We start from the raw sequence: 56,032 nt of genomic DNA, 5'->3' as shown, positions 1-56,032 counted from the left end.
CCTCGAGATCGCGCGCGCCATGTGCACCGAGCCGGTCCTGCTCTGCTTGGACGAACCGGCCGCCGGCCTCAACCCGCGCGAGAGCCATGACCTCAACGAGCTGCTGCTTTCGATCCGCAAGGATATCGGCACGGCGCTCCTGCTGATCGAGCACGACATGTCGGTGGTGATGGAGATTTCGGACCATGTAGTGGTGCTCGACTACGGCACCAAGATCGCCGATGGCACACCGGCGCAGGTCCAGGCCGATCCCAAGGTGATCGCCGCTTATCTCGGCGTCGACGACGACGAGGTCGCAGCCGTGGAAGCAGAGGTCGGACTGTGATGAGCGAAGCTCAGCCTCTTCTCACCGTACGCGGCGTCAAGACCTATTACGGCAAGATCATCGCTCTCAAGGGCGTCGACATCGATGTCCGCGCCGGCGAGATCGTCACCATGATCGGCGCCAACGGCGCCGGCAAATCCACCCTGATGATGACGATCTTCGGCAACCCGCAGGCGCGCGAAGGTACCGTCACCTATGAGGGGCGCGACATCACCAAGATGCCGAGCCACCTGATCGCAAGGCTGGGCATCGCTCAATCCCCAGAGGGACGACGCATCTTCCCGCGCATGACCGTCTACGAGAATCTGCAGATGGGCGCGGCCGTGCGCGACCTCGCCCATTTCGACGAGGATCTCGAAAAGATCTGCGTGCTCTTCCCGCGCATCAAGGAGCGGCTGCAGCAGCGCGGCGGCACGCTCTCGGGCGGCGAGCAGCAGATGGTGGCGATCGCGCGCGCCCTGATGGCCAGGCCCAAGCTCCTCCTGCTCGACGAGCCCTCGCTGGGGCTTGCCCCGCTGATCGTGAAGCAGATCTTCGAGGCGATCCGGGAGCTCAACAAGACGGAAGGGTTGACCGTCTTCCTGGTCGAGCAGAATGCCTTCCATGCGCTCAAGCTCGCCCATCGCGGCTATGTCATGGTCAACGGCGTCATCACCATGAGCGGCACGGGCCAGGAGCTGCTCGCCAATCCGCAGGTGCGCGCCGCCTATCTCGAAGGCGGGAGGCACTGACATGCAAGGCATCCTCTACGAAGAACCGACGCTCTGGCTGTTCCTGCTGGTCACGGTGGTGATGGGCGGCTGGCTCGCCTGGATGTCGGGCCGCGCGGTGGCCAAGGCATGGAAGCCGACTTTCCAGCTCGTGCTCTACATCCTGGTTCTCGGGCTCGCCGTGCGCTTCATCCATTTCGCGCTGTTCGAGGCGACGCTGCTGACGCTGCACTACTACATCGTCGATACCATCGTGCTGATGGCTTTCGGCTTCGCCGGCTGGCGCTACAACCGCGCCAGGCAGATGACGACCCAATATCGCTGGCTCTTCGAGCGCACCGGCCCATTCAGCTGGAAAGCGCGCGAAGGCGTGAAGATCAGGGCCGAAATAGCCTGAAAATGGCGACGAGCTTGACGCGTGACAGACCGTTGAAAAAGCGCAAGACTGCGTTTCACGGTAGCCGCGCGCGCCGAGACGGGCGGACCATCCAGCCCGTTCATAGTAATCACAGGGGAGTCTGATCTCATGAAGAAACTGCTGTTGAGCGGTATCGCGCTCGGCGCCGTCCTCGCCTTCTCCGGCGTGGCGAATGCACAGGTCAAGTTCGGCGTCGCCGGACCGATCACAGGCCCCAACGCCGCCTTCGGCGCCCAGCTGAAGAACGGTACCGAGCAGGCGATCGACGACATTAACGCGGCTGGCGGCATCTTGGGCCAGAAGATCGCGCTGTCGGTCGGCGACGATGTCTCCGATCCCAAGCAAGGCGTCTCCGTCGCCAACAAGTTCGTCGGCGACGGCGTCAAGTTCGTGATCGGTCACTTCAACTCCGGCGTCACCATGCCGGCCTCTGAAGTCTATGCCGAGAACGGCATCGCGATGATCTCGCCTTCGGCCACCAACCCGAAGATCACCGAGCGCGGCCTCTGGAACGTGTTCCGCACCTGCGGTCGCGACGACCAGCAGGGCGAGGTCGCGGCGGCCTATATCGCCAAGAACCTCAAAGGCAAGAAGATCGCCGTCGTCCACGACAAGACCACCTACGGCCAGGGCCTCGCCGACGAGACCCGCAAGGGCCTGACCAAGGCGGGCGTCAAGGACGTGCTTTATGAAGGCGTCAACGCCGGCGAGAAGGACTATTCGGCGCTGATCTCCAAGCTGAAGTCCGTCGGTGCCGACTACCTCTACTGGGGTGGCCTGCACACCGAAGGCGGCCTGATCGTGCGCCAGATGCGCGACCAGGGCCTGAAGACCGTGATGATCTCGGGCGACGGCATCACCACCGACGAGTTCGCCACGATCGGCGGCCCCGGCGTCGAAGGCACGCTGATGACCTTCCCGCCGGACCCGCAGAAGCGTCCTGAAGCTGCGGCCATCCTCAAGAAGTTCGAGGCCCGCAAGTTCAAGCCGGAGGCGTATACGCTCTATTCCTACGCCGCCGTGGAAATCTTGAAGCAGGCGGCCGAAGGCGCCAAGTCGCTCGATCCCAAGAAGGTCGCCGAGTACATGCGCTCGGGCAAGACCTTCAAGACCGTGATCGGCGACATCACCTACGACAAGAAGGGCGACATCACCCGCCCCGACTACACCATGTACACTTGGAAGAAGGGCGCCGACGGCAAGATCACCTATGTCGAGAATTGATCTCGACTAGCTGATCGCCATCGAGAGCAGGATGCGAAAAAGTGGAAGCCGGTTTTTCGCATTGATCCTGCTCTCACTTTCAGATGAGAGACGGATTCAGATTTCAGATGGGATCACTCTGTGACCCCATTTGAAATCATCCGGCTCTAGCGTGAAACGAGACCGCCCCGGAGCAATCCGGGGCGGTTTTGTTTTGGAGCTGTCCGAACCGGACATCCGCGTCATTGCGAGGAGCGAGGGCGACGAGCAATCCGGGGGCGTGGCAACCCAAGGGACTGTGTGAGACCTCCCGGATTGCGTCGCTCACGCGCGCAATGACGATTGAATCAGCTCCACAGCTGCTCAGCCCAAGCGCCTGAGAAAGCTTGCGAACTGCAGGAGCCCGTCCGGCCAGGGGCCGTGCCCGGAATCACTGTTGAGGTGGCCGCTGTCGCCGGCGTCGACGAAGGTCGCGCCCCAGGCTTCCGCCAGCGCCTTCGCCTCGTCCAGCGAACAATAGGGATCGGTCGCGCTGGCGATAACCGTGGCCGGAAAGGGCAGGGTCTCGCGCCGATGCACAGCGAACTCGGGTTCCATATCCGGTAGCGCGCGTTTCGCGGCCTCCGACGGCGGAGAGACCAGGAACGCCCCCGCGACCTCGCCGGGCTTCAGATGTTCGCCCGCATGCGCGACCGCGCTGACGCCGGCCGAATGCGCGACCAGCACCACGGGGCGCGTGGCAGCCCGCACCGCCTCGACGATGCGGCCAGCCCATTCCTCGCGCCGCGGCCTGAGCCAATCCGCCTGCTCGACACGACGCGCCGTCGGAAGCCTGGCCTCCCAGCGGCTCTGCCAATGATCAGGCCCGGACCCGGACCAGCCGGGGATGATGAGAATGTCGGCTTCGGAGGATTTCATGAAAGCTCAGATAGCGACGCTCGCGCGCTTGTCCAGACGTCGATTGCTCACGCCTCTCCAAACACCCGCGCGAAGATCGTGTCGACATGCTTGAAGTGATAGCCTTCGTCGAACATCGCCTCGAGTTCCGCGACCGACAGCTTCGCCGTTACCTCGGCATCCTTCTTGAGGTTGGTGAGGAAGTCCTCGCCATGCTCCCAGGTGCGCATCGCATTGCGCTGGACGAGGCTGTAGCTCTCCTCGCGGCTGGCGCCGGCCTGGGTCAGGGCCAGCAGCACGCGCTGCGAATTGTGCAGACCGCCAAGCCGGTCGAGGTTCTTGCGCATGTTCTGCGGGTAGATCAGCAGCTTGTCGACGACGCCAGTGAGCCGGGCGAGCGCGAAATCGAGCGTCACTGTGGCGTCGGGGCCGATCATGCGCTCGACGCTAGAATGCGAGATGTCGCGCTCATGCCAGAGCGCGACATTCTCCAGCGCCGGCACGACCATGCCGCGCACGAGGCGGGCAAGCCCGGTCAGGTTCTCGGTCAGCACGGGATTGCGCTTGTGCGGCATCGCCGAGGAGCCCTTCTGGCCGGGCGAGAAGAACTCCTCCGCCTCATAGACCTCGGTGCGCTGCAGATGCCGGATTTCGGTCGCAAGCCGCTCGACCGAGGAGGCGACGACGCCGAGCGTGGCGAAATACATCGCATGCCGGTCGCGCGGGATGACCTGGGTCGAGACCGGCTCGACGCTCAGCCCCATCTTTTCCGCGACATAGGCCTCCACGCTCGGATCGATATTGGCGAAGGTGCCGACCGCGCCCGAAATCGCACAGGTCGCGATCTCGGCCCGAGCCGCGACCAATCGGGCCTTGCAGCGGTCGAACTCGGCATAGGCTTGCGCCAGCTTCAGCCCGAAGGTCACCGGCTCGGCATGGATGCCGTGCGAACGGCCGATGGTCGGCGTCAGCTTGTGCTCGAAGGCGCGACGCTTGATCGCCGCAAGCAGCGCGTCGACATCCGCGATCAGCAGGTCGGTGGCGCGCGCGAGCTGCACCGAGAGCGTCGTGTCCAAAATGTCCGAGGAGGTCATGCCCTGATGGACGAAGCGGGCTTCCGGTCCGACGATCTCGGCCAGATGCGTGAGAAACGCGATGACGTCATGCTTGGTGACACGCTCGATCTCGTCGATGCGCGCGACATCGAAAGTCGCATCCTTGGCCTTGGCCCAGATCGTGGCCGCAGCCTCCTTTGGCACCACGCCGAGCTCGGCGAGCTTGTCGGTGGCGTGCGCCTCGATCTCGAACCAGATCCGGAAGCGGGTCTGCGGCTCCCAGATCGCGACCATCTCGGGGCGGGAATAGCGCGGGATCATGTTTGGTCTTGCCTTGTTGCCATGCCGTCATGCTCGGCCCTGTGCCGAGCATCCACGTCTTGAACAGTGACGAGGATGGCAGGCGGCAAAAGACGTGGATGGTCGGGACAAGCCCGACCATGACGGGTTGGTTCGGTTACGCAGTCGTCTCAATCAATCTCAAACCCATTGCCCGCGCGCAGCTTCAGCCGCCTTGCGGATCGCGGAGATATTGGCGGCATAGGCGGCAGGCCCGCCCTTGAACACGGCAGAACCCGCAACGAGAACATTCGCTCCAGCCTTTGCCACGAGCGGCGCGGTCTCAGGGCTAGCCCCGCCATCGATTTCGAGTGCGATCGGCCGCTCGCCGATCATCGCCCGCACCCGGGCGATCTTCTCGAGCACGGAGCGGATGAAACTCTGCCCGCCGAAGCCGGGATTGACCGTCATCAGCAGGATCAGGTCGAGATCGTCGAGCAGCGGCTCGACGGCACTTTCATGCGTGCCAGGATTGAGCACGATGCCAGCCTGCTTGCCGTGGCCGCGGATCGTCTGCAGCGTCCGGTGGGGATGCGGCCCGGCCTCGACATGGAAGGAAATGAGATCGGCGCCCGCTTTGGCAAAGGCTTCGACATAAGGATCGACCGGCGCGATCATCAGATGCACGTCGAAGAGCTTCTTGGTGCAGGGGCGGATCGCCTTCAGTACATCCGGCCCGAAGGTGATGTTGGGCACGAAATGCCCATCCATCACATCGCAATGGATCCAGTCGGCCCCCGCCTCGTCGATCGCGCGCACCTCCTCGCCCAGCTTCGAGAAATCGGCCGAGAGGATCGAGGGGGCGATGCGGATGGGAGCGCTCATGGCTGGCGGTTTAACGCCCGCGCGCCGCTCTCGCAATCGCCAAGGCCGTGAATTCAGCGCCGTGCCACAGGAACCGACAGGCGCCTGTCGGCTTCCGCGATCTCCTCGGCGGCCGCAGCGAAGGCGGGCCGGCGGTTCAATCGCGCGAACCAGTCGGCAAGGGCCGGATGGCGTGCCAGCGAAGGTCCGCCCAGGCGCAACGAGAACAGCACGCTCATGAATAGGGCAATATCGGCGACGCAGACGCTGGAGCCGAAGAATTCACGCCCCGCAAGACGCTCCTCGAGCTCGCAATAATGACCGGCCAGCACGTCCTCAGCGATCAGCGCGTCGGCATCCTGCGCGGCGCGGCGGTTCGCATCCGCCGCGCGGGGGCCGGTGCGGTGCATCAGGGGCTTCAAGCCCGCCAGCATGATCTCGTCGGCAAAGAGCTCATCGAGCCGGCAGCGTGCCCGCTCGGCCGGCGTTGCCGGAAACAGCGGCGGCTGCGGATAGGCCTCATCGAGATATTCGAGGATGATCGTCGAGTCGTAGAGCACAAGCCCGGCATCGCTCAGCACGGGCACCTGCGCCTTGGGGTTGAGCGCCAGCACCTCCGGGTGCTTGGGGTCGTAGCCCGTGGTTTGGTTGAAGGGCACCATGATGCGCTCAAAAGGCAGCGCCTTCTCTCGCAGCGCGATCTCGACCTTGCGGGAGAACAGGCTGAGCGGCCCGGAATAGAGCGTGATCATGACGGCGAGGCCCCGGTTACGATGGGGCGACCTTCGCAAAGCGAGCCGTCAGCTCACGGCAGGAGACTTTAAACCTCGGACTTCAGATCTCCGTGCGGCGAATACGCGCCGCGAGGCCGCGCAGCAACCAAGGCTGCAGATAGATCGGGAACTGCGCCAGGGCAAAGAACAGGAAAGTCGAGGGCGGCACGCCTGCTCCCAGCGCGGCGACGATCATGCCCATGTTCCGCTGGCCCGAGCCGTAGCCGACCATGAAGCGCTCCGAGGCCGGCAGGCGGCGCAGGGCGAGATAGGCCGTAAGCAGCCCGAAACCCGAAACCGCGAAGACGCAAGCCAGGAAGAGCAGCACGCGCTTGGGATCGTCGATCGCCGCCTGCGTGACGCCGTCCATCGCGGCGATGGCGAAGATGAAATACATCAGCACGCCAAAGCCATCGAGATTGGCCTTCATCCCCTTGATCCGCTCGACGCCGAGCCAGATCCGTAGGGCCGCCGCAACCGCCATGCCGCCGCCGACGAAGAGCAGAAGCCTGAACGCCAGGACCCAGCTGTCGAGCGGCACCGCAGCGCCCGCCAGCAATTCGACCAGGAAGGGTGCGACCACAGGGCTGATGATCGTGGTCAGGATGACGCAGGCGATGATCAGCGACGGCTCGAAGCCGTAGAGGATCGCGACCGCCGGCGACGACATGATCGGCGGCGCTGCGCCCATGATGGCGAGCCCCAGCAGGAGCCCCGGATCGAGCGCCTCCCGACCAAGCAGGAGGAAGGCCCCGCCGATCAGCAGGACCGGCGCCGCGACCAGCCAGAGACAGGAGAGGATGAGCTTGCCCGGCCGCCGCACAAGCCCGGCGATGATGCCGAGATCGGCCCGCATGAACACGATCGTGGTGAAGCAGAAGATGGTGATCGGCAGCACCGGGCGCGCCGCAGCCGAGAATTGCGGCAAGGCCAGTCCGAGGAAGATCGAGAGCGCGAAACCTTGCGTGCCATGACGGCCGAGCCAGGCCAAGGCGGCGGCGATTGAAGCGGCAAAACGCGAAAGCATGAAGGCCCGGCTTGGACTGGAAGGGCCGCGACACTCGCCGATCTGGCGTCTTGCGTCACCCGCCATCGCCGCAGGCCCGCCCTGCGTGCGCAGAAAATTGTGAGAGAAAGCCGGCAAAGCGAGGCAAACCCACCGCTTACCGCCGATTGGCGCAAATCTTGCGAAACTTTGGCTGCAAGGCCGCAAAAATGCGCCGTGGCGCTGACATCGCCCCGCAAACGGCTATTTTGCAGCGGTAAAGACTGGCAGGAGCACAAGATGCAGACGGATACCATCGTCCTCGGCGCAGGGATCGTCGGCATTTCGGTGGCGCTGCATTTGCAAAAGGCGGGCCGCTCCGTGCTGCTCGTCGACAAGCGCAGTCCGGGCCAGGAGACGAGCTACGGCAATGCCGGGCTGATCCAGCGCGAGGGCGTCTACCCATACGGTTTCCCGCATGATTTCGGCGCGCTCATCCGCTACGCGATGAACAACACCATCGACGCACATTACCATTGGAACGCGATCCCCAAGCTCGCGCCCTTCCTGTGGTCGTATTGGATGCATTCGCGCGCCTCTCAGCATGAGGCCATCGCCCATAAATATGCGACGCTGATCGAGCATTGCGTCAGCGAGCATGACGCGCTTGCGCAGGAAGCCGGCGCGACCAATCTGCTGCGCCGCAAGGGCTGGATGAAGGTGTTCCGCACCGCAGCCCAGCAGGACGCGCGCCTGGCGGAGGCCGCACGCTGGAACCGCGATTTCGGCCTGAACTACCGTGCGCTCGACGTCGCCACCTTGCGCAGCGAGGAGCCGCATCTCGACCAGAGCCTGATCGGCGGCCTGCACTGGACCGACCCGGTGACGGTGGTCGATCCGCTCGGCTTGTCCAAAGCCTATGTCGCGCGGTTCGAGGAGCTTGGCGGCAAGCTCGCGCTCGGTGACGCCGGCACGCTGGTGCAGGACGCCGCCGGCTGGAGCGTGACGCTCACTGATGGCACCAAGGCGCAGGCCAAGGACGCCGTCGTCGCGCTCGGCCCCTGGGCCGATGTGGTGACCACCAAGCTCGGCTACCATCTGCCGCTTGCGGTCAAGCGCGGCTACCACATGCATTACAAGGCGCAAGGCAACGCCGTGCTCAACCATCCGGTGCTCGACACCGAACGCGGCTATTTCCTCGCGCCGATGCTGCAGGGCATCCGCCTGACGACGGGTGCCGAATTCGCCGACCGCGATGCGCCCAAGACGCCGGTCCAGCTCGCCCGCGCCGAGCCAATCGCCAGGACGCTGTTCCCGCTTGGCGAGCGGGTCGATGCCGAGCCCTGGCTCGGCCGCCGACCCTGCACACCCGACATGATGCCGATCATCGGCCCCGCGCCGAAGCACAAGAACCTGTGGTTCTCGATCGGCCACGCCCATCACGGGCTGACGCTGGCGGCCGTCACGGGCCGGATGATCGCCGAGATGGTGACGGGCCAGAAGGTCTTCGTCGATCCGACGCCGTTCTCGGCTGCGCGATTCGGCTAGGCGGCGTCATCCCGTCTGCGCAGCAGCGTGAAACGCTGCTGCGCAGGACACGGGGCCGTGTGACGAGAGAGGACTCACTCTTATTTAAGAACGGTCCCGCATCTGCGCAGCAGCACTTCGTGCCGCAGCGCGTGCGGGATGACAGCCCTGCACCGCGCGCCCTCGCCTCGCGCTCCGCGACCTGCCACCATTGCTGCTGCTCTCGATTCCAGCTCAAGGTTGCGCCATGGCCCTCGCCGAAGCTCCCATTCAGGACAATGCCTACACTGCGGCGCTTGCGCTGCTCGACCGCGCGCCGATGATCGACGGCCATAACGACCTGCCCTATGTCATCAGGCTCGACCGTAACGCCAAGGGCGATGTGGCGGCCTATGATCTCGCCAGGGTGCATCCCGAGGTCGACACCGACATACCGCGCATGCGGGCCGGCAAGCTCGCCGGGCAGTTCTTCGCGGCCTATGTGCCGCCCAACCACCCCAAGCCCGCCGGCTTCGCGCTCGCCCAGATCGCGCTGATGCGCGACATCCTGAAACGACATTCGGACGCCTTCCGCCCCGGCCTCTCGGCCGCCGACGTCACCGCAGCCAAGGCCGAAGACAGGATCGCGCTGTTCATGACGATCGAGAACGGCTCGGCGCTCGACAACGAGCTCGATGCGCTCGACGCCTATTACGATCTCGGCGTCCGGCTGATGACGCTTTGCCACAACGGCACGCATGATTGGTGCGATTCCGCGACTGACGCCCCCAGGCACAACGGCCTCAGCGCCTTCGGCAAGGAGGTCATCGCGCGCATGAACAAGCTCGGCATGGTCGTCGACCTCGCCCATGTCTCGCCCAAGGTGATGCACGACACGCTCGACGTCACAAGCGCGCCGGTCGTCTGGTCGCATTCCAACGCGTTTTCGCTCTGCGACCACCCGCGCAACGTCCCCGATGACGTGCTCGACCGCGTCGCCGGCAATGGCGGCGTGGTGATGGCGACCTTCGTGCCCGATTTCATCAGCCAGGCCGCGCGCGACTGGCACCGCCCGGTCAAGGACCAGTACGGCAAGACGCCCGAAGGACTCGATTACGCCAAGGCGGAACAGGAGATCGAGCGCAAGGTCGGACCGCGCCCCAAAGCGACGCTGCCGCAATATTGCGACCATCTCGATTACCTCGCCAAGCGCATCGGCCACGACCATATCGGCGTCGGCTCGGACTTCTTCGGCTGGGTCAATCCCGATGGGCTCGAGGACACCACGGTCTTCCCCTCGCTGATCGCGGAATTGATCCGGCGCGGCTGGTCGGAAGACAACCTCGAAAAGCTTGCGGGCGGCAACACGCTGCGGGTCATCCGGGCAGTGGAGAAGGCTGCCGCTTGATTCGCAAGGCGGCGCTGAAAGCCATCGACCAGAGATTTCAGCGCCCCTGGATTGCGGGCGTGAAAGAATACGCCCGATGCGTGCGAAAATGAGCGATTCAACGCCCCGAAACCGTTGATTTCATTGATCCTTAACCGCCCTCGCTAACCATCTCGACCTGCAGTAGCAGCAGCTTGAGATGGCCATGATCAATTTGAACAATATCAAGATCGGTACGAAATTCGTCAGCGCCATCATCCTGATGGGGCTGATCGGGCTGGGCGCCTGCCTCTATGCAGGCCAGCAGATGAGACAGGTCGACACCGACTACTCCACCATGCTGGACACCCGCCCCAAGGCGATCCTCGCGGTTTCGCGCGCATCGCGTACGGCAAACGACCTGATCGCGCAGACCTACAAGATCATCGCCTACCCCGCCGGAGCGCCGGGAATCGCCGAGGCCAAGGCGCAAGGCGAAACCTCCTACAAGGCAACCCTCTCGCATCTCGATGCCGCGGCAGCCGCCATGCCGGAGCTGAAGGGTCGTTTCGAGGCCCTCGCCACGCAGGCGCGCGGCTTGAAGGCCTCCGTTGACCAGGCCATCCAGCTCGGAGAGCGGGATGAGAACGACAAAGCGCTGGCGGTGATGAGCACGCTGGACGGCAAGCTTCGCGAGCTCGTCAACGAGACCGTGACCTTCAGTACAACCCTGATCAAGGACCTCGACGCCAAGTCCAATGCGCTGACCGCTACGACCGAGCACACCATCATCGTCACGCTCGCCTCCAGCATCGCGGGGCTTCTGCTTGGGCTTATCGGCGCTGTCCTGATGTCGTCGCGCACCATCACGCGCCCCCTGGACCGCTTGAAGCTTGCGATGAGCGAACTCGCCGCCGGCAATTTCGACACGGCTGTCGAGGGGGAGGCCCGCAAGGACGAAGTCGGCGCCATGGCCAAGACCGTGCTCGTCTTCAAGCAGAACGGTCTCGAGATGCGGCGGCTGGAAGAGGAGACCGTGCAGTCCCGCACCGCCTCCGAGACACAGCGCCAGCAGATCGAGCGTGACCGCGCCGCCAATGCCCGCGAGCAGGAACGCCTCGCCGCTGAACAGAGCGAGGTCATGGATCTGCTCGCCGGCGGCCTCGACATGCTATCCAAGGGTGACCTGACCTGCCGGATCGATAGCGATGTCGCAGCCACCTATGAGAAGCTGCGCGACGATTTCAACACGGCCGTTGCCCGCCTCAGCGAGACTGTCTCGACGATCCAGGCCACCTCCACCGATGTCGGAAACTCGGCCCGCGAGATCAATATGGGGGCCGACGACCTGTCGAAGCGCACCGAGGAGCAGGCCTCCTCGCTCGAGGAAACGGCAGCCACCACGGAAGAGCTCGCAGCCTCGGTGAAGGCCTCGGCCCATTCCTCGAAACAGGCGGTCGCACTGGCCGAACAGGCGATGTCGGTCGCGGAAAAAGGCGGCGCCATCGTCACCGACGCGGTCGATGCGATGGCGCGGATCGAACTCGCCTCGAAGAAGATTTCGGACATCACCTCGGTGATCGACGAGATCGCCTTCCAGACCAATCTGCTGGCGCTCAACGCCGCGGTGGAAGCGGCTCGCGCTGGCGATGCCGGCAAGGGCTTTGCGGTCGTCGCCTCCGAGGTCCGCACGCTGGCGCAGCGCTCCGGCGACGCCGCCAAGGACATCACGGCATTGATCGGCGAATCCGGCCGCGAGGTCGAGCAGGGCGTGGCGCTGGTGCGCTCGGCCGGCGAGGCGCTCAACCAGATCGTCGAGGCCTCGCGCAAGGTTTCCGCGACCGTGACCGACATCTCGGCGGCTTCCGCCGAGCAGGCCAACGGCATCGACGAGATGAGCCAGACCGTGGCGCATATGGATGAGATGACCCAGCAGAATGCGGCGCTCGCCGAGGAAAGCGCGGCCTCGGCCACATCGCTGCTGAGCCAGATCCAGCGCCTCAACGGCCTGGTCGCGACCTTCCGGACCCATAGCAACTCGGCCAGCCAGCAGGCCCCGATGGTGCAGCCGCAGCGCCGCTACGCCGCCTGACCTCGAGCCGGCAGACCTCCCGGCAGGGATCGTTTGCTCAAAAGGCAGAGATCGCTTCTCAGAGCATTGCGCGAAAAAGTGGGTACCGGTTTTTTCGCAAGAGCAATGCTCTAAACTTTGAGAATCGATCACGTTTTTCGCATTCGGACGGAACCGTCCGAATGCGACGTGATCCAGAGATTGCTTGCCGAAGCTGCTCCATCCGTTAAGGGCTCGCTCTCTATTCGAGAGCGAGCCCTTTTCATGACTGGATCCGGCACAGACCGCACCCGCCCGCCGACCACGGCGCCGGCCCCGGTCATCATCCTGGTCGAACCGCAAATGGCCGAGAACATCGGCATGTGCGCCCGCGCCATGGCGAATTTCGGCCTGTCGGAGATGCGCCTCGTCGCGCCGCGCGACGGCTGGCCGACGGGCGGCGGCCTGAAGAAGGGCGCAACCTCCGCAGCCTCCGGCGCGACCCATATCCTGGAGAATGCCAGGCTCTTTCCAGACACCGCCTCGGCCATCGCCGATCTCAACCATGTGCTCGCCACCACCGCCCGCGAGCGCGGCCAGATGAAGCGCGTGGTCACGCCCTCCGAGGCGATGCCGCCGCTCACGGAGCGTGTCGGTGCGGGCGAGCGCGTCGGCATCCTGTTCGGGCGCGAGCGCATCGGCCTGACCAATGAAGAGATCAGCTTTGCCGACGCGATCCTGACCTTCCCGGTCAACCCGGCCTTCGCCTCGCTCAACCTGGCGCAGGCCGTGCTGCTCGCCGGCTATGAATGGTTCAAGGCGACCGGCGGCGAACCGCCCTTTCGCGAGAGCAACACCTCGCCGCCGGCGACGCGCGAGACGATCCTATCGATGTTCGATTATGTCGAGGGTGAGCTCGACATCTGCGGCTTCTTCCCGCCCGGCAAGAAGCCGGTGATGACCGCCAATCTGCGCGACATCCTGCACCGGCTGAGCCTGACCGAGCAGGAGGCGCGCACCTTGCGCGGCGTCTTCAAGTCGCTGGCCGAAGGACCGCGGCGGCTGCGCGTGCCGAAGCCGCTGGACGAGGGGGACGTCCCTTCTCCCCTCGGGGGAGAAGGTGGCAGCGCGAAGCGCTGACGGATGAGGGCAGAGCCTCAACCCAAGACAAGAAAAGGGCCGCTTGCCCAAGATGGGCAATCCAAGGTGCCAATGTCGGCAACAGCCGACATTGGTGCGGGAGAAGGAAAGCGCGTTCTCAGAACTGGTACTTCATCGTCGCCTTCACGGTGCGGCCGGGCTCGCTGTAGTAGTCACGGCCCTGAGGGCGCGAGAGCGGGACATTGACGGCATCGAAATACTTGCGGTCGAAGATGTTGTAGACGCCGACCTGCAATTCGAGATCCGCGACCTGCGGCAGCGGCCGCCACCACGCCGAAGCATTGAAGATCGCATAACCCGGCGCCTTGAAGCCGGTGCCCGCCGAAACCGTCGAAACGTCGTCACGCGCAGCCGCCAGCTTGGTCGAAACTTCGGCCCCCCAGACATCGGTGCCGTAAGCGATCGCGACGATGCCCTGCACCGGCGGGATCGAGTTCAGGAAGGTGTCGTTGTCCTTGTTCTTGCCGCGGGTATAGGCGAAGGAGCCGCGCACCAGCCAGTTCGGCATAAAGGCATACTGGCCGTTCGCTTCGAAACCCTGGATCTCCGCGCGGTTGATATTCTGGTAGCTGGTGATGCCCCCTTGCGGATACAGCCCACCAACGCCCGCCGCCTGGACCTGATAAGTCTCGATGAAATTGCGGTAGTTGGTGTGGAAATAGGTGATCGAGCCGCCGAGCTGCTTGTCGCCGAAGCGCAAGCCGAGATCGATGCCGTTGCCGACTTCAGGACGCAGATACGGATTGCCGGTGCGCAGATAGGTGGAGGTTCCGCCGAAGCGGCCATAGAGCTCGTCGGCCGTCGGCGCGCGGAAGGTCTTGGCCCATTGCGCGAAGACGGTGACGTCCTTCACCAGGGGCGCGTTCTTCAGGATATCGTATTCGAGCCGGAGGCGCGGCGACCAGCCCGTGTCGCTCGATGACGGCGGCAAACCGACCGGGCGCGAGCCGCCATTCGTGTAGGCCGGCGTATCCTGCGGCTTTTCCTCGTACCAGTCGAAGCGCACGCCGGGCGTGATGCGCAGGCGGTTATCGATCAGGCCGATCTCGTCATGCGCGTAAAGGCCGACGAGCTTTCCGTCGATCTTCGGCTGGTCGGCCTGGTTGGTGAAAAGGTTGTTGCAGGTGGCGAGCGCCCCCGTGAAGGCGCCCGACGCTGGACGCGCCGGGCAATTATCGACGCCGGCCGAGTACTGCTCCAGCGAGGTGCTGCGCAGCTCGGTGCCGAGCGTGACGCGGTGCGACAGCACGCCGGTCTGGAAGTTCTTCAGCAGATAGCCGTTGAAGCCGTAGGCATTCTCTTCGTTGGAATTATCGCGAGCATAGGGGCCGACGATGCTCGTGAAACGCCAGGCATTGGTGAGGTCGTCGCGCTTCAGCCGCTGCCAGTAGAGCGTCGCATGTGCCTCATCGATGAAGCCGCCGGGCTGCTTATAGTCATAGGTCAGCGAGACACGGTTGCGCTCGACATCCTCGCCGCTCTGATAGGCACCCGGACGGAAATTGCCGGTCAGCGAGACCGTGTTGTTCCGGACCTGGGTGCGATCCGCGCGCTTGAAGAACTCGGCGGTGAGGCCGAAGCGATGCTCGCCGACCTCCTGATAGATCTTGCCGAGGACATTGTACTGGCTGAAGTCGCTCGGATTCGGCGCCGTGCGCGTTGCACCGATGCTCTTGTTCGAGCCCTTGCTGTCGATCTCGTGGCCGTCGCGGAAGCCGCCTTGCAGCAGGACGGAGGTGTTGCCCATGCGGGCGGCGACCGCACCGCTGCCGAACCAGGCCCGGTCCGTGCTGTCATAGCCGGTCTTGGCGAGCGTGCCATAGGAACGGCCGTTGCGCAGCAGGTCCTCAGGGTCGAGCGTACGCACGGCGAGCGCGCCGCCGAGCGCGCCACCGCCCAGCGTGCTGGTGCCGCTGCCGCCGCGAAGCAGGTCGAGCGTCGAGAGCGAATCGAAATCGAAGGCGTTCTGGGCGCCGCGAGTGATGCGCGTGTCGATCAGGAAGGGTTGGCGAATGCCGTCGATCGTCGTCAGCACCCGGGCGCCGTCAAGGCCGCGGATGTTGAGCGAATTGTTCTGGCGGTTGAAGCTGATGCCGGCTTCGACGCGGTTCGCCAGATCCGTCAGATTCTGAACCTGCTCGCGGTCGAGTTCCTGGCGCGTCGTGCGCGTCGTGGTCGGCCCACTGAGAAGCGCACCTCCGGGCAGACTCTCACCCTGCACGTTGATCTGGTCGAGAACCACCGGACTGTCCGGATTGGTAGCGCCGGTAACGGGTTGCACGCGGCTTTGTTGCTGCGCATGGGCCGGCCCAGCCATCAAAGCCAACATCAAGCTTCCAAGCGCCACGCCCCCACGCAGTCTAGCGGAATAATCGCCCATCGCCCAAGTCCAGTCCTTGTCACCACAGCCCGGCGACATCGCCGCGCTATTGGAGATTAAAATTAATACAAACAAGGCCTTATACAATCGCACAAGGCAATAATCAGATATTTGCCGTATTTGTATCTGTCAATCTTTTGCAAAATCGCGACTAAACTATGGATTTATTCTAACGAACAACTGAAACGCCAACTCGACAGCCTCGAACGTGGCAACCTGCCCCTGCTGGGAAACGCTTCGCCACAATCCTCCCCTCCCGATCTCGTGATCGTCACAGCGCCGCCCCAAGCCAGCTTCCTATTGCAACGCACAAGCGCCGGAGCATCATGGCCAGGCGCCATCAGGGAACCACACATGCTCGATCGCCGGAGCCTCTTGACCGGAGCCAGCGCCATGGCGGCCACGCTTGCCGGAACCGGGCGCAATGCCTCGGCCGCCGATGTCGACGTCGTCATTATCGGCGCCGGCGCGGCCGGCATCGCCGCCGCCCATGGCCTGAAGGCGGCAGGCCGCAAGGCGATCCTGCTCGAAGCCCGCAACCGCATCGGCGGCCGCGCCTTCACCGACACCTCGCTCGGCCCCGCCTATGACGCCGGTGCGATGTATATCCACTGGGCCGAGCGCAACCCTTGGGTCCAGATCGCCCGCGAACTCGGCGTCGAAACACCGAACGAGCCCACGGGGGGCGGTTTCCAGGTCTTCGCCGATGGCAAGCCCATGCCGGAGACCGACCGGCTGAAGCGCCGCAGCGCTTTCGGGCAGATCGACCGCAGATTGGAGACCGTCGATCTGACCAAGCGCGATCTCTCGGTCGCCGAGCTGCTCGGCGATCTCGGCCCCGACATGGCCCCGATCGCCTCATCGGGCCTGCTGCTCTCGATCGGCGAGGAATCGGAGCGCATCTCGGCGCGCGACTACCAGCGGCTCTGGGCGGGCGACGACCTCATCGTGCCTTCGGGCTATGGCAATCTCGTCACGCGCTATGGCGCGGGCCTCGACATTCGCCTGAACGAGCCGGTCAGCACGATCGCCTGGGACGGGCCGGGCGTCGTCGTCACCAGCCCCTCCGGCAGCTTGCGGGCGAATGCCTGCATCGTCACGGTGCCCGTCGGCGTACTCAAGGCGGGTGCGATCCGCTTCACGCCCGAATTGCCGGCGACGACGCGCGACGCACTCTCCGGCATTGGCATGGGCGCACTGACCAAGATCGCGCTCAAGGTCGAGGGCGAGCGCTTCGGCGTGACTCCGGGCATGAGCTTCCTCGAGGCCGGATCGCCGAAGGCGCTGATGAATTTCGACCTGTTCCCCGACGATCAGGACATCGTCATCGGCTATTTCGGCGGCGACCATGCCCGCGAGCTGGCAAAGGCCGGGACAGTCGAGGCACAGGCCCATGTCACCGATCTGCTCTCGCAGATGCTCGGCGGGGATGTCCGCAAGGCGGTCAAGGCCTGCTCCTTCCCCGCCTGGTGGACCGACCCGTTCTCGCTCGGCTCCTATTCGGTCTGCCTGCCCGGGAAGGAGACGGCGCGCGACGCGCTGGCCCAGCCGGTCGGCGGGCGCATCTTCATCGCAGGCGAGGCGACGGCCGGCGGTGGAGCTATGACGGTCGGTGGCGCGACGCTGGCCGGGCAAGTGGCGGCCGCGGCGGTCGCACGGCTGAAGGCCTAGGGGTTTTAAGGACCATGCTCGCGACCGTTCAGAGCGCGAGCTCCCAGTTCTGGCCGACCAGATCCTGCCCGAAGGAGCGGTGCTTCTCCTCAGCCACCAGCATGAACCCCTCCGCGCGATAGATTGCGCGGGCTGCGTGCAGGATGTCGTTGGTCCACAGCACCATGCGCCCATAGCCAGCGGCGCGGGCGAAGCCGATCGCCTCCCGCACGAGGCCCTTGCCGAGGCCGAGCCCCCGCGCGCGCCTCTCGACCAGCACCAGCCGGAGCTTGGCCACCTCCTCCGTTTCCTCCACCACGAAGGCCGACCCCACCGGCGCGCCGTCCAACTCCGCGATGAAGCAGCGCTCCCGCTCCGGCTTGTAATCACGCAGGAACTTCGCCGCGATCTCGGCCACCAGCGCCTCGAAGCTGGCATCCCAGCCATACTCCTCAGCATAGAGCCGGCCGTGAGCCGAGATCACCCAGCCAATGTCGCCTGGCCGGTGCTGGCGGATGAGCGAGCACCCCGGCGCAGGTCGGGCTCCGGCGAGCAGGGCCTCGGACTGGTCGAGCGCATCAATCAGCCTGGCCTGCTCGGCCGGCGAAAGCCGGGTCACGATTGCCGCCGCCTGATCACGAGAGGCCGCATCGAGTGGCTGGAACGCCTCATGCCCCTTCTCCGTCAGCCGCAGGCGCAGCGCTCGCCCGTCCTGGAGCGAGCGTTCGCGCACCAGCCAGCCCGAGGCGGTGAGCCCCTTGAGGATGCGCGAGAGATAGGCGGGATCAAGTCCGAGCTCGCGCGCCAATTCGCTGGCAAGCCAGTCGTCGCGCTGCGCCAGTTCGTAGAGCACGCGCCCCTCGGTCAGCGCGAAGCCCGAACCGTGCAGGTTGCCTCCAAGCGCGCCGACCCAGCGGGTATGAAAGCGGTTGAAACGGCGGATCGCCGCGATCGCGGCCAGGTTCGCGCTATGCATGGGTTATCCTCCCTTGGGGAGGATCAACAAGAATAATGGACAGAGTCAACTAATTGTCGAAATCGGTCACACACCGGAACAGGGGTAGCGGACGCGCAATCTCGGCACCAGCAGCTCGGCCACGGTCTTGTCGCCGATCTCCGCACGCGGCAGCCTGACCAGATCCTTGATGACGTCCTTGTAGGCGTCCGGAGGCGGGCAGATCGCGCCCGCTCCGGCAAGGCCGAGGACGAAGCCCTCGGTAAAGGCCTGGCAGTTCGAGGCGATCCGTTCATTGGTCGCCGAACAGATGACGAAAAGCGGGCCGGCCTTCAGCTCGGCAGCTCTGACAGCCGGCGACGCGAGCAGCAGCGCCGAGCCGATCAAAAACCCAAAACCGCGCATCCTCGTCTCACTCCAATAGCTGACGGCGCCCCCAATCGCCAGCAGATAAGGACGCATGGATATGACTTCGGTGAGTCGGCGCGCAAGCCAGGCAAAGTCCAGTCGGGAGACGGCAACGCTGCGGGGACCCGATGCCAACAGCGCGAACGACCAAATCCGAGACAGTTTCGAAAGCGCCCCTTAACCCTTTCGCAACCCGCCTCTGGCGCAATCGTGGCCCAGCTCTCTCTCGGCAAGCCAGCCTTCTCAAGCGTTGCGTCATGCAGGTCGATCTTCTGGCCGGAACGGCCTATGGCACGGCAGCGATGCAGCTGCGCCAGCCCACCATCCTGGTTTTCGATTCCGGTCTGGGCGGGCTCACCGTCCTGGCCGAGATGACGCGCGCGCGTCCCGATGCCGGCATCGTCTACGCCGCCGACGATGCCGGCTTTCCCTATGGCCGACTCGACGAGTCGGCGCTGGTCGGGCGCGTGCTGAGCGTGATGGAACGGCTGGTCGAACGCTGCCACCCCGATCTTGTCGTCATCGCCTGCAACACCGCCTCGACCTTGGTGCTGCCCGCTTTGCGGGCGCGTTTCAGCATCCCCTTCGTCGGCACTGTCCCGGCGATCAAGCCGGCTGCCGAGCTGACACGCAGCCGCCTGATCTCGGTGCTGGCGACGCCGGGCACTGTCGCCCGCGACTACACCCGTGACCTGATCACAACCTATGCCGCGGCCTGCAAGGTCACGCTGGTCGGCGCGACACAGCTTGCCGGCCTCGCCGAAGCGGCGCTCAAGGGCGAGGCCATCGACGACGCAGCGGTCCTGGCCGAGATTGCACCCTGCTTCGTCGCCAGCGACGGCGCCCGTACCGATGTCGTCACACTGTCCTGCACCCATTACCCCTTGCTGATCGAGCGGATGCGGCGGCTCGCGCCCTGGCCGGTGAACTGGATCGATCCGGCCCCGGCGGTCGCCCGACGCGTCACCCAGCTCCTCGGGCCGGCTATGCCCCGGCTCGCGGAGGCTGCCGGTGAAGCGCCGGCGATCTTCACCAGCGGCGCCGGCATCAGCGGCCCGCTGCGCATCGCCTTGGCGGGCTATGGGCTGACCCAGGTCGCCATCGAGCCGATACCGCTTGCGAACTGACGCAGCATCATTGTCGGGTCGCTTGAGCCGAAAATGACGCTCCCGGTTTGACAAACCCGCTCCCGCATGGTTCTAAGCCGGCGTCGCGCGGGCCCAAAAGGCCCGCGTGGCTTTTTCCGCACCCGTGATCCGCTCTCCGGAGCCGGATCTGTCGCCCCGGAGATGGGGAGCAGGAGGGCGCGGTCCTCACTCGCGAACCTAGAGGACACGCGAAACATGACCAAGCGCCACGAGGCGAAGTACAAGATTGACCGCCGTCTCGGTCAGAACATTTGGGGCCGCCCGAAATCCCCGGTCAACCGCCGCGAATACGGCCCAGGCCAGCACGGCCAGCGCCGCAAGGGCAAGCCTTCCGATTTCGGCACGCAGCTGCGCGCCAAGCAGAAGCTCAAGGGCTATTACGGCTCGATCTCCGAGAAGCAGTTCCGCCGCTACTACGCCGAGGCGATCCGCCTCAAGGGCGATTCGGGCGAGAACCTGATCGGCCTGCTCGAGCGCCGCCTGGACGCCGTGATCTACCGCGCCAAGTTCGTGGCGACGGTCTTCGCCGCCCGCCAGTTCGTCAATCACGGCCATGTCACGGTCAACGGCAAGCGCGTCAACATCTCGTCCTACCAGGTCAAGCCGGGTGACGTGATTGCGGTCAAGGAGAGCTCGCGCCAGCTCGCCATCGTGATCGAAGCCGCCGCGCTGGCCGAACGCGATGTGCCCGACTACATCGAGGCCGACCACAACAAGTCGACCGCCACCTTCACCCGCACGCCGACCCTGACGGACGTGCCCTATGCGGTGCAGATGGAACCGAACCTGGTCATCGAGTTCTACTCGCGCTGATCGGTTTCGCAGAGCCGGGCCGCAAGCGCCTGGCGGGATTCACGAAAGGGCGGTTCGCGAGAGCCGCCCTTTCTGTTTTTTTTGTCCCCCTCACGGTTTTGGCGGGCGCTTCTTCGGCCGGGCTGTTGAGCCTTCGCTCCAGCCCGCCTACGCTCCCCGACGTGACCTCTATCCCTCCCGCTTGGACGCATCTTCAGCCCGGCTCTCTCAAGGCGCTCCTGGAGCCGCCCGGCAGGGTCCCGCAGGCTATCCGCCTCACGCCCTATAACGTCCCTGTCGAGGCCGCCCTTCAGGTCCCCATGGTCATCGCGGCACGGCTCCTGCTGGCGCTTGCTGTGGAGAAAGGCGGACTTGTCCTCACGCCTGCCGGAGCCCTGAAGCGTGTCGATGTCTGGCATGTCTTCGACAGGACGGAGTGGCCGGGGTACGACAAGGCCACCACCCTCGCGATGAACAAGGTCATCAACGAGCACGACGCCTACGGGGTCCTCTTCACAAGGATCGTGCTGCAAGCTGCGGGGTTCTTGAGGAAGCGTCTAGGAGTCCTGAAGGCGACCAAGGCAGGTAAAGCCCTGCTTGCCCCTGAAGCGGCCCCTGCCCTGCTGGCTGAACTGTTTGAAGCGGTATTCTGGAAGGTCAACCTTCAGGACTTCGACAACAACCCCATCGACTTTTGGCCGCAGCACCATATGGGCGTGATCCTCTGGAGTCTGTCGGTGACGGCGCATAGCTGGTCCAGCGCTGGCGGCCTGACGGAAGAATGCACGATCATGGACACGCTGGACAAGGTGCCGAGGCCCGACCTCCCCGAGTTCGCTATGGTGTCGAGGGTTCTGCGACCCCTCTCATGGTTGGGCCTTTTCGAGAACCGGAAGCAAAATGGGCACTCCGGCTGGGGGTTCGATGAGGATTTCCGGAAAGTGCCGCTATTCGGGCAGTTGGTGAGCTTTGGGGTGGAGATGAAGGGGACGGAAGGGGCTCGGCATTGAGACGCGAATGTCAGAGAAGGAGCGAGCCAGCGTGTAGGAACACTATGTTTCGAAGCACTTGGCGCGTCCTATTCGCGGCGCTCGCTAGCCTGCTTTTGAGCGCATGCAGCGAAGACTTTGGCTCTTATCGTTTCCGAGTCACGATTGAGGTTGAAACCCCTCGCGGTATGCGGAGTGGGTCATCCGTCTATGAAGTTCACTATAGCCGCTTCGGCGGTTCGGCTCACGCCGATCTACGGGGACAGGCTGTTGTCGTGGAGGTGGGCGACGGCCGCGAGTTGTTCGCCCTGTTGGCGCATGGGCCTACCGGGAGCAATACAGACGTATTCCCGTGGCTTCCTGTGTCCGCTTTGACCGGCGCAACTTGGGGATGGGCCAGTACCGAGGCATTGCAACGAGCGCCTCTCCCCGAAGGCAAAGTCGATTTGAGCGGACCTCTGATCCCCACGATAGCGTTTTCTACAGACGCTAGTGACCCCAAATCGTTTCAGGCAGTTATGCCGGAAAACCTATCGGCCATGCTGGGCTCGGGCTATCTTTTCAGACGAGCGACACTAGAAATCGTTCCGGCAGGCATTTGGCCTTTCAGGAATATGCCCCTGCATCGACCACTCTGGCTGGTCGGCGAGCCGATTACGCTCGATATCGCTCGAAAGTTACCCTGGCTCGATCTAAGGGGCGGCTACCTGAATGGAGGCTTCACCTGCAACCCCGGCTTACAAACCTGCTTGCACGACGGAAACTTTAGGCGACCGTGACCAGCCGACTTGAAACGGAGAGTTTCGCAACAGGTGACAAGCCAACCTCCGGATAATCGGCCGCCAAAATCTCTTGGCCCCCTTCTCCGGCCGTTTCCCGATTCCCTCCGTGGCCCCCTCGCGTTTGGTCGCCATCACGGGGCCCGCCGGGTCTGGAGAGGGATTAGGCGGTTTGCTGATCAGTACTGAGCCTTCTCAACTCTTCGATGCAGCTATCAAGCTCTGCGCTTAGCTTCTCGGCCGCTTGAAGGTCGAAGTTGATGAAGTTGTTCGGACGCCCCTCCTCTCCAGCATAGGCGTCTGCTATGATTTTCGCGCCGATATAGAGGCGGCCGTTTAGTCCCCGTTTGATACGCCATTGCAGATGAGCCCCCGGGGTCTGCCCCCGCACTGGCTGAGCCTCGACCAACACGTCACCGAGTACGGCGCTTAGCGATGGCGAATTGGAAACGGTTCTCTTGATCCAATCGAACAGGGTGGCTCCCCGAAAGCCAAAGGCGGCGGGCTATATCATAGCATGACCGGTTCATGGAGGGCTTCCTGCTGCTACGGGTTGGGGCGAGCAGGCCGTTACGGAGGCAGGCCGGTACTGGACTAGCCGGGAAGACTCGTGGGCGTCTACGGTACGAGTGCCAGCAGCAGCTCAACTGGAGCGTCGATCTTGCTAGACGCAATCGTTGGGCAGACGCTCCGTTTCCTTTGGTTCGTCATCGCGGAAATTGCCTGCTTCCTCACCGGCAAGGCTCTTGTGCGAGGCCTTACGTTTGGCAGACTGACCGTTGCCGGCTACCGCGAGACCAAGAAGCCGTTCGCATTTTATTGGCGAGAGGGGCCTCAGCTCGTTCTCAATAGCGGCATCGCTGTTTTGATTGGCGGAGCTTTCTGGATCGCTCTTTTCATCAGCGCCATTCATCTCCTTCGGTGATGGCGAGCGCCGTTCCACTGAAGCAGGCCCGAACGCCCATGTAGTAGCGCCAGCCATCCAGCTTATCGCTTGAGCGCCGGGTCAATACCGGCCCAGGCGGGATGCCCGGCCGGGCTCTCGTCCCAGAACAGGATGTCGTCGAACAGGATCGTCTGGGCTGTCTCGGGCAGCGCATCCCGATAAATGCCGAAGCGCGGCTGCGTATCGATCACCGGCGTGCCCTGCCGCGTCGCGCCATAGCGCGGATAGCCGAGAAGGCCGCGATAGACCGGGCAGGCGCGCCCGTCGAACCAGAGCCGCAGCAGGCTGTCGCCCTCCGCCCGGCCCGGCCTGATCAGCACATTGACACGATGCCAGCGCCCCGTCTCGACCGGCCAGTCGCCACAGAAGCGTTGCTGGCCGACGCTGTCGCCGCAGCCTTGCGTACCGGCGACCTTGGCCCGGAAGACCGGTGTCGTTCCATCAGAATCGACCTCGATCTTGAAGAGCGGATTGGCCGCGTCGCAGATCTCCTCGCCGCCCCTGCCCTTCTCGTAACGCGGATCGATGTTCTGCTTGATCTGCTGGATGACCGTCCGGTTCCGGCGCGACAGCCAGTCGCCATCGATCCGGAAGCTGAAGCTGTACCAGGTCGCGGCGTCGAAACGCACGACTTCATGGCGAAGCTGGACCTCGGCCCGCTCGGTCGGGATCGAACCGGGATTGGGATCATAACCGTCCCCCGGCTTGACCGTGATGCCCAGCGCATGCTGGCCACCAGCCGTCTCGACACAGCGGATCCGGCTGGAATGCACGGCGCTGTCGAGCTGCGAGGAGATCCGCCAATCCTGGCCGGAGATGCAGGATGTCTCGAAATCAGCAGCAAAGACCGGCTGCGCCCCGCCCGCCCGCACTGCCGCAGGCCAGAGCGGGATCGCAAGCATCAGCAGCATCGAACGAAGCAGAGCGCGCATCGCACCACCTTCGCAAAAGCCGGCCTAGAGCATTGCGCGAAAAAGTGGGTACGGGTTTTTCGCAAGAGCAATGCTCTCAACTCTTGGAACAGATCACGTCGCATTCGAACGGAAACGTCCGAATGCGACGTGATCTAGCGATACATTGGATGGACCGCCCTGGCCGCGCAATACCATGCACCGCCCCGGTCCAGGGCCGCGCAGCGCTCAGGCGGGCTCACAGATGCGAGCCGGCCTCGTCGCGAAAGCAATAGCAGCCGACGCAGAGGCAGCCGATCAGGATCGAGATCGCATAAGGCCCCAAGAGGCACAAAACGAAGACCGAGCCGATGAAGCTCCGCATTCCCCATGTCAACCATGTCGCCCTCATGGTCACCTCCTCGCAGTGGATTTACTGCCGAAACGTAAATGCAAAGCGATGAATTCAACTTAAACAAGTATGGTGAATCGCAGGTCCGTCGATTTTACCTGTTGTCAGCGATGTTCGCCTTCCCCTCCGCTGACAGTACCGCATAATTTTACCAGGCCTTGCCGGCCCTGATTCGGGAAAGGATGACTATGATGAAGACGCTGCTCGCTGCCCTCGCCTTGACCTGCCTCTCCAGCCTTGCCCAGGCGCAAAGCTGCGCGGTCCAGGCCGGAGACAAGAAACTCAACGGCGCCGCCAAGACCAGCTTCCTGACGAAATGCGAGAAGGATGCCGGCGCGGCTTGCGACAAGCAGGCGGCGGACAAGAAGCTCGCCGGCGCGGCCAAGGCCAGTTTCACCAAGAAGTGCGTCTCGGACGCCGCGGGCACCTGACAGGCGCCTATTTGAGCCTATGAAAAAGGGCGGCTCCGGAGAGCCGCCCTCGATGCATTGGTGCTGAAATCCGGTCAGCCGCGACGCTCGCGCCAATCGTCCCGCCAACGGCGCGGGCCACGATCATCATCGTCACGGCTACCACCGCGGCGCTCCTCGAAACGCTCGCGCATGCGCTGCATCATGCCGCGCCCCTCGGCCATCGATTCACGCACGGCACGGCGAACCACCGTCTTCTGCTCGTCGCTGAGCGTCGTCCAGAGCGGGCGGACGGCGTCGGCGAGTTCCTTGGTCCGCGTAGCGCGCTCGGCCTGACGGCCGGACATCATGTCGAGGCGCTCCATGATATCGGCATGGCGGAAGGTCTCGCGCTGCTCACGCATCGCCGCCCAGCCCTCGCGGCGCTTCTCGGCGCCCTTCTTGATGACGTTCTCGACGGCATCGAACAGCGGCACCTGCTCGGGCTTGAGTTTCATGTCAGTGCGCAGCTTGGTCAGGCGCTCGGTCAGGCGAGCCTGCATGCGCTCGGCCCGCTGCTCGCGGGATTCGCCGCGCCGGTCGTCACGCGAATCGCTACGCTCCTGCTGCGGACGATCGCGGTCGGAACCTCCGGCCGGCGGTAACGGCTGCGGCTGGGCCAGCGCAAGCGAGGCCGTGATGGCGGCAGCGGCCGAAGCTGCGATCAGGGCAATGCGTTTCATCTTGATCTCCCATGACACGAAACGAATATCTGGCACGAAACGAATATCGGGTCGCTGAGCGGGTCTCGAAGCCGGTTCACTATGGTCGCAAGGTGAGGCCGCGGGCGTGACCCGGCGATGGCGCAAGCATGAAAAGATCGTAATGTGGGCAGGCTCGGCACGGAAGTCCCGTTCTCCGACGAAAGCGTTTTCAGGCGAAATGGACACCGGCTTTCCTGATAAAAATGCGTTAAAACAACGACATAGATGAATTTCTGCCCAATTGGATTGAACAATGCCTCCGGCTTAAAGTCTGACCTTGATGCGCAATCTCATCACCGATGTCCGCGGCGTCCTCGTCGGCAATGCGCAGGACCCTCGAGCGGCGACCGGCGTCACGGTCGCCCTGTTCGAGCGCCCCTGCATAGCCTCGATCGCCGTACTCGGCGGCGCGCCCGGCACGCGCGACACTGCGCTGCTGGAGCCAGAGATGACGGTGGAGCATATCGACGCGATCGTGCTCTCGGGCGGCTCGGCCTGGGGGCTGGCTGCAGCCGATGGCGTGATGGCAGGGCTCGCCGCAAAGCAGCGCGGCTTTCAAATCGGCAGCCTGCGCGTGCCGCTCGTGCCGCAAGCGATCCTGTTCGATCTGCTCAATGGCGGCGAGAAGCCCTGGGCCAGGGATGGCGCAAGCGAGCCGCCCTACCGCGCGCTCGGCCGCGCCGCGCTCGATGCCTCGGCAGGTGATTTCACCCTCGGCACCGTGGGCGCGGGTTATGGCGCCAGCACCGTCAATCTCAAGGGCGGCCTCGGTTCCGCCAGCGCACAGACGGCGACGGGGCAGATCGTCGGGGCGCTGGTTGCCGTCAATGCAGTCGGCACGGCGACGATCGGCAAGGGCCCGCATTTCTGGGCCGCGCCCTATGAACAAGATGATGAGTTCGGCGGGCTCGGCTGGCCCGCCGCGATCACCCCCGCCGACAGCACGATCCGGTTCAAGGGTGGCCCCGGCCAGAACACCACGATAGCACTGGTCGCGACCGACGCCGCCTTGACCAAGGCCCAGGCCAAGCGGCTGGCGCTCGCAGCCCATGACGGCCTTGCCCGCGCCCTGAGGCCAGCCCATGGCGCGCTCGACGGCGATATCGTCTTCGCAGCGGCCACCGGCCATGCCGGCGCTCCGTCCGACGCCTTTGCGCTGACCGAGCTTTGCGCCGCAGCTGCCGACGTGCTGGCGCGCGCCGTCGCGCGCGGCGTCCATGCCGCGACCGCCCTGCCCTTTCCCGGCGCGAAGCCGGCCTGGCGCGACCTGTTCGGGAGCCGATAGCCCAAGCAGCACGCCTGCAGCCTCGAGGAGATACCAATGGCCAGCGTCAGATACCTTGTGAACGATGTGGATGAAGCCGTCGCGTTCTACAGGGACAAGCTGTCCTTCGTACTGAAGCAGCAGTTCGGCCCGGCCATGGCGATCCTGGAGAGCGAGGGCCTGACCTTGTGGCTTGCCGGTCCACTCGCATCCGCCTCCAGACCGATGCCGGATGGTCGCAAGCCGGAGCCAGGCGGCTGGAATCGCTTCGTCCTGGAGGTCAGTGACCTGCCAGCCCTGGTCGAAGGACTGGGCGCCCAGGGTGTGCAGTTCCGCAACGCCATCGTCGAGGGTCCAGGCGGCCGCCAGATCCTGTGCGAGGATCCCTCTGGTAATGTGATCGAGCTTTTCCAGCGCGCCTGACCGGCGGCGCGGTGATCAGCCTCACGCGCCCAAAGGAGCGTATTTATTTTCATATGCGCGCGGCGGATTTACGTCTTAGAAAGTCCGAGAACCACACAGTTCAATCACTGGTTGCAGTCCTACTGCCTGGGGGATCGCCTCACGGCAGTGCCATGCAACCGTCGGGAAAGGCTGTGGTATGCGTGAGATCGCCTTCGGCGCCGTCTTCAGCCTCGTCATGGCGATCGGAGTCTTTCTCACCGCCGCCTGGCCCGTACCGGGCCGCCCGGTCGCGGCCTATTTCCGGGCGGGAACATCGGCCGCGCAGGTCGCAGGCGCCGTCGCCCAGGCCGGCGGCAACCTGCTGCAGTTCGGCGCTACGCCTGCTCTCGTCATCAGCCTCGGCGACCGGCCCGACTACGCTGCCCAGCTCTACCAATCTGGCGCCTGGCTGGTGATCGACGGTGAACTGGCGCGCCTGTGCGCGAGTGAGGCCTGGCAGGCCCGGACATGACGGATGTCGAGCGGTTCAGGGCGCGTTTCGCCTATGTGATCATCGCCGTGCTCTGGAGCAACGCGGTGCTGCTGGCGCTTGCGAGCAGGTTGGGACGAGCCAACAATCCCGATCAGATCGTGGCTGCGGGCATCGCGCTTGCGGCGTTCACCACCCTGGTCTGGTGGGCTTGCGGCACCAGCTGGATAACCCGGCAGGTCAGCTCGATCACGTCGCTCGGCCAGGTCATGCTGCTGGTCTACACCTTCTCGGGACATCCCTATCAGTCCGACATGCACATGTATTTCTTCGCCATATTGGCGGTGCTCGCGGGCTGGCTCGACTGGCGGATTTTCGTCCCCGCCTCGCTTGCTGTCGCGGCGCATCATGCCGTGCTGAGCGTCGTCTATCCGCTCGGGGTCTTTCCCAATGGCAATAGTTTCGACCGCGTCCTGCTGCACGCCGTCATCGTCATCGTGCAGGCGCTGGCTCTGAGCTGGACCGTCTCCTCCCTCAGGGCCGCCCTGGAGACCTCGGAGGCCGAAAAGCAGGAGGCGACCGCAGCCAGGCGCGCGGCCGAGGACGCACGCCATGAGGCCGCCGCCATGACCCAGAAGGCCGCCCAGGAGCGCAAGACGATGCTCTATGAGGTCGCCGAGGATTTCGAGCACAAAATCGCCGGCATCGCCAAGGACGTGATCGCCTCGGTCAGGACCCTGCGCACAGCTTCGCAACAGATGCAGGCCGGAGCTTCCGAGGTGGCAGAACGGGCAGGCGCCGCCTTTCTGTCCTCGCACCACACCTCGTCGAATGTCGTCGCCATCACCAACGCCACCTCCGAGCTCGCGACCTCCTTCGGCGAAATCGACAAGCAGGTCGGCGAGACCACGCGCATCGTCGGCGCGACGACTTCCAAGGCCAAGACCGTGCTCGCCACGGTCAACCATCTCTCGACCAAGGCGGAGGATGTCGGCAACATCGTCGGCATGATCTCGACGATCGCGGAGCACACCAATCTGCTCGCGCTCAACGCCGCGATCGAAGCCGCGCGTTTCGGTCGGTCCGGCGGTGGTTTCACGGTCGTCGCGCAGGAGATCAAGACGCTCGCGAACCAGACTTCGCGGGCGACAGAAAAGATCCAGGGCCAGATCGAAGCGATCCGCAGCTCAAGCGAGGACGCCATCCGCGCCATCGACGCCATGAACACGACGATCGGCTCGCTGAACGAGGTCTCGGCCGCCGTCGCGACCGTAGTGGAACAGCAGAGCGCCGCGACCGCCGGGATCGCCAGCAACATCCAGGTCGCGGCCAAGGAAACCGTGTCGGCCTCCGGCAATATCGAAATCGTCAGCCGCATCGCCACCGAGACCGGCGCCGCCGCTGCCTTCGTCGCCGAATCGGCCGACAGGCTGGACCGGCAATCCGCCGATCTCGACCTCGAGGTCGCACAGTTCCTGGAGCGCATCCGCGAGGCCTGAGAAACGTCGCGAAGAGCGATTTTCGCAGCCCAGGAAATGCGCTCTCGTCTAAGAGTGAGAGCAGGATCAATGCGAAAAACCGGTTTCCACTTTTTCGCATCCTGCTCGAGAGCCGGATGATGTCATCTGGGATCACCAGGTGATCCCAGATGACATCTGAATCCGTCTCTCATCTAAGAGTGAGAGCAGGATCAATGCGAAAAACCGGTTTCCACTTTTTCGCATCCTGCTCTATGGGGCTGTCATGTCGACAGATGCCTTCCTTGCGCGTTTCGGCGCGCCCGGCGCAAGCCAGCCCGATCCCGTTGCCGCCGCGCAGAGCGCGATGCGCAACGCCCTGCCTCGCCGCTTCTATGAGCAGGCCGCCGTGCTGGAGCGCGATGGGCTGTTCCATGTCGCTCTCGACGGCAAGACAGCGCGTACCCCGGCGCGCAACCCGCTAGCAGTCACCTCCCGCCCCGCCGCCGAGGCACTGGCCGCCGAATGGCAGGCGCAGCTAGAGAAGATCGACCCCGCTCGCATGCCGCTGACGCGATTGGTCAATTCGGCACTCGACGGCGTCATCGACCAGCAGGAGGCCGTGCGCGCCGAGATCGTGCGCTATGCCGGCAGCGACGCGCTCTGCTACCGCGCGGCCGAGCCCGACACGCTGGTCGAGCGCCAGGACGCGACCTGGAATCCGATCATCGCCGGGATCGAAACCGCGATCGGGGCCCGTTTCGTGCTGGCCGAAGGCGTGACGTTCGCTGCCCAGCCCGCTGGCACACTGGAGGCCGTTGCTGCCCGCGTCACCGCGATCCCGGCGCCGCTCGCGCTCGCGGGCGCGCACAACGTCATGACGCTGACCGGCTCGACCATCTTGATGCTGGCGCTCGCCGACGGACAGCTTGATCCAGATGCGGTCTGGAACGCCGCCCATCTCGACGAGGACTATCAGATCGCGATCTGGGGCCAGGACGAAGACGCAGCTGAACGCCGCGTCATCCGCCGCAAGGAATTCGACGCGGCGGCGCTGTTGCTGATGCAAGGCTGAGAGCCCGGTCGTACCCGGCCTTGCACCAAAGCGGCAGGCGCCCCCGATGGACAGTCCGGCCTTCCCCCCTTAAGCCGGATAGGAACTTGGCTCGGCTCGCGGGGGCTCCATGAAAGACATTCTCGAACAGCTCGAAGACCGTCGCGACGGCGCGCGCAAGGGCGGCGGCGAGCGCCGGATCGAAGCGCAGCACAAGCGTGGCAAGCTGACCGCCCGCGAACGCATCGAACTCCTGCTCGATCGTGACTCCTTCGAGGAGTTCGACATGTTCGTGCAGCATCGCTGCGTCGATTTCGGCATGGAGAAGGGCGAGAAGATCCCCGGCGACGGCGTCGTCACCGGCTGGGGCACGGTCAATGGCCGCACCGTCTTCGTCTTCTCCAAGGACTTCACCGTCTTCGGCGGCTCGCTCTCCGAGACCCACGCCCAGAAGATCACAAAAATCCAGGACATGGCGCTGAAGATGCGCGCGCCGATCGTCGGCCTGTTCGATGCCGGCGGCGCCCGCATCCAGGAGGGCGTGGCGGCGCTCGGCGGCTATGGCGAGGTCTTCAAGCGCAATGTCGCGGCCTCGGGCGTGATCCCGCAAATCTCGGTGATCATGGGCCCCTGCGCCGGCGGCGACGTCTATTCGCCGGCGATGACCGACTTCATCTTCATGGTCCGCGACACCAGCTACATGTTCGTCACTGGCCCCGAGGTGGTGAAGACCGTCACCAACGAGACCGTGACCTCCGAGGAGCTCGGCGGCGCGAAAGTCCACACCACGAAATCCTCGGTCGCCGACGGCTCCTTCGAGAACGATGTCGAGGCGCTGCTGCAGGTGCGCCGGCTGATCGACTTCCTGCCCGCCAACAACACCGCAGGCGTGCCGGAATGGCCCTCCTTCGACGTGCCGGACCGCGTCGATATGAGCTTGGACACGCTGGTGCCGGACAATCCCAACAAGCCCTACGACATCAAGGAACTGATCCTGAAGACGCTCGACGAGGGCGATTTCTTCGAGATCCAGGCGGCCTATGCCGGCAACATCGTCACCGGTTTCGGCCGCATCGAGGGCCGCACCGTCGGCGTCGTCGCCAACCAGCCCATGGTGTTGGCCGGTGTGCTCGATTCCGACGCTTCACGGAAGGCCGCGCGCTTCGTGCGCTATTGCGACGCGTTCGAAATCCCGATCGTGACGCTGGTCGACGTGCCGGGCTTCCTGCCGGGCACGGCGCAGGAATATGGCGGGCTGATCAAGCATGGCGCAAAGCTGCTCTACGCCTATAGCGAGTGCACCGTGCCGCTGGTCACGGTCATCACCCGCAAGGCCTTTGGCGGCGCCTATGACGTGATGGCGTCAAAGCATATTGGCGCCGATGTGAACTATGCTTGGCCGACCGCGCAGATCGCGGTGATGGGCGCCAAGGGTGCCGTCGAGATCATCTTCCGCGGCGGCGATGCCGAGACGATCGCGCGCCAGACCAAGGAATATGAAGAGCGCTTCATGTCGCCCTTCGTGGCGGCCGAACGCGGCTATATCGACGAGGTCATCCTGCCGCATGGGACGCGCCGGCGCATCGCCCGCGCACTCGCAATGCTGCGCACCAAGAGCGTCGAGCGGCCCTGGCGCAAGCACGACAATATTCCGCTGTAACGGCGCGGTCTTATTCCCAGCGCCGGAACAGAACGCTCGCATTCACCCCGCCGAACCCAAATCCGTTCGAGATCGCATGCTCCATTGCAAGCGGTCTCGCATGCCTGGCCACAATATCCAGACCTTCCGCCATCTCGTCCGGGTGCTCCAGGTTGAGTGTCGGCGGCGCGATCTGGTCGCGCAAAGCCAGCACCGTGAAGATCGCTTCCAGCCCGCCAGCTGCGCCGAGCAGATGGCCCGTCGCCGATTTCGTTGCGCTGATCGCAATGCTCTTCTTGGTGCCGAAGACAGCCTTGATCGCTGCCAGTTCGCCGCGGTCACCGACTTGCGTCGAGGTCGAATGGGCGTTGAGGTGCTGGACGTCGCCGGGCCGAAGCCCGGCCTGTTTCAGCGCAATCTCCATGGCGCGGCGCGCACCTGAACCATCCTCGGGTCCGGAGGTGATGTGGTAGGCGTCGGCGCTGGTGCCATAGCCGGTGATCTCGGCCAGGATCTTGGCGCCTCGTGCCTGCGCATGCTCCAGCGCCTCGATCACCAGAAGACCGGCGCCCTCGCCCATAACGAAGCCGTCGCGGTCACGGTCGAACGGGCGCGAGGCCTTCTCGGGTTCTTCGCTGAAGCCCGTCGAGAGCGCACGCGCCGCCGCAAAACCACCGAGCGCGACGAGATCGATGCAGGCCTCGCTGCCGCCACAGAGTGCAATATCGGCCTCGCCGGAGCGGATCAGTCGCGCCGCATCGCCGATTGCCTGAACGCCCGCCGCGCAAGCGGTTACCGGCGCGCCGATCGGCCCCTTGAAGCCATGGTCGATCGAGACATGGCCAGCGGCGAGATTGACCAGGAAGGACGGAATCGTGAAGGGCGAGAGCCGGCGCACACCGCGAGCATCTGTGATGCGCACGGCCTCGGCGATCGCGGGGAAGCCGCCAATGCCCGAGGCAATCACCGTCGCGGTGCGCTCCTGCTCGGCTTCGCTCGCTGGGCGCCAATTCGCCTGGATCAGCGCCTCCTTCGCCGCGACCAGCGCGAACTGAATGAAGCGGTCCATCTTGCGCTGGTCCTTTGGCGCGATCGCACCGTCGGGATCGAAACCGCCCTCGCTGTCCTCCTCCTGCGATGGCACGGCGCCGGCGACCTTGGCCGGCAAACTCTCGACGATCGAATCCGGCAGACGACGCAGCCCGGAGCGGCCGGCAAGCAGGCGCTGCCAGGCCAGCTCGGTTCCGCAGCCAAGGGGCGAGACCACGCCCATACCGGTTACGACGACACGACGCATTTGAATGTCCTATTCGTTTTGGGAAGGCACGGCCGCGCGCATCGTCGCGATGGTGGCCAGGCGCTGGCGCATGCCAGGGCTCGCCTGCGGGCCGGCAACCACGGAGACAGTCTCAGGCGTGATCGGACGCAGGCTCGCGGCATCGAGCATGACCGCTTCGATCGGTCGTGCGGTCTCGCGCTCGGCCAGCACCAGCGCCGCGCCTTCGGGCGCCAGCTGCCGATTGCCGAACGCGACCATCGCGACGATCACGGGGAAGAAGTCCCTGCCCTTCGCGGTCAGCACGTATTCGTAGCGCTGCGGCCGCAGCTGATAGAGCCGCCGCTCGAACAGCCCGCTCTCGGTCAGATGCTTGAGCCGCCGCGCCAGCATGTTCGGCGCGATGCCGAGGCTGCGCTGGAATTCGTCGAAGCGCGTGAAACCCTGCAAGGCGTCGCGCAGGATCAGGATGCTCCACCATTCCCCGACGGTCTCGACCGTGCGGGCGCAGGGGCATTCGGCAAGCGGAACGAGCTTCGGTTGCATGGTGCGCCCGAGCTAAAGCAGTTACTATTCTTTTGCAAGTGATACGGCGCCATGCCTGTCTCTCACCTGCCTCAATCCAGCGTGCTCCTGAATCTCATCAGCGCGAGTCCGGCATAGGCGGGCACGAAAACGGAGAGCCAGAACACCTCGACGCCGACATCGTCGAGGCCCGCGCCCTTCAGCATGATCGCCCGGATGACCCGCAGGAAATGCGTCAGCGGGAACAGCTCGCCAATCGCCTGAGCCCAGCCCGGCATGCCGGCGAACGGAAACATGAAGCCTGAGAGCAGCAGCGATGGCAGGAAGAAGAAAAAGGTCAGCTGCATCGCCTGCAACTGCGTCCGCGCCATGGTCGAGATCGTGTAGCCGAGCAGGACGAGCGCCAGCACGAAAATCAACACACAAGTGAGCAGCAGCGGCAGGCTTCCCAGAAACGGCACGCCGAACAGCAGTTTCGCGGCGCTGAGCACGACCACCACCTGGACGCTGCCGACGGCGAGATAAGGCAAGACCTTGCCGAGCATGATCTCGGTCGGCGTCGCCGGCATAGCCAGCAGGTTCTCCATGGTGCCGCGCTCGATCTCGCGGGTGAGCGCCATCGAGGTCATCATCACCATCGTCATCTGCAGGATGACGCCGAGCAGACCGGGGACGATGTTGTACTGGGTGATGCCTTCGGGGTTGTAGCGCCGATGCACGATGAAGGAGAGCGCGCTCTGGCTCTGCTCGCGCACCGCCGCCTCATTGCCGAGGGCTCGGGTCAGGGCCCGGCCGGCGATGGTCTGCAGGGCTGAGACTGCGCCGCTCGACGCCGCTGGATCGGTCGCGTCGGCCTCGACCAGGATACGCGGCTCGTCGCCACGCTCGACCCGGGCGCCGAAATCGCTGGGAATGGTGACGAGGAAGGAGATCGCGCCGCGCGCCATCAGGCTTTCGGCCTCGGCCGCGCTCTCCGGCTGCCGGCCGAACCGGTAATAGCCCGAGACCTGCAGTGCGGCGACGACCGAACGGGTGTAGCGGTCCTGGCCGAGTGCCAGCACCGCCGCCGGTAAGCCCTTGGGGTCGTTATTGATGGCGTAGCCGAACAGGAGCAACTGCACGATCGGCACCGCGAGCATCATCGCGAAGGTGATGCGGTCGCGCCGCATCTGCACGAACTCCTTGGCGAGCACGGCGCCAAGCCGGCTGGGCGAGAATAGCGCGATCATGCCGCCCGCTCCTGCGCGCCGGTCATGAACTTGATGAAGACGTCCTCGAGGCTGGTCTCGCCCGGTTCGACCCCGATGCCCGCGTCGCCCTTAAGCGGCGCCAGCGCCGCCTCCAGCTTGCTCCGATCGGTGCCAACGACATGCAGGCTGGCACCGAAGGGAGCAATCTGCTCGACGCCATCGGCCACTGAGAGAGCCCGCATCTGCTCAGGCTTCAGCGCGCCATGGACGATATAGGTGACGAGACCGGAGCCGCGCACCACGTCCTCGACCGTCCCGGTCGCCAGCATGCGGCCATAGGCGATGTAGCCGATACGGTGGCAGCGCTCGGCCTCATCCATGTAATGGGTCGAAACCAGCACGGTGAGCCCATCCCCCGCGAGGCGATGAATCTCGTCCCAGAATTCGCGTCGCGCCTTGGGATCGACGCCGGCCGTCGGCTCGTCGAGCAGGAGCAGTTTCGGCTGGTGCATGATGCAGGCGGCGAGTGCCAGTCGCTGCTTCCAGCCGCCAGACAGCGTGCCGGCGAGCTGGTCCTTGCGCGAGGTCAGGCCAAGGCCATCGAGCGTCCGCGCCACCGCATCGTGCACAGGCTTCAGCTCGTAAAGCCGCGCGACGAAGGTCAGATTCTCCTCGATCGTGAGATCCTCGTAGAAGGAGAATTTCTGCGTCATATAGCCGACCTGGCGCTTGATCGCGGCGCTGTCGCGCCTGACATCGAGACCGAGCACCGTGCCCTCGCCGGCATCCGGCGTCAGCAGCCCGCAGATCAGCCGGATCGTCGTCGTCTTGCCCGAGCCGTTGGGGCCGAGGAAGCCAACGATCTCGCCCGTTGCAACCGTGAGATCGACATTGTCGACGACAGTGCGGGTGCCGAAGCGCTTGGTCAGCCCCTTGACCTCGATGACGTTCACCGTCGGCCTCGCAGCACGACATCGATGATCTGCCCCGGCTGAAGCTTCGCCGCCTGCGCGCCTTCCGGCCGGGCCTCGACCAGATAGACCAGCTTCTGTCGGGTCTCGGCCGAATAGATCACCGGCGGCGTGAATTCCGGCTCCTGCGCGACATAGGATACGGTGGCGGACAGACCGGACGGACAGCCGCTGCACCGGATATCGAGCTGCGTCCCGACACGGGTGCCGAACAGCAGCGCCTCCGGTACGTAGACCATCAGCTTGATCGCCCCATCCGGCAGGAAGGTCAGCACCGGCGCCGCCGGCCCCGCGAGTTCGCCAGGATAGCGCACGAGATCGGTGACGATCCCGGCCGCCGGCGCAACGAGCCTTCGCTGCAGCAGACGCCATTTCGCCTGGTCGAGAGCGGCCTGCGCCTGCGTCACCTGATTCTGCGCCGCCTTGATCTCCTCCTCGCGCGCCGGCAACCGGGCAACCGCGAGATTGGCTGCGCTCTGGCGTACATTTGCGGCCGCGACGTCGCGCGCCGTCTGCGCCTGGTCGAGATCGGCCTGGGTCGAGACGCCGCGGCGAAAAAGGTCCTGCCGCCGCTCCAGCGCCCGGTCGGCCTCGCGCTCCTGCGCCCTGGCAGAGGCCGCGCTCGCCTCGATCACCGCGATCTCCTCCGGCCGCCGGCCGCTGAGCAGATTGGCAAGTTGGGCCCTCGCCTGCACCAGCCGGGCATCGCTCTCGGCGACTGCATTTTGCGCATCATCGGTCTGCAGCACCGCGACGACCGCACCGGGTGCGACACGCTCGCCGCGCCTGACCGCGACGCTCTCGATCCGGGCGGTATCGATCGGGCCGAGGCGAACATATTCGCCCTCGACATAGCCGGCGATGCGCGTCGTCGGCTGCCCGCAGAGGGCGAGTGAGGCAGCGATGCCAAAAGAACAGATGAATTCAGCGATCATGGCTGTCCCTCCGACATGGCAGCGATGCTGGCCCGGACATTGGCGCGGATGACGGTGGCGATCGCCTCGCTCTCAGCCTCGCCGATGTCGCTCCAGCCCATGCGCCGCATCACGGCCGGCCGGGCCAGCCGGAAATAGAGCACTTGCCCGACCATCGCGAAGACGGCGAGCTTGGTCGCCTGCGCCTCGGCCTCGAGGCCGGTCGCAACAGCCCAGAGCGTGCAGAGACGGCCATGGACCGGGCCGACCAGCCCCTCATAGAGCGTCTCGAACGCCGAGGTCGGCTCCATCATCTCGCGCACGACGAAGCGGGCGATGGCCTCGCTCTCCGGCGCGCGTGCCGCGAAGGCCGTAACCCGGCTCACAACCGCAACCAAAAACTCCACCGCCGCCTCCGGCGAGAGCCCTTCCAGCGGCGGCATGGTCGCGGCGGCCCCGAAGACCCGCTCCTTCATCGTGGCGACGATGGCCGCGGCGCAGGCCTGGCGCAACCCGTCCTTGCTACCGAAATGATAGGCGATGCCGGCGCTGTTGACACCGGCCGCCTGCGCGATCTGGCGGATTGAGCTCGCATCAAAGCCGTGCCGCCCGAACAGGTCGAGCCCTGCGCGCATCAACGCTTCGCGAGCGCTTTGGTCGTTGCCGGAGGCTACTTTCATCTGACTCACCTAGCGCGGAACTTCAATTTAATCAATCGATTGATTAAACGCTCATGCGATACGCGGGCATCGGCCTGGCAAAGCCCACGCTCGACATGACTTGCGCGGGACAATGGTCTAAGGCGGCAGCCGGCCCCGGACCCGCCTTGCTCGATGCTCTTCAACTCCTTCGCTTTCCTGCTCGGCTTCCTGCCGCTCGCTCTTGGCCTGCATTGGCTCGCCGAGCGCTTCGCGCCGCAGTGGCGCTTGCCTGTGCTGGTGGCGCTGTCCTTCGCCTTCTACGGCTATTGGGACTGGCGCTTCGTGCCGTTGCTCGCGCTCTCGATCGGGCTGAACTGGCTCATCGCCGAGGCCTTCCAGCAGACCAAGGCGGGTGCGCTGATCACGCTGGCGATCGTCTTGAACCTCGCCGCGCTTGCGCTGTTCAAATACGTCAACTTCTTCGCCGATCTCGCCGGAATGATTCCAGGCCTTGCGACGTCAGGCCTTGCGACGCCGCGGCTCGATCTCGCGCTGCCGCTCGGCATCTCCTTCTTCACCTTCCACCATGTCATGTACCTGACCGATCTCAGGCGCGGCGAGGCGCCGCGCTACGATCTGGTGCGTTACGCGCTCTATATCGCCTTCTTTCCGCAGGTGCTGGCGGGGCCGCTGGTGCGCTGGCGCGAGATCATGCACCAGTTCGAGGAGCGGCCCTATCAGCGGCCGGATGCGGCCGAGCGGATCGCGCGCGGCCTGCTGCTGCTGACCGCCGGCCTCGCCAAGAAGGTGCTGCTCGGTGACCCGCTGGCCGAATACGCCAACCCGGTCTTCGCGGCCGCCGCCGTCGGCAAAATCGTCAGCATGGCGGAGGCCTGGCAAGGCACGCTCGCCTTCACCTTCCAGATCTATTTCGACTTTTCCGGCTACACCGACATGGCGCTCGGGCTGGCGCTGCTCTTCGGCATCGTGCTGCCGCAGAATTTCGAGGCACCCTATCGTTCGACGAGCATCCAGGATTTCTGGCGGCGCTGGCACATGACGCTGTCGCGCTTCCTGCGCGATTATCTCTATATCTGGCTCGGCGGTTCGCGGCATGGCCTCCCGACCCAGATCTGGGCGTTGTTTGCGACCATGGCGCTGGGAGGGCTCTGGCACGGTGCGGGGTTCACCTATGTCGCCTGGGGCGTCGCACATGGGCTCGCCCTGATCGTGGCGCTGCTTTGGCGGCGCGCCGAACTGCCGATGCCCCAGCCGCTCGGCTGGCTCCTGACCTTCATCTTCGTCATGCTGTGCTGGGTGCTCTTCCGCGCCACGAGTTTTGAGGCGGCATTGGCGATCTATAAGGGGCTGATCGGCCTGGCTCCAAAGGGGACGGGCTTCAAATGGCGCGCGCTGCTGCCGGCCGCCGCCTTCGCGATTCTCGGCCCGACGGCCTGGACGCTCGTACACCGGCTGCCCCCGATGCGCTGGATCGCGGTGATTGCGGCGCTCCTCTTCGTCATCGTCCTGTTCAAGATCGGCGACGATGCCAATTATGAATTCATCTACTTCCAGTTCTGAAGGCATCGCAGCGCTCCCGGCCGCGTCTCGGGCCAGCGAAAGAATCACGAGCCCAGACTGATTCTACGGCCATCCACATCCCTGCAGCCGTCTCAACGGGATCTGCCGAGGCGGGCGGCCTCCCGCCCAGGCGGCACCGCTTTGAAGCAAGGGCAAGAATCAGGGGCAGAAACACCCGTTTCGGCGCTCTATCGCCCAGTCGAGGCAATGTGTTGACGGAAGTGGTTGAAGACGCGCGGCGGTGATTGTTACTGCCCATGTCCCTCGCTATAAGGGCGCGAAATCGGCGGGCCTCCCACGGCAGAGTCGGTGGGCGCGCCGAGACGACCAACTCAGAGAGTGCGCCTATGTCGAAGCAAATCATTCTCGAAGCGGACTACAAACCCACCGATAGCGAGCCGTTCATGAACGAGCGGCAGCGCGAGTATTTCCGCGGCAAGCTTCTGTCCTGGAAGAACGAGATTCTGAAGGAAGCAAAAGAAACACTCGTCACTCTGCAGAGCGAAAGCGAGAACCACCCCGACATCGCCGACCGCGCCTCCTCCGAAACCGACCGCGCCATCGAGCTGCGCGCCCGCGATCGCCAGCGCAAGCTGATCGCCAAGATCGAATCCGCCATCGCCCGCATTGACGAGGGCTCGTATGGCTATTGCGAAGACACCGGCGAACCGATCTCTCTGAAGCGCCTCGAGGCCCGGCCGATCGCAACGCTCTCGCTGGAAGCGCAGGAACGTCACGAGCGCAATGAGCGTGTGTTCCGCGACGACTAAGCTAGAGGCTGTTCTGAACCATGGGGTCGATCTGACGCTGGCGATTTTGCGCGAATGCGAGGAGTTCGAGGACGCAAACCTTCCGGTTTGCTACGAAGAACGACACAGCAGTCGCACAAAAGCGCCGCGCCCTGCGGGTGAGGTGAAAACGGCGGAGCTGCAGCGCCGCATCGCTTGCCGATACGGACGTATCGGCGGCGCAATGCTCCTCCCATCTCCGTCGTTTTGACCTCATCACATCGGCTCCATGGTTCAGAACAGCCTCTAAGGCCTGCTTCGCAGCCCGAGGCCTTCCGCAACGCGCGGAGGGCCTTTTTTGTTTCGTGGGCAAAAGCCCCGCGCGGGAGGCGCGGGGCTTCTTTTTGGCCGCCAGCCTTGTGAGCTTGGGGAGCGTGGCGGGCGGCCGGGACGAGAGCAGGATGACGGAAAAGCGGGAAGCTGCTTCTCGTCATCCCGCTCTCACTTGGCGATAAGAGCCGGCGGCTCGGGAGAGACCGCCGGCCGGCCAGCGCGGGAATAAGCGGGGAGCGTTCCACGCCGGCCGGAACTTCGTGAGATCTGCGCGATGCCTTTAGAGCCTTGCGCGAAAAAGTGGGCACCGGTTTTTCGCATGAGCAATGCTCTAAACTTTTAGAATCGATCACGTTTTTTCGCATTCGGGCGGTTCCGCCCGAATGCGACGTGATCTAGAAGGGCAGCAGGATATCCATGACCTGCTGGCCATAGCGCGGCTGCTGGACATCGGTGAGCTGGCCGCGCCCGCCATAAGCGATCCGGGCCTGGGCGATCTTGGTCGAATCGATGGTGTTGTCCGATTCGATGTCCTCGGGCCGGATCACGCCGGCGACGATCAACTCGCGCACCTCGAAATTGACCCGGATCTCCTGCTTGCCCTCGACCACCAGATTGCCGTTGGGCAGGGCCTGCGTGACCACGGCGGCAACGTTCGTGGCCAGGGTCTCGGCGCGACGCACCGAGCCCACGCCCTCGCTCGAAGCGGTCGAATCGAGTTTCAGGAGCGAGCCGGCGGTGGCGCCATTGGGCAGACTCTTCTCGTAGCCGAGGATGTTGTCGGCGCCCGCGTCCTCGCCATTCTTGCGGCTGCGCTTGGTCGTGTTGTCGAGTTGGGCCTTGTCGGTGACCTTGACCTTGACCGTCACCAGATCGCCGACCACTCGAGCACGCTGATCCTTGAAGAAGGCGCGCGAGCCGGTGCGCCAGAGCGAGTTCGGCGCGAAAGAGGCGTGCTCCACCGCCGGCATCGGCATCTGCACGGGCTTGTAGCCCTTCACCGCCGTTGGATCTTCGATCGCGGAGAGGGCCGGCGCTTGGCCGACATTGGCGAGCCGGTCGGCCGCGCCGCAGGCGCTGAGAGCGACACTGAGGGCAAGGAGCCCGGAGAGTCTGACGAGAATGCGTGTGGTCATGATCAGGGTCCGCAACTGTCTGGATCAGGGTGCGCTGGCGACACGGCCGATGGCGGAGCTTTTGACGGAAACCCGCCCGGGCCCGCTGACCGTGCCCTGCAGCACGCGCTTGGATTGGGGATTGGTGACGGTGATGACATCGCCCATCGCGCCGGCCTCGCCGGACTTGCCGCGCATCGAGATGAGCAGGCCGGGCGCCTCGTAGACGATGGTGACGAGATCGCCCTTCCCGACGATCTCCTCGCGCTGCACGTCGCCGACGCGCAGCGGCATGCCGATAGCGAGCGCGCGTCGCGCCACCTTGTCGACGGCCGCCTTCGCCTCGCCGATGAGTTCGGTCGCCTGCCCGTCGCGCGGGCGGCGTTCGACGATAACATCGGCCACGCTCAACGTTTCCCCGCGAGCGATGTTACGGCGCGGCACCACGACCTCGATGGTGTCGACCATCTGGCCCGTGATGCGGATGGGCTTCAGGCGCATCGCCGCGCTGCCTGGCACGATCAGCCTCGCCTGCACACGGCGCGAGCGGGCGTCATAACCGAGATCGAGCACCGTAACGTCGCCGGTCAATTCGGGTTCGATCGCAATCGCCGGTGCACCGCCGTCGATCGCTAGCGCCAGCGCCCGGGCATCGACCCCGAAGCGCTCCTGGAGGCCTGTCTTCACCGCCGCCTCGAGATCGGACGCCATCAGGCGCCGCGCCGCGCGGGTCACGATCACCTGTGCGAAGCCATGGCTCTCGATGTCGCTGGCGTCGCGAATGATGCCAGCGGCACGCGCCGCCTCCATGATGCGGCTGACCTGAATCGTGCCGGTCTCGCCGAGTGCGGGTGCCCGGAAACCCGGGGTCGCGGCAGCCTCGCTCGGCAATCCCGAGAGCAGATCGCCGAAGCTGACGAGCTCGCTCGTAAGCGTGAGCTCCGGACGCAGGAAGGGCTTGCGCATCGGCGCCGGAGCCGCCGGCTGTTGCGGCGGCGGCGCGACGACAGCCGCGACGGCCCCGGCGCGAGCGGCTGGATGGGGCTGGGCCGCGAATGCCGTACCAGCCAGCGCGACAGTGGCGAGGAGGGTCGATAAGCGGATCATGGCACGCATCCTCAGGCCTAACCGCGGAACATCGACGTCGTCGCCGACATCATCTGGTCGGCGGCGGTGATGACCTTGGAGTTCATCTCATAGGCGCGCTGAGCCGCGATCAGGGTGGTGAGCTCGGTCACAGCCTGGACGTTGCCTTCTTCGAGATAGTTCTGCTGCAGCGTGCCGAAGCCCTCGCCACCGCCTGCGCCGTCGATCGCCGGCCCCGAGGCCGCCGTCTCGACGAACAGGTTGTCGCCGATCGATTCGAGACCGACCTTGTTGATGAAGCGGGTGAGCTGGAGCTGGCCCAGCGTCTGCGGCGCGGTCTGGCCGGGAAGCTGGACTTCGACCGTGCCCTGCGCGTTGATGCTGACGCTGGTTGCGTTGTTGGGAACCGTGATGCCAGGCTCGACTACGTAGCCGTCGCGGGTCACGAGCTGGCCCTGGGCGTCGAGGTCGAAGGAGCCGTCGCGCGTATAGGTCGTGCGGCCATCGGGCATGCGGATCTTGAAGAAGCCCTCGCCGCGGATGCCGACGTCGTACTCTTTTTCCGTCGACGACAGGTTGCCCTGGCTCATGACGCGCCCGGTCGACGTCGTCTTGACGCCGGAGCCGACGAAGGTGCCGGCCGGAACCATCGTGCTCTGATCGGAGGTGGCCGAGCCGGCGCGCCGGAAGTTCTCGTAGAGAAGATCCTGGAAATGCACGGTCTGGCGCTTGTAGCCAGTGGTGCGCACGTTGGCGATGTTGTTCGAGATGACCTGGACGTTGAGTTCCTGGGCCATCATGCCGGTGGCGGCTGTCTGCAGGGCGCGCATTGACTTGCTCCTTCCCCGGTTCAGGCTTGCTGATCGGCCAGGCGAGAAATCGCCTTGGTGCGCAGTTCATCGGTCTTGGTCATCATGTTGGCGATGCCCTGATAGGAGCGCTGGACCTCCATCAGACGGGTCATCTCGATGATGGCCTTCACATTCGAGCCCTCGATCGCGCCAGGCTCGAGCCTGGCCTGCGGTCCGGCCGGCAGCGGCGGCGTCGCCGAGGCGAACAGGTTGTTGCCCTCACTGCTCAGCGCGCGCGGATTGTCGAAGCGGACCTGCCTGAGCTTGCCGCGGACGCCCTGGTCGCTGGAGATGGTGCCATCGACGGCGATGCTGAAATTGCTTTCGGTGTTGCCGAAACGGATCGGACCGCCCTCGCCCAGCACCTGGTAGCCGCCTTGCGTCACGAGCTCGCCCTGCTGGTTCAGGCTCATCGAGCCCGCGCGGGTGTAGCGCTGGCCGTTCGGCGTCTGGACCACCAGGTAGTTGTTCTCGCGCAGCGCCACGTCGAGGGGGTTGCCGGTGCGCTCCAGCGCTCCCTGCGACAGGTCGATCGGCGTGCCCTTGTCGATGACATAGGAGAGCTTCCGGTCACCGCTCGGAAAGGTCTCGGCGCTGGCGACAGGCATGATGAATTCATTGAAGCGCGCCGAGCGCGACTTGAAGCCGTTCGTGCCGGTATTCGCCAGGTTGTTGGCGATGACATCCAGCTCGCGCGCCAAAGCCATTTGACGCGATAGGCCGACGAGAAGCGCGTTCTCCACGGCATAGTCTCCCGAATTGTCCCGCGATCGCTTCGACGCTCCCCAGCGCAGCCATCGCAGCACCACAGCCGCAAGCGCTGTGCCAACATGGTTAAGATCACCTAACCTACTGATTATTAATATATATCGTTGATTTTCGTGGCTTTGCTTGGCCCGGCAAATTCGGGGCTTCGGGCAGAAATGACCCGGCAAGATTTGCCGTCCTTAACGACACGTTAACCGTGATTGATCAGGGTAACCTCAGGGAGCAGGGCACCGATGCCGCGCGCGCCCAGCCCGAGGCGGTGCTGCGATGTCGAAGAAGACCGGAAAGACCGACGAAGAGAATGCCGAGGGCGGCGAAGCGTCCAAGCCCGGCAAGAAGAAGCTGATCATGATCCTCGGCGGCGTGCTGCTGCTCGCCGGGCTCGGCGGCGGCGGCTGGTTCTTCTTCCTGAGGCACCCCTCCCCGGAGCAGATCGCAGCGGCCGAGCATGCGAAGGCCGCCAAGAAGCCGGCGAGCTTCGTCGAGATGAGGGACATGATGATCGGCATCTCATCCGGCGGCCAGCAGGACCGCCAGCCGATCATCAAGGTCAAGGTCGTACTCGAGATCGCCGACGCCAAGGTCTCCGAGGAGATCAAGCCGCTGCTGCCACGCGTCGAGGACGCCTTCCAGGTGTTCATGCGCGAGTTGCGCCCGGCCGATCTGGAAGGCTCGGCTGGCATGTATCGCCTCAAGGAAGAATTGCTGCGGCGCGTCAACGTCACGGTCTATCCGGCCAAGATCGACGCGGTGCTGTTCAAGGAATTGCTGGTGCAGTGAGCCCTCCGGGCTTTCGCGCACCAGCAGGGATGACGACGAAGACATGAGCAACGACGACCTCGATCCAGCCGGCAAGCCCAAGAACGAGCCCCTCAGCCCGGAAGGGATGGCGGCCGAATGGGCGACCATGCCCGACATGCTGATGGAGGAAGGTGAGCAGGATGGCGGCACCGACCGCCTGATGTCGCAGGAAGAAATCGACACGATGCTCGGTTTCTCCATCGGCGACGACCGGGACGCCCGCAACGGCATCCAGGCCATCGTCGATTCCGGCTCGGTCGCCTATGAACGCCTACCGATGCTCGAGATCATCTTCGAGCGTCTCGTCCGCCTGCTCTCGACCAGCCTGCGCAACTTCTTCACCGACAATGTCGAGGTCTCGCTGGAAAGCATCCGCTCGGTGCGCTTTGGCGACTACATCAATTCGATCTCGCTGCCCGCCATGCTCTCAGTGTTCAAGGCCGAGGAGTGGGACAATTTCGGCCTGATCACGATCGAGTCCTCGCTGATCTATTCTGTGCTCGACACGATGTTCGGCGGCAAGCGCGGCCAGCCGGCGCCGCGCGTCGACGGCCGCCCCTTCACCTCGATCGAGATCAACATGCTCAAGCGCGTCATCGCGCTGATCCTGAGTGATGCCGAGGCCGCCTTCAAACCGCTTTCGCCCGTGCGATTCACGGTCGATCGCATCGAGTCCAATCCGCGCTTCGTCTCGATCTCCCGCCCCGCCAACGCCGCCATCCGCGTCGAGCTCAAATTCGACATGGAAGGCCGGGGCGGCTGCCTGCATCTGCTGCTGCCTTACGCCACGATCGAGCCGATCCGCGAATTGCTGCTCGAAAGCTTCATGGGTGAGAAGCTCGGGCGCGATGCGATCTGGGAAAACCATCTGGCGACCGAGGTCTGGCAGACCGACATCGCCGTGACCTGCGTGCTCCATGAGACGCAGATGCCGCTGAAGCGGGTGATGAAACTCGAGATCGGCGACACTTTGATGTTCGACGCCAGGCCCGATTCGACGGTCGCACTGCGCTGCGGCGACTTCATCGTCAGCGAGGGCCGGATCGGGCGCGTCGACGACAAGATCGCCGTTCAGGTCGTCAGCCCGCTGCGCCGCTCCAAGACCACGATCGCCGCCTTCGACAGCGCCACGAGCCATCTCGGTTCCCCCTCCTGACGCGGATACTCAGCAAGCCATGACGATCACCCTCATCGCCGATGCCCTCGTCGCAAGCCTCCTCGTCGCGACCATCATCACCTGCTACATGCTGGCCAAGCGCATCGAGCGGCTCAAGGCCGACGAAGGAGCCATGCGCCAGACCGTCGGCGCGCTGATCTCGGCGACCGACACCGCCGAGCGCGCCATCGCCGGGTTGAAGCTGACGCTGGGCGACTGCGACCGCACCCTGGCCGAGCGCCTGCGCACCGCCGAGCGCTACGCCGCAGACCTCGCCGCCCAGATCGAAGCCGGCCAGACCGTGATGGAGCGCATCTCGCAGATCGTCAGCGCCGCCACGCTGGTCGCGCCGAAAATCCCAGAGCCGTCAGCTCCCGAGCCCACCCCGATTTCGCGCATGACCAGCGCCGCCGAATCCGCGGCCGCCATCCGCACTCGCGCCGCCCGACGCCTGGAAGGCCAGGCCGCGTGATCGAAAGGCCCCGCCTCTTTCCGGCAGTGATTCTCGGCGCCATGGGTCTCCTGGCGCTGAAGCTGCTTGCCTGGACGGCGGAGCCCTATCCAGGAAAGGTGCCGGCAAGCGCGAGCGTCTTTTCCTCCGACAGCACCCAGCCAGTAAAGCCGGAGCCCCAGGTCTGGGGCCTCGCCAAGGTCATCGCCCAGGCGCATGCACCCGATGGCGCCCTGCGCGACCCGGAGACGACCGGCTCAGTCGACAAGCCTGACCCGAAGAAGGAGCAGGAGAAGGCCGAGGCGGAAGCCAAGGCCGATGCGGCGCGCGCCGCCAACCCCAACAACAAGGCCGGCATCGTCAACGGCACGACCAAGGTCACCTCTCCAGCTGAGCGCGCCATTCTCGAACGCCTCGGCGAGCGGCGCGAAGAGATCGATGCCCGGATTCGTGAATTGGAGATGCGCGAGCGCCTGCTCGACACCGCCGAGAAGAAGCTCGACGGCCGCGTCGGCGACCTGAAGCAGCTCGAAGACAAGGTCGACGGCCCCAAGCGCAAGCCTGCCGAGGACGAACTCAAGGCAATCAAGAATCTCGTGATCATGTACGAGACGATGAAGCCGAAGGACGCCGCGCGCGTCTTCGACCGCCTCGGCCTCGACGTGCTGCTGCCGGTTGTCCAGCAGATGAACCCGCGCAAGATGTCCGACGTGCTCGCCGCCATGGCGCCCGACCGGGCCGAGAAGCTGACGGTGGCCCTCGCCACCAGCGCGCGCGCGCCAGAGCGCAGTACGGCCGAGCTCACGCCCCTACCGGGCAACGAACTGCCGGCCATCGCGCCCGCTCCACGCCGGTAGTGCGTTTTCGAGCGAAGCAGATACCGGCTCTCGTGAAGAAAACGCGTTAAAACAAAGATCTAGAGTAATTGAACGATCCAATCGGATCGGAACTTGTTCTAGTCGCACCAGTCCGACGCAGCACCAGCGAGCAGCGTCCGCAGGCGGCATGCGTCCTCATACACCATGGTCAACAATGACTTAAGAACGCGCCATGGCCCTTCGGTCAGACCAAGCGCGGACCCGATGACGCTTGTCGCCAGCGGCCAGATCGGCTCATGGAACGAGATTGGCACAGGCCGGGGGCATGACGGCGCCAAGGTGTGGCCTGGCCATGTCATCCGCGTCCAAGGTGGCACCGCCAATTCCTGAAGCCCTCGAGACGAATCGGCCAAACCACGGCCCTAGGTCGGCCCCACACGCGCTTGAAAACCACGGGAAGATTCGCGCGGAACCCGCCACCCTTCCTTTAGAAAGAAGGTCGGACTTGACGCAACCGAGGATTGTAGTTTTTCTCACGAATGGTTGGGCAATAGAGGGCCGCCTTCATGAATTCGCAGACTACAGCGAGCGATAATCTGATTGCCGGCGTAGGCGACGGCGAGCCGGCCTACGAAAATCGAGCACTGCCAACGGATCAGGCCCCAGCAAAAACGCTTGTTCAAAAGCTGCTGAACGTCACGATAGTGCTGCTTTTCGTCAGCGCGACGATTTCATGGATCGGATTTCTTGGCTGGGCAGCCTGGCGTCTGCTGAACGTCAATCCTTGACCGGAGCGCGATCGACCAGTTCCAGGAAGACCGCAAAGCACGACAAATAGAAAATTCCGACGTAAATCAGCATCGCGTCCTCCAACCCAGCTCTTGTTTCGGATAGAACGCGACGCCCTACTGACCGGTTCGCAAGTATGGTTAATTTCTCGATAATTGCACCCGTTTTTTAGCCGGGACCACATGATTCTGGCTTTGCGAGCGCCAAGCCAGCGCGCGCAGCCGGCAGGTAAACCTAGATCGCGTGCGCGCTCGAAATCATCGCGTGGCTCGAGCCGTGCCATGGTCGAGCCTCGACAGCTCCCTGTTTCCCAAGCCCGCAATCCGGGCAAACCTTCTAAACGACTGTTTCACAAGGATATTATGCCGAGGCCACGTTAACCCGGCATTATCCTTGACAGGCTAGCGTCCAAAGCAGGCGGACTGCCGGGTCAGGCAGCTCCGGCCCGTTCATGTCGCGTTGCGTGAGTGCTCCGGTTTTGCGTGTCCCGCGTTCCCTTGCCTTCGGTATCGGGTTGGCTGCGCTCGCCATCGGCGCGGGCCTGTGCGAGCCCACGCTCGCCGCCAACGCCACCTTGCGCGGCCAGGAGATGCCGCCGGGCTTCGGCCGCCTCGCCCTGACCTTCGACGAACCGACGCCGACCCGCATCCGCGTCAATAATGGCGTGCTCGTGGTCGCCTTCGCCTCCCCGGTGAAGATCGACATCAACAAGATCGCCAAAGAGCTGCCGGAATACATCACCCTGGCGCGGCTCGATCCCGACGGACGCGGCATGCGCTTCGCGCTGCCCAAGACGTTCCGCGCCAATCTGATCGAGGCCGGCGACAAGGCCTTCATCGATCTCTTGCCCGAGAAATGGACCGGATTGCTGCCCGGCCCACCACCAGAAGTGATCGCCGAGATGGCGGAGCGCTTGAAGCAGGCCGAGGCCCGCGTCAAGGAAGCTGCCCGTCAGCCACGGCCCCAGAACAAGCCCTTGATCGTGCGCGGCGCCAAGCTGCCGACGCTGGAGCGCCTGATCTTCCAGGCCCCTCCTGGAACCGGTCTCAAGACTGCGCTGGAGGACGGCACGCTGAAGCTGACCCTCGACCAGCCGCTGACAGTCGAGCCCGCAGCCCTCAAGCACGCCTTGCCGGACGGCGTCGCGCTGCTCTCCCAGGAGACCGACGAGACCGCGACACGGCTTGAACTCTCGATTCCGAAGGACTGGCAGGTCAGGAACTTCCAGGACGAGGACGGGCTGACGGTCGATCTTCTGCGCCCCACCAAAACCACGGGGCCGACATTGGCGAGCCTGCCAGAGGGAATGGATGCGGCGGTGAAGGCCCCGCCGACACCCGCCTCCTTGCCGGCTGCGGCGGAGGCTTCCGCCGCCACTCCCGACCGCCAGCCCGCGACCGTTCCTGCGACTGTCGCCCCGCCGGTCATCGACCCGACACCCCAGCCGGTGAAGATCGAGGCGTCCGGCACCGCACAAGGCGGCCATATCGATTTCCGCTTCCCGCGCATGACCGGCGCGGCCGCCTTCGTCGACGCCGGGATCGTCACGCTCGTCTTCGACACGCGCGACACGATCAACCCGGCCGATTTCAAGACCATCCTGCCGCAACTCGTCGAAGACGCGACCGTAACCCGCGAGGGCAAGGTCACGCTGGTGCGTCTGCGAGTGCCGAGTCAGCAATTGACAAGGCTGATCGATGACGGGCCGACCTGGTCGCTGAGCCTCGGCGAGCAGCAGATGAAGACGGCGACCCCGATCGCCCCGCGCCGTGCGATCGACGAACGCGGCCAGACGATCATTGCCGTGCCGCTGTCTGGCATGACGGGGGTGCACTGGCTCGAGCCGGGCCCGTCCGGGACGCCGCTGGCTGTTGCCACGGCGTTCGGTCCGACGCGCATGACGGCCAAGCCCTATCAGTTCGTCGAATTCGACTTGCTCCAGACCGCTCATGGTCTTGCCGTCGCGCCCCGCGCCGACGATCTCGTGGTGCGCGCCGCGGCCGACCAGGCCCAGATCAGCCGCGGCAGTGGCTTGACGGTGACGCTCGACATAGCCGCCGATGCGCCGAGCGACACGAGCCAGACCGCGGCCGCCCAGCCGCCCCTGCTCGACCCCGAGCAATGGAACAGGCTGCACGTCGACACCGTGCGGGACGGCACGCGCGCGCTGCTGCGCGACGTCGCCGACGCCTCGCGCGGCCGCAAATCCGAGGCGCGCCTCGCCTTGGCCCGCTTCTACGCGGCCAATGGCCTGATGGCGGAAGCCAATGGTCCCCTGTCGGCAATGATGGCCGACGACCCGGCCATGCGGAACCAGCGCGAGCCGCTCTTCCTGAAGGGGCTGATCGCGGTGCGCATGCATCGCAATCAGGAGGCGATCACAGCCTTCGATGCCGGCCCGATCAAGGAGGATGTCGAAGCCGGGCTCTGGCGCGCTTTGCCGGAGCAGAGACTTGGACGCAACGCCCAGGCGCTCATCGGCTTTCGCCGCGCGGAGGCGATCCTCGATCGCTACCCACCGGAGCTCCAGGCCGAACTACGCTTCGCGAAGGCCCGCGCGGCATTGGCGATGCAGGACCTCACCGTCGCCGAGCGCGAGATCGAGAAACTCTCGAATCTGCCGCGCGACCTGGTGGACCCTGAGGAGCTCGCGCTCCTGCGCGCCATCCTCGACGATGTCGGCGGCCGGCCGGAAGCGGCGCTGAACGGCTACAAGCCCTTGTTCGACGCCCATAGCCGGCCTGTCGCCGCCGAGGCGCAATTGCGTGCGGTCAAGCTCGTGCAGGCCGAGAAGCGGCCGGACATGTCGTCCGACGAAGCCATCGCCCGCCTGGAGACCGTGTCGATCATCTGGCGCGGCGGCGATCTGGAGATCGAGGCGCTGGCCGAACTCGGTCGGCTCTATGCCGACCAACAGCGCTGGCGCGACGCCTTCATGGTCGCGCGCCGGGCAAATGAGAACTACCCCGACAACCCGCTGACGCGGCGCATGCATGACGAGACCGCCCAGCGCTTCGCCGAATTGTTCAGCGGGCGCAGCACCGAACAGCTGTCGCGCATCGAAGCGCTGGCCCTGTTCTACGATTTCAAGGAATTCCTGCCGATCGGCCGGCGCGGCGACGAAATCACCCGGCTCTTGGCCGACAGGCTGGTCGAGCTAGACCTGCTGGATCAGGCTGGCGAAATCCTGCGCTACCAGATCGAGAAGCGCCTGACCGGCGCGGCGCGCTCCACCGTCGCCACCAAGCTCGCCATGATTAGCCTGATGAACGGCAAGCCGGTCGAGGCGCTGCGCGCGCTCAACATGACGCGGCTGGTCGAACTGCCCGCCGACGTCAAGCGCGCCCGCCTGCTGCTCGAGGCCAAGGCATTGTCCGATTTGTCTCGCACCGACCAGGCGCTCGATTTGCTGGAAGCGGAGCGTGGGCCGGAGGTCGACCGTTTGCGCTCCGATATCTTCTGGACCGGCAAGCGCTGGCGGGAGGCCGGCGAGGCGCATGAACGCATGCTCGGCGAAAGCTGGCGCGGCACTGCGCCTCTCAGCGAAAGCGAGCGCGCCGACGTGATGCGCAGCGCGATTTCCTATGTCATGTCGAACGAAGCGCTCTCGCTGGACCGGCTGCGGGGCAAGTTCGCCGCCAAGATGGCGCAGAGCACGGATGCGCGCACCTTTGCCTTCGTCACCGGAGCCAGCCGCGCCAAGGCCTCCGACATCCGCGAGATGGCGCGCGCGGCGGCGGGCTCCGACACCTTGACCGACTTCATGACGGCCTACCGTGCCCGCTACCCGGGCTACTCCACCGCCGTGCGGCAGCGCCCCAGACCTGAGCAGCCCCCGGCCGATGGCCAGACCGGCGCTGCCGAAAGCGCGGCCCCGCCGCCCAAGCAAGGCTGAGCCCTATCCCGACCCGCCATAGCTCTTGACCAGCGAGCTCGCGACGAGCCCCCAACCGTCGACCAGCACGAAGAAGATCAGCTTGAACGGCAGCGCCACCGTCACCGGCGGCAGCATCATCATGCCGACCGACATCAGGATCGAGGCCACCACCAGGTCGATGATCAGGAAGGGTACAAACAGCAGGAAGCCGATCTCGAAGGCCCGGCGCAGTTCCGAGATCATGAAAGCCGGCACCAGCACCTGGATCTGGACGTCCTCGGGCCGCGCGGGAACCGGCTCGCGCGACATCTCCATGAACAACGCCAGATCCTTCTCGCGTACATTCTTGAGCATGAACGCCTTGAACGGCACGACCCCGCGATTATAGGCCTCCTGCGGCTGGATCTGGCCGGCGACCAGCGGTTCGATCGCCGTGCGATAAGCCTCGCGCAGCGTCGGCGTCATCACGAAGCCGGTCAGGAACAGCGCCAGCCCGATGATCACGGCATTCGGCGGGGCGGTCTGCGTGCCGAGCGCCGAGCGCAGCAACGACAGCACGACGGCGATGCGCGTGAACGATGTCACCATGACCAGGATCGACGGTGCGAGCGACAGCACCGTGATGACGGCGATGAGCTGGAGCGCGCGCTCGGCGACACCCCCGCCTTGCCCCAGGTCGAGCGAAAGCGTCTGCGCCCAGGCCGGAGCCACCAGCACCGGCAAGAGCGCGAATGCGCCCCATAGGGCGCGGCCGCCTCGCAGCGATCTCTCAAGGGTTCTTGTCAAGGTCACCCTGGCCGGAACAACGCCCGACTCAGTCGATCGGGCCGGCCAACGCTAGAGCCGGATGATGTCAGATGGAATCACAAAGTGATCCCATCTGACATCTGAATCCGTCTCTCATCAAAGAGTTAGAGCAGGATCTATGCGAAAAACCGGTGCCCACTTTTTCGCATCCTGCTCTAGAACCGGCCAGCGCGACGCGGCAACCGGGGACAGGGCGTCAGGCCCGCGCGCACGGACAATCCTGTTGATCGTGCCTGTTGATCGTGCCCGGGCCCACCTCGCAGAGGCTACGAGGCGGGCCTGTGTGACGTCAGGATTTGGGCTTGGGATCGCGGCCGAGCAGGCGCGCAAACTCCGCCTCGATCGCATCGACGGAGAACGGGTCGATGGCGGCAGGCTTCGGCTCGGGCGCAGCCTCGGGCTTGGGGTCAGGCTTGGGTTCAGGCTTGGGTTCAGGCTTGAAGGCGGGCTCCGGCTCGCTCGCCGGCTTCCTGGGCTCGGGCGCCGTGCTCGCCTCGTGCTTATGCTCCGGTACGGGCGCGGGTTCGGCAGGCTTGGTCGGAGCTTCGAGGAAGGAATCGTCGATGTCGTCGGAAGGAGCCTGCTCGGCCACGGCCGCAGGCTCGCTCTTGGCTGGGGCAGCCTTGACGGGTTCCCGCTCCATGACAGGCTCCGGCACGGGAGGCGCGGGCGGCGGCGCGACAGGAGCAGGTTTGGCCGTGACGGTGACGGCAGGCGCCTTGGGGACCACGCGCTCGGGCCTGAGGCCCAGGGCCATTTCGAGCTCGGCCTCGACATCGGCCGGCAACGGAATCGGCCGCCCTGCCGTTTCGGGCGGCGCGGGAGGAGTCGGTGTCGGCATCGCCGGCGCAATAAAGGGGGGCTCGACCACCGGCTCAACTGGCGGCTTGGGCTCGCTCTGAAGCCGCGGCGGCTCGGCAGGCGCATTCGCCGGACGGACGGCCGAGTGAGGCCGCTTCAGCGCCTCTTCCAATTGCTGCGCCATGCTGTCGAGTTCGACGGCGCTGGCAGACTGCGACGGGGAAAAATCACGCGTGAAGCTCGGCGGCTGAACCACCGGCGCCGGCATCTGGGTTGCGGCAGCCGCAAGGCTGGGCAGGACGACGGCAGCGGCAACGGCGGCAGGAGCCTCAGCCTGCGTCGCCCCCTGTTGCGCGGGGCGCGACGGCGCCCCCCCCGGGATCGACCGGATCGGCAACCGCTCCAGTGTGGGCTGCTCCTGGCGTGTGTCTTGGCGCACGGCCTCGGCCGGCGGCAGGGCCTCAAAGGCACCCGGCCGCTCAGTCGCCGGAACCTCCGTGGGAAGCGCCGTCGCCGCACGGCCGCCGCTGCGCAGAATATTGGTTTCGACCACGATGTCCGAGACACCGCCGATCATGATCAGGTGTTCGACATTGTCGCGCCGGATCAAAATGAGCTGACGCTGGCGGTCGAGATCGTGGATGTCGACGACGCCGAGACGCGGCTGGCGAGCGCGACCGCCGCCCTGCCCTCTCATTCTCAGACGGCCACCCTTGATCTGGCGCGCGAACAAGCCGAGCAGCGCCAGCAGAGCCAGGATGACGGCGAAAGCGATGATCCACTTTTGCCCGGTGGAAAGATCGAAGCCAAACAACGTCTGCAAGGTTTGCCTCATGAGCGACGGCGACGCCTTCGAGCGGCCGATGTTTCCGCCCAAGGTTCAACGCCTTGGCTATAGCATAACGCTTTTCTTATCGGGCAACATGGTGAACGCGTGGTTAACTGCTTCGCACAGCCAGGCCGATTTTAACCAGCCGTTAACCCTGCACCCGGCAATATTTACCCAGTGAGCGAAAGCCTCGCCGCGCAGCCGCCCCTCGGCGACGGCCGGCCCCAGGGTGACCGGAACGGAACGAGCGACCATGGCCGACACTGCTTTGGGCACCGGTGGAAACCTGATGCAGGCGCTGAAGACGCGCATGCACTGGCATCAATCGCGTCAGAAGCTACTGGCCGAGAACGTCGCCAATGCCGACAGCCCGGGCTTTCGCCCGCACGATTTGAAGGCGCCAGCGATCGCGCCCGGCCAGGCCGGCATCGTGATGGCGCAGACCAGCCCCAGTCATATGGGTCTCTCCGGCCAGCGTGGTGGCTTCGACAGCACGGGCGCCCAACGTTTCGAAATCACGCCGAACGGCAACGCGGTCAATCTCGAGGACGAGATGATGAAGGTCGCGCAGAACCAGTCGGACTACCAGCTCGCCGCCTCGCTCTACAGCAAGGGGCTGGGCCTGATGAAGATCGCGATCGGCAAGGGCCGGTGACCGGCGCGGCTATGGCGGGAGGCCAATCATGGATTTGATGAAGAGCATCGCGGTCGCGGCATCGGGCCTGCGCACCCAGTCCGGTCGCATGCGGGTGATCGCGGAGAATATGGCCAACGCCGATTCCGGGCCGGCCACGGCCGGAGCCGACCCCTATCGCCGCAAGATCCCGACCTTCCAGCGCCGTTTCGACCGCGACCTCGACGCGCAATTGGTCAATCTCGGCCGCGTCCAGCGCGACCAGAGCGCCTTCCGCACGAAATTCGAGCCGGGCAATCCGGTCGCCGATGCCTCGGGCAATGTCCGCATGCCCAATGTCGATACCCTGATCGAGACCGTGGACATGCGCGAGGCCCAGCGCAGCTACGAGGCCAACCTCAACCTGATTTCCTCCACGCGCCGGATGATCCAGCGCACCATCGACATCCTGCGCACCTGATCGCGCGGGCCGGAACAGGAACCCCAGCCATGGCCACACCCAGCTTCGCCGCGGGAGCCTACGCCTCGATCCAGGGGATGGGCGCGGGCAATCTCATGCGCAAGCCGCTCGCCGGCGCGACAGGCGCAGGCGACGGTCCGGATTTCTCGTCGCTGATCAGCAAGGCGCTCGAAGCCACCGCCGACGCCGGCAAGAAGAGCGACACGCAGACGGCCAATGTCGCCGCCGGCCGCTCCGATGTGGTCGAC

General features: G+C 65.0%; 55 protein-coding genes (2 of these 55 cut by a window edge). 32 read left to right on the top strand and 23 right to left on the bottom strand.

The features are described from left to right. The 4 genes from BMZ97_RS19990 to BMZ97_RS19975 form a co-directional block, all read left to right on the top strand. A protein-coding gene (locus tag BMZ97_RS19990) for an ABC transporter ATP-binding protein (RefSeq protein ID WP_092173646.1) crosses the window boundary here: on the top strand, positions 1-325 show its end. It extends 512 nt beyond the left edge of the window; 325 of the gene's 837 nt are visible here — the last part of the coding sequence; the start codon falls outside the window, past its left edge; it ends in the stop codon at positions 323-325. Continuing rightward, a complete protein-coding gene (locus BMZ97_RS19985) occupies positions 325-1,056 on the top strand; it encodes an ABC transporter ATP-binding protein (RefSeq protein ID WP_092173644.1) in 732 nt (243 codons plus the stop codon). Before BMZ97_RS19990 ends, BMZ97_RS19985 begins: the two co-directional genes overlap by 1 nt. A gap of 1 nt (position 1,057) precedes the next feature. Then, entirely contained in the window at positions 1,058-1,432 is a 375-nt protein-coding gene (locus BMZ97_RS19980) for a DUF6867 family protein (protein ID WP_092173641.1), read from the top strand. A 129-nt stretch (positions 1,433-1,561) separates the two neighbouring features. After that, complete coding sequence (locus BMZ97_RS19975; RefSeq protein ID WP_092173638.1) at positions 1,562-2,677, top strand: branched-chain amino acid ABC transporter substrate-binding protein; 1,116 nt, start codon at positions 1,562-1,564, stop codon at positions 2,675-2,677. 342 nt (positions 2,678-3,019) lie between these two features. On the opposite strand, the gene BMZ97_RS19970 is transcribed toward BMZ97_RS19975, so the two are convergent. From BMZ97_RS19970 to BMZ97_RS19950, 5 genes are all read right to left on the bottom strand, one after another. Then, positions 3,020-3,574, bottom strand: coding sequence for an RBBP9/YdeN family alpha/beta hydrolase (locus BMZ97_RS19970; RefSeq protein ID WP_092173636.1), 555 nt, complete (start codon positions 3,572-3,574; stop codon positions 3,020-3,022). A gap of 47 nt (positions 3,575-3,621) precedes the next feature. Then, complete coding sequence (purB, locus tag BMZ97_RS19965; protein WP_092173633.1) at positions 3,622-4,929, bottom strand: adenylosuccinate lyase; 1,308 nt, start codon at positions 4,927-4,929, stop codon at positions 3,622-3,624. A 159-nt stretch (positions 4,930-5,088) separates the two neighbouring features. Beyond that, positions 5,089-5,772: a ribulose-phosphate 3-epimerase gene (gene rpe, locus BMZ97_RS19960; RefSeq protein WP_092173631.1), complete on the bottom strand. Its 684-nt coding sequence runs from the start codon at positions 5,770-5,772 to the stop codon at positions 5,089-5,091. Positions 5,773-5,825: 53 nt separating this feature from the next. Continuing rightward, positions 5,826-6,503 carry a glutathione S-transferase family protein gene (locus BMZ97_RS19955; protein WP_244546512.1) on the bottom strand — a complete coding sequence of 226 codons (678 nt, stop codon included), beginning with the start codon at positions 6,501-6,503 and terminating at the stop codon, positions 5,826-5,828. Between the two features lie 82 nt (positions 6,504-6,585). Beyond that, the gene (locus BMZ97_RS19950) at positions 6,586-7,551 is read right to left on the bottom strand and encodes a hypothetical protein (RefSeq protein ID WP_092173628.1); all 966 of its coding nucleotides are present in this window, start codon (positions 7,549-7,551) and stop codon (positions 6,586-6,588) included. Between the two features lie 258 nt (positions 7,552-7,809). Between BMZ97_RS19950 and BMZ97_RS19945 the strand changes: the two genes are divergently transcribed. The 4 genes from BMZ97_RS19945 (at position 7,810) to BMZ97_RS19930 (ending at position 13,571) form a co-directional block, all read left to right on the top strand. Beyond that, positions 7,810-9,057 (top strand): NAD(P)/FAD-dependent oxidoreductase, encoded by a 1,248-nt coding sequence (locus BMZ97_RS19945; RefSeq protein ID WP_092173626.1) that lies wholly within the window; start codon positions 7,810-7,812, stop codon positions 9,055-9,057. Positions 9,058-9,283: 226 nt separating this feature from the next. After that, complete coding sequence (locus BMZ97_RS19940; RefSeq protein ID WP_092173623.1) at positions 9,284-10,423, top strand: dipeptidase; 1,140 nt, start codon at positions 9,284-9,286, stop codon at positions 10,421-10,423. 184 nt (positions 10,424-10,607) lie between these two features. Continuing rightward, positions 10,608-12,473, top strand: a complete 1,866-nt coding sequence (locus tag BMZ97_RS19935; protein ID WP_175525639.1) for a methyl-accepting chemotaxis protein — start codon at positions 10,608-10,610, stop codon at positions 12,471-12,473. Positions 12,474-12,716: 243 nt separating this feature from the next. Continuing rightward, positions 12,717-13,571 (top strand): RNA methyltransferase, encoded by an 855-nt coding sequence (locus BMZ97_RS19930; RefSeq protein WP_092173618.1) that lies wholly within the window; start codon positions 12,717-12,719, stop codon positions 13,569-13,571. Positions 13,572-13,689: 118 nt separating this feature from the next. On the opposite strand, the gene BMZ97_RS19925 is transcribed toward BMZ97_RS19930, so the two are convergent. Further along, a complete protein-coding gene (locus BMZ97_RS19925) occupies positions 13,690-15,909 on the bottom strand; it encodes a TonB-dependent hemoglobin/transferrin/lactoferrin family receptor (protein ID WP_244546524.1) in 2,220 nt (739 codons plus the stop codon). A gap of 417 nt (positions 15,910-16,326) precedes the next feature. Here BMZ97_RS19925 and BMZ97_RS19920 point away from each other — a divergent pair, with 417 nt between their 5' ends. Next, positions 16,327-17,643 carry a flavin monoamine oxidase family protein gene (locus BMZ97_RS19920; RefSeq protein WP_244546511.1) on the top strand — a complete coding sequence of 439 codons (1,317 nt, stop codon included), beginning with the start codon at positions 16,327-16,329 and terminating at the stop codon, positions 17,641-17,643. A gap of 28 nt (positions 17,644-17,671) precedes the next feature. Here BMZ97_RS19920 and BMZ97_RS19915 read toward each other — a convergent pair whose 3' ends face one another. Then, complete coding sequence (locus BMZ97_RS19915) at positions 17,672-18,598, bottom strand: bifunctional helix-turn-helix transcriptional regulator/GNAT family N-acetyltransferase (protein WP_092173611.1); 927 nt, start codon at positions 18,596-18,598, stop codon at positions 17,672-17,674. A 66-nt stretch (positions 18,599-18,664) separates the two neighbouring features. Continuing rightward, positions 18,665-19,120 carry a hypothetical protein gene (locus BMZ97_RS19910; RefSeq protein WP_139221270.1) on the bottom strand — a complete coding sequence of 152 codons (456 nt, stop codon included), beginning with the start codon at positions 19,118-19,120 and terminating at the stop codon, positions 18,665-18,667. Between the two features lie 122 nt (positions 19,121-19,242). On the opposite strand from BMZ97_RS19910, the gene murI reads away from it, so the two are divergent. The 4 genes from murI to BMZ97_RS19885 all read left to right on the top strand — a co-directional run bounded on the left by murI (position 19,243) and on the right by BMZ97_RS19885 (position 23,618). Next, positions 19,243-20,112, top strand: a complete 870-nt coding sequence (gene murI / locus BMZ97_RS19905; RefSeq protein ID WP_092173607.1) for a glutamate racemase — start codon at positions 19,243-19,245, stop codon at positions 20,110-20,112. A gap of 216 nt (positions 20,113-20,328) precedes the next feature. Continuing rightward, positions 20,329-20,946, top strand: a complete 618-nt coding sequence (gene rpsD, locus BMZ97_RS19900; RefSeq protein ID WP_092173605.1) for a 30S ribosomal protein S4 — start codon at positions 20,329-20,331, stop codon at positions 20,944-20,946. 299 nt (positions 20,947-21,245) lie between these two features. Continuing rightward, a complete protein-coding gene (locus BMZ97_RS19895) occupies positions 21,246-21,935 on the top strand; it encodes a hypothetical protein (RefSeq protein ID WP_139221269.1) in 690 nt (229 codons plus the stop codon). Positions 21,936-23,354: 1,419 nt separating this feature from the next. Further along, on the top strand, positions 23,355-23,618 hold the full coding sequence (locus tag BMZ97_RS19885; RefSeq protein ID WP_092173597.1) for a hypothetical protein: 264 nt from the start codon (positions 23,355-23,357) through the stop codon (positions 23,616-23,618). A gap of 62 nt (positions 23,619-23,680) precedes the next feature. Here BMZ97_RS19885 and BMZ97_RS19880 read toward each other — a convergent pair whose 3' ends face one another. Both BMZ97_RS19880 and BMZ97_RS31760 read right to left on the bottom strand, forming a co-directional pair. Further along, positions 23,681-24,571 carry a heparin lyase I family protein gene (locus tag BMZ97_RS19880; RefSeq protein ID WP_092173594.1) on the bottom strand — a complete coding sequence of 297 codons (891 nt, stop codon included), beginning with the start codon at positions 24,569-24,571 and terminating at the stop codon, positions 23,681-23,683. Between the two features lie 217 nt (positions 24,572-24,788). After that, positions 24,789-24,914, bottom strand: coding sequence for a hypothetical protein (locus BMZ97_RS31760; RefSeq protein ID WP_280141764.1), 126 nt, complete (start codon positions 24,912-24,914; stop codon positions 24,789-24,791). A 218-nt stretch (positions 24,915-25,132) separates the two neighbouring features. Here BMZ97_RS31760 and BMZ97_RS19875 point away from each other — a divergent pair, with 218 nt between their 5' ends. After that, positions 25,133-25,372, top strand: coding sequence for a hypothetical protein (locus BMZ97_RS19875; protein WP_244546510.1), 240 nt, complete (start codon positions 25,133-25,135; stop codon positions 25,370-25,372). Between the two features lie 74 nt (positions 25,373-25,446). Here BMZ97_RS19875 and BMZ97_RS19870 read toward each other — a convergent pair whose 3' ends face one another. Then, positions 25,447-26,073 (bottom strand): Spy/CpxP family protein refolding chaperone, encoded by a 627-nt coding sequence (locus BMZ97_RS19870; RefSeq protein WP_092173591.1) that lies wholly within the window; start codon positions 26,071-26,073, stop codon positions 25,447-25,449. Positions 26,074-26,374: 301 nt separating this feature from the next. On the opposite strand from BMZ97_RS19870, the gene BMZ97_RS19865 reads away from it, so the two are divergent. The 6 genes from BMZ97_RS19865 (at position 26,375) to BMZ97_RS19840 (ending at position 32,403) form a co-directional block, all read left to right on the top strand. After that, a complete protein-coding gene (locus BMZ97_RS19865) occupies positions 26,375-27,379 on the top strand; it encodes a P1 family peptidase (protein ID WP_092173589.1) in 1,005 nt (334 codons plus the stop codon). Positions 27,380-27,415: 36 nt separating this feature from the next. After that, complete coding sequence (locus BMZ97_RS19860; RefSeq protein ID WP_092173586.1) at positions 27,416-27,781, top strand: VOC family protein; 366 nt, start codon at positions 27,416-27,418, stop codon at positions 27,779-27,781. Positions 27,782-27,959: 178 nt separating this feature from the next. Then, on the top strand, positions 27,960-28,274 hold the full coding sequence (locus BMZ97_RS19855) for a hypothetical protein (protein WP_092173583.1): 315 nt from the start codon (positions 27,960-27,962) through the stop codon (positions 28,272-28,274). Then, positions 28,271-29,731, top strand: coding sequence for a methyl-accepting chemotaxis protein (locus BMZ97_RS19850; RefSeq protein WP_092173581.1), 1,461 nt, complete (start codon positions 28,271-28,273; stop codon positions 29,729-29,731). The genes BMZ97_RS19855 and BMZ97_RS19850 overlap by 4 nt, the downstream gene beginning before the upstream one ends. A 244-nt stretch (positions 29,732-29,975) precedes the next feature. Next, positions 29,976-30,764, top strand: coding sequence for an ATP12 family chaperone protein (locus BMZ97_RS19845; RefSeq protein ID WP_092173578.1), 789 nt, complete (start codon positions 29,976-29,978; stop codon positions 30,762-30,764). A 109-nt stretch (positions 30,765-30,873) separates the two neighbouring features. Beyond that, the gene (locus BMZ97_RS19840) at positions 30,874-32,403 is read left to right on the top strand and encodes an acyl-CoA carboxylase subunit beta (protein WP_092173576.1); all 1,530 of its coding nucleotides are present in this window, start codon (positions 30,874-30,876) and stop codon (positions 32,401-32,403) included. 10 nt (positions 32,404-32,413) lie between these two features. On the opposite strand, the gene fabF is transcribed toward BMZ97_RS19840, so the two are convergent. The 6 genes from fabF to BMZ97_RS19810 form a co-directional block, all read right to left on the bottom strand. Next, a complete protein-coding gene (fabF, locus tag BMZ97_RS19835; protein ID WP_092173573.1) occupies positions 32,414-33,679 on the bottom strand; it encodes a beta-ketoacyl-ACP synthase II in 1,266 nt (421 codons plus the stop codon). Between the two features lie 9 nt (positions 33,680-33,688). After that, the gene (locus BMZ97_RS19830) at positions 33,689-34,204 is read right to left on the bottom strand and encodes a winged helix-turn-helix transcriptional regulator (protein WP_092173570.1); all 516 of its coding nucleotides are present in this window, start codon (positions 34,202-34,204) and stop codon (positions 33,689-33,691) included. A 71-nt stretch (positions 34,205-34,275) separates the two neighbouring features. Next, positions 34,276-35,412, bottom strand: coding sequence for an ABC transporter permease (locus BMZ97_RS19825; RefSeq protein ID WP_092173567.1), 1,137 nt, complete (start codon positions 35,410-35,412; stop codon positions 34,276-34,278). After that, positions 35,409-36,326 carry an ABC transporter ATP-binding protein gene (locus tag BMZ97_RS19820; protein ID WP_092173563.1) on the bottom strand — a complete coding sequence of 306 codons (918 nt, stop codon included), beginning with the start codon at positions 36,324-36,326 and terminating at the stop codon, positions 35,409-35,411. The genes BMZ97_RS19825 and BMZ97_RS19820 overlap by 4 nt, the downstream gene beginning before the upstream one ends. Beyond that, positions 36,323-37,279, bottom strand: a complete 957-nt coding sequence (locus BMZ97_RS19815) for an HlyD family secretion protein (RefSeq protein WP_092173561.1) — start codon at positions 37,277-37,279, stop codon at positions 36,323-36,325. The genes BMZ97_RS19820 and BMZ97_RS19815 overlap by 4 nt, the downstream gene beginning before the upstream one ends. Further along, complete coding sequence (locus BMZ97_RS19810) at positions 37,276-37,938, bottom strand: CerR family C-terminal domain-containing protein (RefSeq protein ID WP_092173558.1); 663 nt, start codon at positions 37,936-37,938, stop codon at positions 37,276-37,278. Before BMZ97_RS19810 ends, BMZ97_RS19815 begins: the two co-directional genes overlap by 4 nt. Positions 37,939-38,091: 153 nt before the next feature. Here BMZ97_RS19810 and BMZ97_RS19805 point away from each other — a divergent pair, with 153 nt between their 5' ends. Continuing rightward, entirely contained in the window at positions 38,092-39,480 is a 1,389-nt protein-coding gene (locus BMZ97_RS19805) for an MBOAT family O-acyltransferase (RefSeq protein ID WP_092173556.1), read from the top strand. A 347-nt stretch (positions 39,481-39,827) separates the two neighbouring features. Further along, positions 39,828-40,250: an RNA polymerase-binding protein DksA gene (gene dksA, locus BMZ97_RS19800; RefSeq protein WP_069692337.1), complete on the top strand. Its 423-nt coding sequence runs from the start codon at positions 39,828-39,830 to the stop codon at positions 40,248-40,250. 686 nt (positions 40,251-40,936) lie between these two features. Here the strand turns inward: dksA and flgH are convergent. The 4 genes from flgH to flgF are packed head-to-tail and all read right to left on the bottom strand — an operon-like array spanning position 40,937 to position 44,336. Continuing rightward, complete coding sequence (gene flgH, locus BMZ97_RS19790; RefSeq protein WP_092174076.1) at positions 40,937-41,677, bottom strand: flagellar basal body L-ring protein FlgH; 741 nt, start codon at positions 41,675-41,677, stop codon at positions 40,937-40,939. A 24-nt stretch (positions 41,678-41,701) separates the two neighbouring features. Next, positions 41,702-42,763, bottom strand: coding sequence for a flagellar basal body P-ring formation chaperone FlgA (gene flgA, locus BMZ97_RS19785; protein ID WP_175525637.1), 1,062 nt, complete (start codon positions 42,761-42,763; stop codon positions 41,702-41,704). 17 nt (positions 42,764-42,780) lie between these two features. Next, complete coding sequence (gene flgG, locus BMZ97_RS19780) at positions 42,781-43,572, bottom strand: flagellar basal-body rod protein FlgG (protein ID WP_092173548.1); 792 nt, start codon at positions 43,570-43,572, stop codon at positions 42,781-42,783. Between the two features lie 20 nt (positions 43,573-43,592). Beyond that, positions 43,593-44,336: a flagellar basal-body rod protein FlgF gene (gene flgF / locus BMZ97_RS19775; protein WP_092173546.1), complete on the bottom strand. Its 744-nt coding sequence runs from the start codon at positions 44,334-44,336 to the stop codon at positions 43,593-43,595. Between the two features lie 292 nt (positions 44,337-44,628). Here flgF and fliL point away from each other — a divergent pair, with 292 nt between their 5' ends. The 6 genes from fliL (at position 44,629) to BMZ97_RS19750 (ending at position 52,271) form a co-directional block, all read left to right on the top strand. Next, positions 44,629-45,141 (top strand): flagellar basal body-associated protein FliL, encoded by a 513-nt coding sequence (gene fliL / locus BMZ97_RS19770; RefSeq protein WP_092173543.1) that lies wholly within the window; start codon positions 44,629-44,631, stop codon positions 45,139-45,141. Between the two features lie 43 nt (positions 45,142-45,184). Continuing rightward, entirely contained in the window at positions 45,185-46,318 is a 1,134-nt protein-coding gene (gene fliM / locus BMZ97_RS19765) for a flagellar motor switch protein FliM (RefSeq protein ID WP_092173540.1), read from the top strand. Between the two features lie 19 nt (positions 46,319-46,337). Then, entirely contained in the window at positions 46,338-46,790 is a 453-nt protein-coding gene (locus tag BMZ97_RS19760) for a DUF6468 domain-containing protein (protein WP_092173538.1), read from the top strand. Beyond that, positions 46,787-47,626: a MotE family protein gene (locus BMZ97_RS19755; RefSeq protein ID WP_244546509.1), complete on the top strand. Its 840-nt coding sequence runs from the start codon at positions 46,787-46,789 to the stop codon at positions 47,624-47,626. The genes BMZ97_RS19760 and BMZ97_RS19755 overlap by 4 nt, the downstream gene beginning before the upstream one ends. Positions 47,627-48,153: 527 nt before the next feature. After that, the gene (locus BMZ97_RS30810) at positions 48,154-48,375 is read left to right on the top strand and encodes a hypothetical protein (protein ID WP_139221268.1); all 222 of its coding nucleotides are present in this window, start codon (positions 48,154-48,156) and stop codon (positions 48,373-48,375) included. Positions 48,376-48,839: 464 nt separating this feature from the next. Then, on the top strand, positions 48,840-52,271 hold the full coding sequence (locus BMZ97_RS19750) for a tetratricopeptide repeat protein (RefSeq protein WP_139221267.1): 3,432 nt from the start codon (positions 48,840-48,842) through the stop codon (positions 52,269-52,271). Positions 52,272-52,274: 3 nt separating this feature from the next. Here BMZ97_RS19750 and fliP read toward each other — a convergent pair whose 3' ends face one another. Together fliP and BMZ97_RS19740 are read right to left on the bottom strand one after the other, a co-directional pair. Beyond that, on the bottom strand, positions 52,275-52,976 hold the full coding sequence (gene fliP / locus BMZ97_RS19745) for a flagellar type III secretion system pore protein FliP (protein WP_244546523.1): 702 nt from the start codon (positions 52,974-52,976) through the stop codon (positions 52,275-52,277). Between the two features lie 373 nt (positions 52,977-53,349). Then, a complete protein-coding gene (locus BMZ97_RS19740; protein WP_139221266.1) occupies positions 53,350-54,684 on the bottom strand; it encodes a hypothetical protein in 1,335 nt (444 codons plus the stop codon). Positions 54,685-54,694: 10 nt separating this feature from the next. On the opposite strand from BMZ97_RS19740, the gene BMZ97_RS31325 reads away from it, so the two are divergent. The 4 genes from BMZ97_RS31325 to BMZ97_RS19725 all read left to right on the top strand — a co-directional run. Then, entirely contained in the window at positions 54,695-54,871 is a 177-nt protein-coding gene (locus BMZ97_RS31325; protein ID WP_175525636.1) for a hypothetical protein, read from the top strand. A 72-nt stretch (positions 54,872-54,943) separates the two neighbouring features. After that, the gene (gene flgB / locus BMZ97_RS19735; protein ID WP_092173529.1) at positions 54,944-55,345 is read left to right on the top strand and encodes a flagellar basal body rod protein FlgB; all 402 of its coding nucleotides are present in this window, start codon (positions 54,944-54,946) and stop codon (positions 55,343-55,345) included. A gap of 28 nt (positions 55,346-55,373) precedes the next feature. Beyond that, entirely contained in the window at positions 55,374-55,784 is a 411-nt protein-coding gene (gene flgC, locus BMZ97_RS19730; protein WP_092173527.1) for a flagellar basal body rod protein FlgC, read from the top strand. Positions 55,785-55,813: 29 nt separating this feature from the next. Then, positions 55,814-56,032, top strand: the 5' portion of a protein-coding gene (locus tag BMZ97_RS19725) for a flagellar hook-basal body complex protein FliE (RefSeq protein ID WP_092173524.1). Its footprint extends 105 nt past the window's final position; 219 of the gene's 324 nt are visible here — the first part of the coding sequence; its start codon is at positions 55,814-55,816; the stop codon falls past the right edge of the window.

Origin of the sequence: Allobosea sp. OK403, assembly GCF_900113835.1 — a bacterium.
In the GTDB taxonomy this organism is placed as follows: Bacteria; Pseudomonadota; Alphaproteobacteria; order Rhizobiales; family Beijerinckiaceae; genus Allobosea.
This window is presented reverse-complemented; position numbering and strand designations above follow the sequence as displayed.

What these genes read in the sequence shown, in the direction of transcription:
- BMZ97_RS19860 (WP_092173586.1), top strand. Translation starts at nt 27,416, where the DNA reads ATGGCCAGCGTCAGATACCTTGTGAACGATGTGGATGAAGCCGTCGCG.
- murI (WP_092173607.1), top strand. Translation starts at nt 19,243, where the DNA reads ATGCAGGTCGATCTTCTGGCCGGAACGGCCTATGGCACGGCAGCGATG.
- BMZ97_RS31325 (WP_175525636.1), top strand. Translation starts at nt 54,695, where the DNA reads ATGAGCGACGGCGACGCCTTCGAGCGGCCGATGTTTCCGCCCAAGGTT.
- BMZ97_RS19970 (WP_092173636.1), bottom strand. Translation starts at nt 3,574, where the DNA reads ATGAAATCCTCCGAAGCCGACATTCTCATCATCCCCGGCTGGTCCGGG.
- BMZ97_RS19985 (WP_092173644.1), top strand. Translation starts at nt 325, where the DNA reads ATGAGCGAAGCTCAGCCTCTTCTCACCGTACGCGGCGTCAAGACCTAT.
- fabF (WP_092173573.1), bottom strand. Translation starts at nt 33,679, where the DNA reads ATGCGTCGTGTCGTCGTAACCGGTATGGGCGTGGTCTCGCCCCTTGGC.
- BMZ97_RS19825 (WP_092173567.1), bottom strand. Translation starts at nt 35,412, where the DNA reads ATGATCGCGCTATTCTCGCCCAGCCGGCTTGGCGCCGTGCTCGCCAAG.
- BMZ97_RS19805 (WP_092173556.1), top strand. Translation starts at nt 38,092, where the DNA reads ATGCTCTTCAACTCCTTCGCTTTCCTGCTCGGCTTCCTGCCGCTCGCT.
- dksA (WP_069692337.1), top strand. Translation starts at nt 39,828, where the DNA reads ATGTCGAAGCAAATCATTCTCGAAGCGGACTACAAACCCACCGATAGC.
- BMZ97_RS19830 (WP_092173570.1), bottom strand. Translation starts at nt 34,204, where the DNA reads ATGCAACCGAAGCTCGTTCCGCTTGCCGAATGCCCCTGCGCCCGCACG.
- BMZ97_RS19980 (WP_092173641.1), top strand. Translation starts at nt 1,058, where the DNA reads ATGCAAGGCATCCTCTACGAAGAACCGACGCTCTGGCTGTTCCTGCTG.
- BMZ97_RS19865 (WP_092173589.1), top strand. Translation starts at nt 26,375, where the DNA reads ATGCGCAATCTCATCACCGATGTCCGCGGCGTCCTCGTCGGCAATGCG.
- fliL (WP_092173543.1), top strand. Translation starts at nt 44,629, where the DNA reads ATGTCGAAGAAGACCGGAAAGACCGACGAAGAGAATGCCGAGGGCGGC.
- flgH (WP_092174076.1), bottom strand. Translation starts at nt 41,677, where the DNA reads ATGACCACACGCATTCTCGTCAGACTCTCCGGGCTCCTTGCCCTCAGT.
- rpe (WP_092173631.1), bottom strand. Translation starts at nt 5,772, where the DNA reads ATGAGCGCTCCCATCCGCATCGCCCCCTCGATCCTCTCGGCCGATTTC.
- BMZ97_RS19760 (WP_092173538.1), top strand. Translation starts at nt 46,338, where the DNA reads ATGACGATCACCCTCATCGCCGATGCCCTCGTCGCAAGCCTCCTCGTC.
- BMZ97_RS19875 (WP_244546510.1), top strand. Translation starts at nt 25,133, where the DNA reads ATGAAGACGCTGCTCGCTGCCCTCGCCTTGACCTGCCTCTCCAGCCTT.
- BMZ97_RS19855 (WP_092173583.1), top strand. Translation starts at nt 27,960, where the DNA reads ATGCGTGAGATCGCCTTCGGCGCCGTCTTCAGCCTCGTCATGGCGATC.
- BMZ97_RS19940 (WP_092173623.1), top strand. Translation starts at nt 9,284, where the DNA reads ATGGCCCTCGCCGAAGCTCCCATTCAGGACAATGCCTACACTGCGGCG.
- BMZ97_RS19935 (WP_175525639.1), top strand. Translation starts at nt 10,608, where the DNA reads ATGATCAATTTGAACAATATCAAGATCGGTACGAAATTCGTCAGCGCC.
- BMZ97_RS19810 (WP_092173558.1), bottom strand. Translation starts at nt 37,938, where the DNA reads ATGAAAGTAGCCTCCGGCAACGACCAAAGCGCTCGCGAAGCGTTGATG.
- BMZ97_RS31760 (WP_280141764.1), bottom strand. Translation starts at nt 24,914, where the DNA reads ATGCGGAGCTTCATCGGCTCGGTCTTCGTTTTGTGCCTCTTGGGGCCT.
- BMZ97_RS19975 (WP_092173638.1), top strand. Translation starts at nt 1,562, where the DNA reads ATGAAGAAACTGCTGTTGAGCGGTATCGCGCTCGGCGCCGTCCTCGCC.
- BMZ97_RS19870 (WP_092173591.1), bottom strand. Translation starts at nt 26,073, where the DNA reads ATGAAACGCATTGCCCTGATCGCAGCTTCGGCCGCTGCCGCCATCACG.
- BMZ97_RS19880 (WP_092173594.1), bottom strand. Translation starts at nt 24,571, where the DNA reads ATGCGCGCTCTGCTTCGTTCGATGCTGCTGATGCTTGCGATCCCGCTC.
- BMZ97_RS19895 (WP_139221269.1), top strand. Translation starts at nt 21,246, where the DNA reads ATGGTCATCGCGGCACGGCTCCTGCTGGCGCTTGCTGTGGAGAAAGGC.
- BMZ97_RS19955 (WP_244546512.1), bottom strand. Translation starts at nt 6,503, where the DNA reads ATGATCACGCTCTATTCCGGGCCGCTCAGCCTGTTCTCCCGCAAGGTC.
- rpsD (WP_092173605.1), top strand. Translation starts at nt 20,329, where the DNA reads ATGACCAAGCGCCACGAGGCGAAGTACAAGATTGACCGCCGTCTCGGT.
- BMZ97_RS19950 (WP_092173628.1), bottom strand. Translation starts at nt 7,551, where the DNA reads ATGCTTTCGCGTTTTGCCGCTTCAATCGCCGCCGCCTTGGCCTGGCTC.
- BMZ97_RS19850 (WP_092173581.1), top strand. Translation starts at nt 28,271, where the DNA reads ATGACGGATGTCGAGCGGTTCAGGGCGCGTTTCGCCTATGTGATCATC.
- fliM (WP_092173540.1), top strand. Translation starts at nt 45,185, where the DNA reads ATGAGCAACGACGACCTCGATCCAGCCGGCAAGCCCAAGAACGAGCCC.
- flgB (WP_092173529.1), top strand. Translation starts at nt 54,944, where the DNA reads ATGGCCGACACTGCTTTGGGCACCGGTGGAAACCTGATGCAGGCGCTG.
- BMZ97_RS19925 (WP_244546524.1), bottom strand. Translation starts at nt 15,909, where the DNA reads ATGGCTGGGCCGGCCCATGCGCAGCAACAAAGCCGCGTGCAACCCGTT.
- BMZ97_RS19930 (WP_092173618.1), top strand. Translation starts at nt 12,717, where the DNA reads ATGACTGGATCCGGCACAGACCGCACCCGCCCGCCGACCACGGCGCCG.
- BMZ97_RS19840 (WP_092173576.1), top strand. Translation starts at nt 30,874, where the DNA reads ATGAAAGACATTCTCGAACAGCTCGAAGACCGTCGCGACGGCGCGCGC.
- flgG (WP_092173548.1), bottom strand. Translation starts at nt 43,572, where the DNA reads ATGCGCGCCCTGCAGACAGCCGCCACCGGCATGATGGCCCAGGAACTC.
- BMZ97_RS19845 (WP_092173578.1), top strand. Translation starts at nt 29,976, where the DNA reads ATGTCGACAGATGCCTTCCTTGCGCGTTTCGGCGCGCCCGGCGCAAGC.
- flgC (WP_092173527.1), top strand. Translation starts at nt 55,374, where the DNA reads ATGGATTTGATGAAGAGCATCGCGGTCGCGGCATCGGGCCTGCGCACC.
- BMZ97_RS30810 (WP_139221268.1), top strand. Translation starts at nt 48,154, where the DNA reads ATGAATTCGCAGACTACAGCGAGCGATAATCTGATTGCCGGCGTAGGC.
- purB (WP_092173633.1), bottom strand. Translation starts at nt 4,929, where the DNA reads ATGATCCCGCGCTATTCCCGCCCCGAGATGGTCGCGATCTGGGAGCCG.
- BMZ97_RS19920 (WP_244546511.1), top strand. Translation starts at nt 16,327, where the DNA reads ATGCTCGATCGCCGGAGCCTCTTGACCGGAGCCAGCGCCATGGCGGCC.
- BMZ97_RS19945 (WP_092173626.1), top strand. Translation starts at nt 7,810, where the DNA reads ATGCAGACGGATACCATCGTCCTCGGCGCAGGGATCGTCGGCATTTCG.
- BMZ97_RS19815 (WP_092173561.1), bottom strand. Translation starts at nt 37,279, where the DNA reads ATGATCGCTGAATTCATCTGTTCTTTTGGCATCGCTGCCTCACTCGCC.
- flgA (WP_175525637.1), bottom strand. Translation starts at nt 42,763, where the DNA reads ATGATCCGCTTATCGACCCTCCTCGCCACTGTCGCGCTGGCTGGTACG.
- BMZ97_RS19915 (WP_092173611.1), bottom strand. Translation starts at nt 18,598, where the DNA reads ATGCATAGCGCGAACCTGGCCGCGATCGCGGCGATCCGCCGTTTCAAC.